Genomic DNA, 41082 nt, shown 5'->3' on the forward strand with positions numbered 1-41082 from the left:
GTTCGGATCCGTACCGTCCTTTTCCTCCTGCTCATCAGAGACACCATCACCATCAGAATCAACCAAGATGGAGGTAACAACAGTGAGCTTGAACTTGTCCGAAGCATCCTTGCCATCCTTGGATGCCTTAACCTCAATGTCGTAGGACTTCAGCTCAGCATCCTCAGGGACCGTGCCCTCGATGACGTTACCGTTGAGCTTTAGGAACTCAGGCAAACCAGTAACGGAAACCTCTGCACCGTCGGTAGCCTCGATTGGGATAGATACTTCCTCACCACGAGCCACCCGAGTATCCGGGATAGCATCGACCTTCACGTCAGCTGCCGGAGCATCCGGCTGCTCAACCGTGACGGTGACCTTGGCATCATCAGTCGAACCATCCGGGTAAGTCACCTTAACCGGAACCTCGATCTTGTCACCAGGCTTCGCATTCTCCGGAATCTTAACGTCGATAGAACCGTCCTCGTTAACGGTCACACCATCCAGAGTGCCCTCGCCCTTTTCAAACTCGGTGCCCTCCGGCGGAGTCGTATCGTTGCCGTCGCCGTCCTTAAACGTCGGCTTCTTAATCTTGACGTCGTCGCCCGGCTTACCAGAACCATCCTCATAACCAGGCTCGAAACTCTCGTTCTGCTTGGTATCAGGCGTCCCCGGAGCATCCGGCTCGCCGACCTTGACGGTGGCATCGACCTTATCCGTGGAGTCATCCGGGTAGGTCACAACTACCGGAACGGTGATGTCAGTACCTGGCTTAGCATCCTCCGGAACCGTAACAGTGATCTCACCGGTGTTCTTGTCAACCGTTACCTTGTTGTTGTCTGTCGGGAGGTCCTTCTGGTTGCCCTCCTTATCGGTGTACGTCGGAGTCTTGCTGTCATCCAGCTTGAACCCGGTGCCTTCCGGCTTCTCAGCACCCTTGTCGGACGGCTCACCGTTCTCGTCGGCTTCCTTGAACTCCGGGGCCGGAACCATGGCTTTCTCGCCAGGCTGACCATTAGCAGGCTTGTACTCCGGCTCAAGCTTGTCAGTATCGCGGTCCGTGGTTCCAAGTACGAAAGGCGCGTTGGCGGTAGCAGTGGTCTTATCCTTGTAGGTGACCGTCACCGGCACGTCAAGGCTTGCACCAGATGGAGCGTTTTTCGGGAAGGTGACAGTGACCTCACCAGTTGCGGGATCAACCTCAGCCTTGTAGCCCTCCGGGAGCTCGAAGCCTTCCGAAAGCTTGTAACCGGTGACTTCCTTCTCAGCGACCTGCGCCTTCAACTCATCTGCGGTGAGATTCTCGACTTCGTCAGTATCGGTGTTATCGAAGGTCGGGGCCTTGGAGTTCACCGGAGTCTCGACCTGTTCAACCTTCGTCTCCTCGTAGTGCGGCTGCCAACCAACCAGCACCGTAAACGCGTCTGCTGCAATCGCCTGACCGCGCTCCCCAGTCTCCTTGTTGACAGGGTAAAGATACGCCGTGAAGGTCGTCGTGGACTTAACACCCGTGGTGTCGAGCTGGCACGACGAAATCTTCCCTGCCTTCGGATCCTCAGGGGCACACTTGTGGACAACCTCACCGGTCTCCTGGTTGACCCACTCAATCTGGTACTGCAGGCCATCAACCCACTGGTTCGGCAACCCACCAGTCTTGGTCTCAACCTTCGCACCCGGCTTCGCTGGGTTCTGGCGGGTATCGTACTCGAGCACATCGAAGACCACGTAGTCCGAGTAGATAACGTTGCGGTTCTCCAGCAGGTAATGCTCGCCAGCACCATAGACTATGCCACCAGCCCACTTGCCCTCACCATTGAACACATACTGGCTACGCGGCAGGAAGGAGTTGTTGTAGAACGGCGTGAACTGACCGAGTCCCTCGGTTTCTTCCGTAGAGAAGAACAGCCAGTCCCAGTTCACGTGCTTCGGAATGTTCTTGATGCCACGGCCAGTAACGGACCTCTCCCAGCTACCGACGTCTGCAGCAGGCGCAACCTGGCCAAACAGGTTATAAGCATTGTGCTTCGAACCGTCAGGGAAGGTCACCTCAGCACCGTTATCGCGCGCCAAGTCGGTGTAGATAAGCGCCTTGTCGTCGTAGCCACGGTCGACGTTGTTGGTGACTCCGGTGTTGCGACCAAAAGATCCCTTGAACTGAAGCGTGTAGTTACCATCGCTGCCGACAGTGGCTTCAGAGGTCTCGGCAATCCACTTGTCCTTGCCCTCTTCGGCCATCTTACGCTTGATCCAGTTCTGCAGCGCAGTCTCATTACGGTTGGTCCATCCACGACCACGGATCTCATCAAACCCAAGGTCCTCGGCAGCCTTCGTCTTGATCTCATTGACCGCGTAGTCAGACAGGTAGGAGCCATAGACCTTGACACCAGTTGCCGGCACGTCCGCACCGTTCATCTTGTTCATCAGGCTTGGCGTGAACGCGCCTTGCGTATTGTACAGGTGCCAGAATAGATTGCCTTTGATCTGACCAGGGCCATTACCAACCACCGGGTTCTGATCAGCCTTATCACGGTGCATGATGTCGTGGCGGGTCTTCTCACCAAACGCGAAACGCGCGTTGACCACGCGGTCAGAACCGACATACCAGCTCATGCCACCCGGGGTGTCAATCGTTGCGGCGTTCGGGCCCATGTGGCCGAAGTTGTAACCATAAAGCTGGGTGAAGTTATCCGTATCCGGGTTATCCACCCACACACGAATCTTCTCGTACTGCGGGCCATTCGGGTCTGCGTCAAACTTGACGACCTCGCCCTTCGCATTGTTGAACGGCTTCATGTTGATGGTGTAGTAACCATCTTCACGCGTGGTGGTGGTATATACCGGTGAAGTAACGCCACCCTTCTCAGTCCACTGAGCATAGACACGCACGCCAGCCATCGGAATCGGCTTCCACGGGTCGCGCGTACCCGGGTAAACCGAAAGGTCACCATCGCGCTGGTGAATGACGTAGCCCTCGATAGATTCGTTGGTGCCCTGCTCAGCACCAGACTCGATGGCGCCCTCAACCTTAATCGGCTGGTCACTAAACTCGTACCGCTGCTCATCTACCACAGACTGGTAAACGCCATCGGCATTCTTGCCCGGGTACTTGACGCCATTGCCAGCGGCGTTCGGCTGGCCGGCCTCGGCCGGGGTGCCAGCAACCGCAGCTACCGGGAAGTTCGGAGATACCGAGTGGACAAAGGGGCCCACCATAGCAATAGAGAGTGCAGCGGCAGCAATGGTAGTGCCGCGACGGCGTACAGCAGTACGCTTGATTTCCTTCTTGCTCATACCAAGAAGTCCTTTCCTTAAGACTTGAAAGAATCGATCACGCTAGGGATACGTGACCGCGTAAGGGACTAACCGGCTTACGCAACCGAGAGCAGCTCACACTTATCACTTTGGAAGAAGGTCAGAGGATCCAAAGGTCTATGAACAAACTCGGATCTAATGTTAGCCCCGTTTACGAATTAAAGAAACCGTACGGCAGCCTGAAAATTTCATGAACAGAGCTTTCTGTCACCGACCAGAAAAAGCACATGTTTGACCTGCCCTTTTCGATGCGACTGCGACACGCGGCTGTAATTGTTAAATAGATCACGTCGCCACTTTCGCAACATTCACCCCAGGAATGTACTCCTAACGGGGTTGTTTTATACAGGGCGGTGGAAGGCGGGGATGCGCGAGGCGTCGCCAAGCAGGGCGTACTTGGCGCGCAAATACCGCCAAAGAAACACAAACCGCCCCGCTCCTTCCAGCATCATGCATGCCGATGATCGTGTGCACAATGCTGCGGGAGAAGCAGGGCGGTGGTTGTTGCGCTGTTACTACGCGGCGCCGTCGCCGTTAGGCGGTTCCTAAGGTTCGTTTACCTTTGACTGGATGGCGCCTTACTGGTCTTGCATGACGTCGTGACGCACAATGGTCTGGTCACGGCCGGGGCCGACACCAATGTAGGAGATGCGGCAGCCGGAGAGTTCCTCCAGGCGCAAGACGTAATCCTGGGCCTTCTGCGGGAGGTCCTCAAAAGTCTTGCAGTCAGTGATGTCCTCATCCCAAGCCGGCATAGTCTCAAAGATGGGCTCGGCGTGGTGGAACTCGGACTGGGTAAGCGGCATCTCATCGTAGCGCTTGCCGTCGACGTCATAGGCCACGCAGATGGGGATCTCACCGATACCGGTGAGCACATCCAGCTTCGTCAGGAAGTAATCCGTGAAGCCGTTAACGCGGGTGGCGTAGCGGGCAATGACGGAGTCATACCAACCGCAGCGGCGCTTGCGGCCGGTGTTGACGCCGATTTCGCCGCCGGTGGTCTGCAGGTACTCGCCCCACTTGTCGAAGAGCTCCGTGGGGAAAGGACCAGCGCCGACGCGGGTGGTGTAGGCCTTGATGATGCCCAGGGAGGTAGTAATACGCGTCGGGCCAATACCGGAGCCCACAGCAGCGCCGCCGGCAGTCGGGTTCGAGGAGGTCACGAACGGGTAGGTGCCGTGGTCAACGTCCAGCATGGTGGCCTGGCCGCCCTCCATGAGGACGTGCTTGCCTTCATCCAGAGCCTGGTTCAGCTCCAATTCGGCCTCAATAACCATCGGGCGCAGGCGCTCACGGTAGCTCAGGAAGTAATCCACAACCTGCTCCGGCTCGATGGCCTTGCGGTTGTACATCTTCACCAGCATCTGGTTCTTAATGTCCAGGGCGGACTCGACCTTCTGGCGCAGGATGGACTCATCGAAGATGTCCTGCACGCGGATGCCGATGCGTGCAACCTTGTCGGCATAAGCCGGGCCGATGCCACGGCCGGTGGTGCCAATGGCGCGCTTGCCCAGGAAGCGCTCCTGTACACGGTCCAGGGTCTGGTGGTAGGGCGCCACGAGGTGGGCGTTGGCGGAAATCCGCAGGCGCGAAGCGTTGGCGCCGCGGGCTTCGAGGCCATCGATCTCGTCGAAGAGGGCCTCCAGGTTAATCACCACGCCGTTGCCCAGGACCGGGGTGGCGTTTTCAGAAAGAATGCCGGCGGGAAGGAGCTTCAGCTCGTACTTCTCGCCGCCGACCACGACGGTGTGGCCGGCATTGTTACCGCCGTTGGGTTTAACCACGTAATCGACTTTGCCACCGAGGATGTCGGTGGCCTTACCCTTGCCTTCATCGCCCCACTGGGCGCCGACGATGACGATCGCTGCCATGTTTGGTGTCACTTCCTATTTATTGAAGTCAAATACGCACCTACTTTACCCGCCATGACGGTGCAGCGGTGAGTTTGTGACATGGTCATCAAGATTTGCTGTTCTGGCGGGGCTTGGCAGAGTCCGCAGTGGGTGCAGAACGTGATTGGTTAGGCGGTTTCGGTGGCCGAATCGTTGCCGCCAGAGTCCTCGTTATCGAAGTAGATGGTGTCATTAGTGAACATCAGGCGCGACTTGTCTGGGGTGCTGACGATGATGCTGTCATCAACAACAGCGATTTGGCCTTCAATGTCACCAACGCCGATTCGGTAGAGCCCGTTACCCTCAATCTTCGTGCCGTTAGTAGGGATTTCGTCGTCATACTGAGTGAACTCAGTGCTGCCCTCTAGCGGCAGGAAGGTCACCAAGTTGAATTCCATGCCCTCCGGCATTGGGGTCTTGGCACCCTTGATAGCCCAAGTCCCGCCGTCGCCATGTGCACAGTCAATGGCGTTGTTATCCTCAATAATGCCGCAGACCATGTTCCAGCCATCGGCGGAGATGGTGAAGAGCTCTTCGCCGCGGAGGTCTTCTTCATCCTTAGCCAAATCCGCGGACTCGGCCGGTTCCGAATCCACGTCAATGAAGAAAATATCGGAGTTCACGCCATCAAAGGAGTTTTCCATGGACGTGGCTTCGGTACCCGGGCGCTTGTTTACTTTGCCCTCGACACCGACGATGTCGCCATCGGTCTTGGACTCATAGGTATAACCTTCACCATCCTCTTCTACCTCTAAAGAAGAGGACGTGATGTAAAGGGCATCCTCGTCCTTAAGTTCGCCCTTGGAGAAGAAGACGGGGACTTTGACATCCTCCCCATCAAACTCGCCTTCCAGCACCACGTAGCTGAGGAATTTGCAGGGATCGTATTCATCCTCACCAACGCTGACGTCCTCAAATTTCTCGGTGGAACCTTTCACGTAGGCTTCTTCATTCTCCAGGATCTTGCTAAGTTCGGTGTCCTCGAGGTCTTTATCCTCATCGCAGTTAGCGTTAGCGCTTGAGGAGGATGCGCTGCTGGAGGTCGACGTGGCCGTCGAAGAAGTAGTCGTAGCAGAACTCGTCACGGACTCGGCGGCGGCCTCGGTGAATCCAGGCTCCTCAGCTTCTGTCAGGGAACTGCCGATGAAGCTGCACGAACTCATCACAAGACCAGCGGCGGATACAAGCGCAAGGGTTGTCATACGGGCGGACATGGTGATTACCTCCAGCTGTTAGACAAAGAAGAATTGAGTGGAAGAGTTGAGTATTAAGAAAGTTTGGCGTTGTCTTGGAGCCTACTGGCAGAATGTGATGTGCACTACTTTTCTGGGGAAAGCTCCGCTGCTCGTGCGTTGCTGAAGGTGCTTTTTAGCCAAGCTCTCCCAACGCTTCTATGCTTCTTGTATGATCTGTGCGCTTTTAGACTGCGGCGGCCACCTCACCAACGCCCACACCACCGCTCTGGTTGGGGCCACCCAGCATGGAATACGTATCGAGCACTTCCGCTTCGCAGAGGTTCCCAGCCGGCAGGAGTTGAAGGCTATTGACACCCTGGCCAGCGAGATTCTTCCGGAGGACCCCACCCCATCGCTGGATGAGATTGCCGCGCAGCCAGACGTGAGCCACCTCGGCGCACCGGGGCCAGCACCCCAGGCCCCGTTCCTGAGCGAAACGCTGCGCGTTGTGGTCATTGGCAACGACGCTGCGCTTAGCGCCGTGCTGACCCGCATGATGCGGGCTGACTACCTGTGGGCCGAGGTGGGCTACGTTCCCACCGGGGAGCACTCCACCGCGGCGATGAATTGGGGCTTAAAAGCTAGCGAAACGGGCCAGGGCCGCCAGGGGCTCGGCGACCATGGAGCAGTGATGGAGGAGGCGCTCTCCTTTGCCATGACCGCGCCCGTCAAGCCGGCGCCGCTTATCCGCAATGACGCGGGCCTCGCCGTGGCGGGCTCGGCAACGATTGCGGAGTGGTCGAACGAGGAGATCACTGGTGAGATCATCGTTGACGATGCCGTGCTGCTGCGCGCGGACCGCGAGAAGGATGTCTTCGGCGCAAAGCTCGTGCCGATGACGGATGCGCCGGGCATCGTGGCGGCAAAGGCGGTGACCAGTTTTGAAGCGGACGAAGCGCCGCGTCGTGGGCTCCTCGCCCGCCTGCGCAAGCCTGCCCAACCTGGGCAGCTCGACCCCGCCAGCGTCATGCAAGGCCGGGCGGTACAGGCTGGCGGGCCTTCGCTCAGCGTCAGCGTTGATGGAGTCCGCGCAAAACGGCCGGTCAAGCGCGTGACGTTCTACCGCCACCTGCGGGACCTACAGATAGTGCGGCCCTAGGCAAGTACAGCCCTAGTTCTCTTCCCAGACCTCCGGCGGGTAGGCCGGGTGCTTGGAGGTGGGCACGAGTTGTGCCACGGCTGACTCGCGCGACATGCCGCACACCATGAGCAGGTCCACGATGATGGAGCGCGTCTGTGCCAGCACAGCATAGGCGGAGAGTACGGCTTCCTCGCCGGCGATGTCCATCGAGCAGCGCGCCCCCAGCTGGCGTAGGCGGTTGACTATCTCAGGAATGGCGTGCGCCTCATCCACGCGGCGCTCACGCGCGGTTTGGTGGGTATAGAGATCGGAGAGCTTCATCGTGATGTCAGCGAGTTCATCGATGATCTCAACTTGCTCGGCCGTGGGCTGGTCGCCGTCCTCGGCGAGCACGAGTGCACGGCGGGAGAGCACGCGGGTGCCGCGGACCATGTTGTCAACAGGAGTGAGAATGCGTTCCAGGGAGCGCACGGTGCGCTGCGTGCTCCACAGGAAGGGTGATAACCGTGCGGTTTCCGCGCCGCCCTTGGTGGCGTTGAGCATGTTGTTGATGTCATCCTGCGTGCCGCGCACGGCATCGCGGGCCTCCGTGATGGTCTCGGGATCGTTTTCTTCCAGTCCCTTAGCCACGTCGGAGAGGACCAGGGAGGTAATACCCAAGACCTTCGAGACTTCCGAGCGCCCCGCACGCAAAGGCGAGGAGGGAATCAACACGATCATTGTGATGCCAATGACCGCACCGATGATGGCGTCAACAGCGCGGGAGAGACCACCCATATCTTCCGGGGGAAGGATGGTGGCGATAAGGATGGCAGCGATGACGATTTGGTTGCTCACCATCTGCGAGCCCGTGACAAAGGAGCCGATCACTAGGGCAAGGCCGATGATGATGGTCATGTGAATGGGGCCGGTCCCGAGGGCGTCGACAAGCAGCGTGCCCACCAGCACGCCCACGATGCCGCCGATGGACATGTCGACCGCGCGCTTGAGGCGGTCACTGCCCGATAGACCAAGGATGATGATGACGGCCATCGGGGCAAAGAAGGGCTGCTCGTGGCCGAAGAAATCGTGCGCAACATAGAAGGCCAGACCCGCGCCCAGCGTGCACTGAATCATGAACACGAGCCGGTTGCGGATGCGCGTGAGGCGCGCCTTGAGCGACTTATCCACCAACCGCAACTGCTCGCGGGTGGTCTTGCGAACACGCTTGACGGTACTCGACGAATTCGACGATGACTCTTGCGCTTCCATGACTCCGGTATTTTACGCGTTCTGGCGGCAGCTTTGGATGAACAAAGCCACCCCTTTGAGGTCAAGGGGTGGCTTGTTGGCATGCGCTGACGCAGCTTAGAGCCTGCGGCTGCTAAGCAGCGGCGTCCAGGAGGGGCCGGTGTCAGCTGGGCATTAGATTACTTAGAAACGGTCTTGCCCACGGAGTGCAGGTCGGTGCAGGCCTCAACCACGCGGTCCGCCATGCCCTGCTCAGCCTTCTTCATGTAGGAACGCGGGTCGTAGACCTTCTTGTTGCCAACCTCGCCGTCGATCTTGAAGACGCCGTCGTAGTTAGCGAACATGTGGCGGGCAACCGGGTTGGTGAAGGCGTACTGGGTGTCGGTGTCAACGTTCATCTTGATGACGCCGTAACGCAGGGCCTCCTCGATCTTCTCCTTCTCGGAGCCGGAGCCGCCGTGGAAGACGAAGTCGAAGGGCTGGGAGCCTTCTTCCAGGCCGAGCTTCTTCACAGCAACCTTCTGGCCCTCGTCGAGGACCTCCGGGCGCAGCTTCACGTTGCCCGGCTTGTACACGCCGTGGACGTTGCCGAAGGTAGCGGCCAGCAGGTAGCGGCCCTTCTCGCCGGTGCCGAGGGCATCGACGGTCTTCTCGAAGTCCTCCGGGGAGGTGTAGAGGTTTGCGCCGGCCTTGGCCTGAACGCCGTCCTCTTCGCCGCCGACGACGCCAATCTCAACCTCGAGGATGATGTTGGCGTTGTGGGCCTTCTCGAGGAGCTCCTGAGCGATCACAAGGTTCTCATCGATCGGGATAGCGGAGCCATCCCACATGTGGGACTGGAAGAGCGGAAGCTCGCCGCGGTCAACGCGCTCCTGGGAGAAGGCGATCAGCGGGCGCACGTACTCATCCAGAACTTCCTTCTGGCAGTGGTCAGTGTGCAGCGCAACGTTAATGCCGTAGTTCTTAGCAGCCTCGTGAGCGAAGGCAGCCAGTGCCTTGGCGCCGGCAACCTTGTTCTTCACGGACAGGCCGGAACCGAACTCGGCGCCGCCGGTGGAGAACTGGATGATGCCGTCGGACTCAGCCTCGGCGAAGCCGCGGAGTGCGGCGTTGATGGTTTCGGAGGAGGTGCAGTTAATTGCCGGGAATGCGAAGCCGCCCTTCTTGGCGGTATCCAGCATCTGGTTATAAACCTCAGGGGTTGCAATAGGCATGAAATTCCATCCTTTGGAGTTGCTGTGCAGTAAGCCGTGCCGTCTCACAAACCAGCGAAACAACACGTTCCAACATCCAAGTATGCCTGTTATTGTGGTTTTCCGCCGCGAGATGAGGTGTGACCTCACTTAAACCGCGCCGCGCACGAGCATTTTCAGCCAGCCTAGCTGGGACGATGCCGCTTTTATTTGGATTCTGACTTGTACTTCACAATCCGGGTGCAGGCCTCCAACAACATCCAACCGGACAACTGAACGGACAAATCACGCTCAGCCACGCGGATGATGCCCATCTTCTGGCTCAATGACGTGGGCCCGAAACCGTAGTTATGAGGCAGCTTCGCATCCGCGGTCCAATCGGACCCGAAGATAGGCAGGCCGTCCACTTCTAGGCGGTGTTCCCACACGGATTCTGCCGAGGCCGTCACGAGGCGAGCGGCCAGCTTCTTCGTCGCGCGGTTCGCCGGGGAATCACCCGGCAGGCGCACCGCCACGTCCGCGAGGTAGCGGGCGAGGATGCCCTTGAACAGGCCCCCGTCGCCGTCGCCAGTCTGCCAGTCGATGACTCCCGTGTACGTCGCCATGCCCGTGGCCACTGCTTGGACAAGGCCACGGATACGCGTGGTGTAATCCATCATGTCCGCGGCGAGCTCGGCCTCGTGGACAGAATCGATATCCTCCACGGAGCGCAAGCCGGTCTTCTCCCGCAGCGCCAGCACGATTTCCAAGCAGGCGCCAAGCACCACGCCCTGGCAGTAGGGGTGGATGTTGCGGACGATCTCCTGCCCATCCATACGCATGCGGATGCCGTCCATGACGAAGCCATCGTCATCGATGAGGTGATCGTAGATCCAGTCCACGATGTGACGAGCTTCCTCAACCCGGCCCATGCGAGCCAGCATGATGGCACCCGGCCCGTTGGAGGGGACATTGAGGAAGGTCTCGCCCTCACGCCAGGGCAGCACGCCCACCTGCGAGTCGATACCATCGCGGATGTTGTGCTGCAGGCTGCCCAGCTTCTTGTGGGGGCGCATCTTCTTAAGCTCACCAGCGCGGGCGATGGCCAGGGCCATCCAGGCCTTGTCGTCGTAGTAGCGGTTCTTTGTCAGTGGCTGGAGGTTGCGCACGTGGACGCCGCGGATGGTGTTGGCGATGAGCGTGCGGCGCGCCTTGGTGTTCTTGCGCAGGGCGGCGTCGACAAGACAGTCCAGGTAGTGTGCCTGCCACCAGTAATGCCAGTGGACGAAGAGTGATTCCTTGGTGGTGGGTGGCCAACTCACCACGGCAAGGTTGGTTCGGGGCAAGCCCCACACGGCTTGCGCGTGGCGCTCATTGATGGCTGTTTCCGCAAGGTCGGCGCGGTGGGACCATTTCTCTAACACTTTTGTCTCATCATTCTCACAATGTGAATTCGTTACCTAGATGTAAACACAGTGCGCGGGATCTCACCAAGCTTTTGATAAATCCGCATGCTGCCGAATCCATGCATGCATGGCAATGCCCGCGGCCACACCCGCGTTGATGGAGCGAGTAGACCCAAATTGCGCGATGGAGCAGGTCATTACTGCTGCATCCTGGGCCTCCGGGCTAACCCCCGGACCTTCCTGCCCGAAGAGGAGCAGGCAGCGCTCGGGCAGCTCCGCGGTTTCTAGGGGGACACACCCGGGGGTGTTATCGATGGCCACGACGGTCAGTTCCTGGTCCGCCGCCCAGGCCATCAGTTCGCTCACGTCCGCGTGGTGCATGAGGTGCTGGTACCTGTCGGTGACCATGGCGCCGCGCCGGTTCCAGCGGCGTCGGCCAACGATGTGGACGGTGTCGACGGCAAAGGCGTTGGCGGTGCGCACCACCGTGCCGATGTTGGCATCGTTCTCGAAGTTCTCGATGGCGATGTGCAGTGCGTGCCGGCGCTTATCGATATCCTCCCGGATCGCCTCGCGCGTCCAGTAACGGTAGGCGTCGACGACATTGCGGCGGTCCCCCTCCGCGAGAAGCTCGGGATCGTATTTCTCCGCTTCCGGACCTTCGGGCAGCGGGCCTTCCCAGGGGCCAACGCCGTGGCGGCCCTCGTTCCACTCGGTGGGACCTTTGGCCTCCGCCTCTTCTTCGGGCTTAGGCAAGGTCGAGATCCTCAAGGCCCAGCAGGTAGCGGTATTCCAGGCCCTCGGCGGCGATAGCTGCGCCGGCATCGGTGTTGCGATCCACCACGGTCGCCACGCCGACGACTTCGGCGCCAGCCTTGCGCAGCGCCTTCACAGCGGTCAGCGGCGAGTTGCCGGTCGTGGTGGTGTCCTCCACAACGAGCACCTTCTGACCTTCGACGTTGAAGCCTTCGATCTGGCGCTGCATACCGTGCTTCTTGGCTTCCTTGCGGACAACGAAGGCGTCAATGGCGCGGCCATCGGCGTGCATGATGGCCAACCCGACCGGGTCCGCGCCCATAGTCAGGCCACCGGCAGCGGCGTAGTCCCAGTCGGCGGTGAGCTCGCGGAGCAGCGAGCCGATAAGGCGCGAGGCCTCGTGCTGCAGGGTGGCGCGACGCAGGTCCACGTAGTAGTCGGCCTCCTTGCCGGAGGACAACGTGACCTTGCCGTGGACGACGGCCAGCTCCTTCACCAGTTCTGCTAGGCGTTGCTTCTTCTGCTGATCCAGGCTCATCGCTCGCTCCTTAAAGTCTGTGGCTGTTGCGCCGTGAAAAATCCGCCCTGTAGTTTACCCTCTTCCCGCACGGTTGCCTGCGACTAGTCGAAGATGGAGGAGCCGCCATCAAAGCGACGCGGCAGGCGGGCCTGGTTGTTTTCGTGGGTGGGGCGTTCGTGGCCGTCGGCAATCGCGTCGACTTCATCTGCACCCAGGCTGGAGTGGTCGATGGTGCCGCGAGCCTCGCTGGTGGTGCGGCTCGGCATGACCACCGGCTCGGTGGGGCGCTGAATGGTGGGGGCGTCGAGGGAATCATCGCGGTCCGGAACCGCCGTGGGCCCGGTGGGTTCCGGCTGCGGAGGCTCCGGGATATCGCGGCTAGGATCCAGCTCATCAACGCGCAGCACCTGAGCAGCCTCGGAGCGCGGTGGGAGCACGCGGGCTGAATCGGCGAGCGTGGCCAGCGGTTCGAGCAGCGCTTCCCACTCGGCGCTGCGCGCCTGCCGAGTGGTCTGGGCAAGCGCCCACTCCCCCTCCATCCACACGGCGGTCACCGCAGCGGGTAGATGATTCAACGCCGTGCTCACGCGGGCATCGATGAAGCGCCGTCCCACGCCAGCATCGGAGGCAAAGACCTCGAAGCCTTCCTCCTCACGCACGTACAACAGGTCCTCGGAGAGGTTCTCCATCTCCTCGCCTGCTCTGCGGAAATCCACCACGATGTCGGAGGCCGCGCCGGTGCGCATGGCCATGACGGGGATGGCCCCCATATCGAAGAGCAGCGTCTCGTGCCCCCGGACGGTTCCGGCGACGATGTCACGGGGCTCATGGCCGCGGGCGGCTGCGCCGCGGGTCCACTCATCCGCCAGGTAGGAATCATGCTTGAGGTATTCCCAGCCGCGCTGCTGGCCAAAGGCCTTGCGCTCACGGCGGGCACTGCCGGGCACGAGGTACTTGGCGCGCTCTGCTCGCTCCGCGAAGCTGGGTGCGGCAGCCTGCGATTCGGCGGATGGCTCCTCGATGGGCTCGGCGGCCGGTTCTTCAGCGGCATCCGCAGTTGGCTCGGTTGCCGGCTCAGCCACGGGTTCTGGCTCCGGCTCGGTGATGATATCGGGCTCTGGAGCAGGCTCAGGTTCCTCGTCGAGCGCAGGCTCCTCGGCGAGCGCGGGCTCTGAGGGGGAGTCAGCGGTGAGTTCTGGTGCAGCGGTATCGGCCGCTGCGGTAGGTTCGTCGGCGACATTCTCGTCGGCGGAGAGCGTGGCGCGCTGGCGCTGGTCCAGCCAGAGCACGATGAGACCAGCCGCGAGCGCGAGGGCGGCGAGGGATAAGAGTACGAAAGGCATCACTGCCTGACTCTAATCGCCCGGCGCGCTCGATCTGCGCTGACGCGCTGGTCACGCGCGGATTCTAGACGTGCTCGCGGTCGCCGCGCTCCACCGGATTCTTCGGGTTGGCTGACCACTGCGACCAGCCGCCCACGAAGTGACGCAGGCCGGTAAAGCCCACGTGTTCCAGCACGGCGATGGTGAGCGCGGAGTGATTGCCGGAGCCGGAATAGATGATGGCGCCGTCCACGTTTTCCTTGGTCACGCCGTGTTGGTCGAGGATCTCCAGGATCTCTTCCTGGGACTTCCACACGGTGATGTCCTGCGTGTGGAAGAGGCGCTCCGGAAGGTTAACCGCGCCCGGGATGTGACCGGCCTTCAAGTCGAGGTTCTCGCGGCGGCCGGCGAAGCGGTTGCGCGTGCGAACGTCGAGAAGCAGGCCCTTGTGCTCCTTGACCTCATCGATGGTGGCCGTGGGCATCGATCCCGTGGTCACTTCAAAGTCTGAAGGCATGCCCAAGTTACCCGGGCCGGTAAGAGTGGGCAGGGACTGGGCGCGCCAGTTGGACAGGCCGCCGTCGAGGATGCGGACGTTGTGGATGCCCGCCCAGCGCAGCGTCCACCACGCACGGCCGGCGAAGAGTCCGCGGCCTTCGTCGTAGACAACGACTTCGCTGTCCTTCTCCAGGCCCCAGTGGTCGATCCACTCTTGAATCTTCTCGGTCTGCGGGAGTGGGTTGCGTCCCACCTTGGAGCCGGGCAGGCCCACGAAGGCTGACGCGGCGTCCGCGTACTGGGCGGTTGGAATGTGAAGGGAAGAAAAGAGATTGAAGGCCTCGCCTTCCCCTGGAGCCCAGAGGGAAGCGAGGATGGTCGTCTTGTCACCGCGGTAAATCTTCTCACTCAACTCGTGAGGGGAGATCAAAATGCTCATGCCCCCAGATCATAGGGGCATGAGCGGTTGGTGGCGACCGGTGAGCGCGGTGAGCGCGGTAAGTACTAATCGTGCTCACCGGTTAGTCGGCGGTTTAGGCGGTGCGGGCAGCTAGCTCGAGGTGCGCGCCACCGTCGGCGACGTCAACGTGCACGGTATCGCCGTCCACGATGTCACCGGCCAGCAGCTTCTTGGCCAGCTGGTCACCGATGGCCTGCTGGATCAGGCGGCGCAACGGGCGGGCGCCGTAGACCGGGTCGTAGCCGCGCTCGGCCAGCCACAGCTTGGCGGCGTCGGAGACCTGCAGCGTCAGGCGGCGGCCGGACAGGCGCTCGGCCAAGCCCTTGAGCTGGATATCCACGATGCCCGAGAGCAGATCCGAGGTCAGCGGCTCAAACATCACGACATCATCGAGACGGTTGATGAACTCCGGCTTGAAGCTGCGCTTGACTGCCTCCATGACCTCTTCCTTGGTGCCGCCGGCACCCAGGTTCGAGGTCAGGATGATGACCGTGTTGCGGAAGTCCACGGTACGGCCCTGGCCATCGGTCAGGCGGCCTTCATCGAGCACCTGGAGCAGCACGTCGAAGACGTCCGGGTGGGCCTTCTCGACTTCGTCGAAAAGCACCAGCGTGTAGGGGCGGCGACGCACAGCCTCCGTGAGCTGGCCGCCGGCGTCGTAGCCCACGTATCCCGGAGGGGCACCGACGAGGCGAGCGACGGAGTGCTTCTCACCGAACTCGGACATGTCGATGCGAACCATCGCGGATTCATCATCGAAGAGGAAGTCCGCCAGAGCCTTCGCCAGCTCCGTCTTACCCACGCCCGTGGGGCCGAGGAAGAGGAAGGAACCGGTCGGGCGGTTGGGATCAGCCACACCGGCACGGGCGCGACGAACGGCGTCGGACACCGCGGTGACGGCCTCCTTCTGGCCCACCACGCGCTCACCCAACACGGACTCCATGTTGAGCAGCTTCTCGGTCTCTCCCTGCAGCATCTTGCCGGCCGGGATGCCGGTCCAGGCGGAGACAACCTCCGCGATGGTATCCGGGGTGACCTCCTCGGTGAGCATGGTGTTGTGCTGCTGCTGAGCCTTCTCCTCGGCGGCGGCCAGGTCCTTCTCCAGCGGCGGCATCTTGCCGTAGTTGATCTCGGAGGCCAGTGCTAGGTCACCATCGCGCTCCGCAATCTCTGCCTGACGGCGCAGATCCTCCAGCTGTTCCTTGATGGTCTGCACATCATCGATGGCCTTTTTCTCATTGGCCCAGCGGGCCTTGAGCTCACCGAGCTTCTCACGCTCATCCGCCAGCTCCTGCTGAAGGGCAGTCAGGCGGTCCTTCGAGGCGGCATCCGATTCCTTCTTGAGAGCCAGCTCCTCAATCTCGAGGCGGCGCACGATGCGCTCCAGCTCATCGATCTCCTGCGGGGAGGAGTCAATCTCCATGCGCAGGCGAGAGCCGGCCTCATCGACCAAGTCGATGGCCTTGTCCGGCAGGAAGCGGTTGGTGATGTAGCGGTGCGAGAGCTCCGCGGCAGAGACCAGGGCTGAGTCCTGGATGCGCACGCCATGGTGCACCTCGTAGCGCTCCTTGAGGCCACGGAGGATACCGATGGTGTCCTCCACGGAAGGCTCGGCGGCGTAGACCTGCTGGAAGCGGCGCTCCAGGGCGGCATCCTTCTCGATGTACTTGCGGTACTCATCGAGGGTGGTGGCACCCACAAGGCGGAGCTCGCCGCGGGCCAACATGGGCTTAATCATATTGCCGGCATCCATGGAGCCCTCACCGGTAGCGCCGGCGCCGACGATGGTGTGCAGCTCATCGATGAAGGTGATGATCTGCCCATCGGAAGCCTTAATCTCATCGAGCACGGCCTTCAGGCGCTCCTCGAACTCACCGCGGTACTTCGCGCCGGCGACCATGGAGCCAAGGTCCAGGCTCAGCAGCGTCTTGCCCTTGAGGGATTCCGGTACGTCACCGGCCACGATGCGGCGGGCCAGGCCCTCCACGATGGCGGTCTTACCCACGCCGGGCTCACCGATGAGCACCGGGTTATTCTTCGTGCGGCGGCTAAGAACCTGGACCACGCGGCGGATCTCCTGGTCGCGGCCGATGACCGGGTCAATCTTGCCCTCGCGGGCGCGGGCGGTGAGGTCCGTGGCGTACTTCTCCAGGGCCTGGAACTGTTCCTCGGGGTTCTCCGAGGTCACCTTGGCAGCGCCGCGCACGGAGGGGAAAGCACCCTTGAGCGCGTCGTAGGTAGCACCCCGGGAGGTCAGCAGCTCGGCGGCATCAGACTTGGAGCCCGCAATTGCGGCGAGCAGTACCTCGGTGGAGACGTACTCATCACCGAGCTCACCGGCCAGCTCTTGGGCGCGGGTGAGGACGTTGAGGGCGTCGCGGTTAAAGTTCGGGTTCGCCATGTTGGCGCCCTCGGCCTTCGGGAGGGCGTCGATAAGCTGGCGCGCCTCCTTGAGCACCGTCTCCGGATCCACACCGGTGGCCTTGAGCACCGGGGCGGCAATGCCATCCTTCTGCTCGAGGATGGCTGCTAAGAGGTGCGCCGGGCGGATGTCCGGGTTACCGTTGGCGGAAGCCGTCTGCAGTGCTTGCTGCAGGGCCTCCTGGGTTTTAGTGGTGGGGTTAAAAGAACTCATTATTGTGTTTCTCCGTTTCTACTGTTTATCCAAACCTCCCTGCGGCTACAGCAGGGAAGGAAGCTTCACTGTCTATAACGCTACAGAACTTGAGTCTGTTCCACTCAACTAGAACTTTTTTAAATTTCCGCGTCTACGCCAGGTTGATCGATATACACTCAAGTTTCCCTTTTCCGCTGATTGTGTCACGCCGTGGACACAAGAAAACCGGCCCCTCCGCCTGCTGGATTCAGCAGAACGGAAGAGCCGGTGTTTATCTAGTTTATCTACGATTAAACGGGCTAAACAGTCTGCGGCTGCTTGCCGGGAAGATCGTAGGCAAAGGTTGCTAGGACCACGCCCGTCACGAGGTAATAGATGGACCACTTTTCCTCGAGGTCGATACCACGGAACTCACCCATAGAAGCCAGGTGGCACATGCCGTCAGCACCGGCCCATAGGGTGAAGTTCTTGACATAAACCAGGCGATCCTCCGGTTCGTACCCGGCCTCCCGCAGCGCTTCGCGGGCAAAACGCATCAACAACGCGAAGGACACACCCATCTTGGTCTGTTCCTCGCCATCCGCACTCAGCGGCACCACGGACCCAGAGGCAGCGGCGATGCAGGCACTATAGCGTTCGGGGTACGTCACCGCGTAGTCAAAATAGGCCACCGCTACGCACAGGAGCTTGTCGACGGCCGATGCATCCTCCGGCAGCTGCTCCAAGAGGTAGAGGCTGCGGGCTTCAAGCTCACAGTCGGTTTCCTGCTCCACGGATTCACGCAGCACGAAGTCATTGTCCACCAGCGAGGCAATGAAGACATCGGAGACGTCGAAATACTCGGCCACGTTCTCAATGGTTACGGACTGCAGGCCCTCGCGTGCAGCCAGCTGGATGGCACGTTCCATCACGGCCATGCGTGCGCGCTCTGCGGAAAGCTCCTGCAGGTCCTCAATCGCGGAGATATCCAGGGAGATGTCACGGTCCGGAACAAACCCAGCGAGCAGTTCGCGATACTCCTGCATCGGGCTGCGCAGATCCGGCATCTCCAAAGATTCCGCAGCCTTAAACAGGGTTCCGATGAGCGCCTTGCATACCTCGCGGAGATTGAAGCGCCGCACCACCGAGTGTTGGTGCCGCAGTACGCCGAGAACACTGAGATGCGCCATGCCATGAACAGTGGCCAAGGTAGCAACGCTGAGCTTTGCCACCGATTCAAAACACACATCGCTTCCAACCTGGATTTTTTCCTCCGTCGCGATGAGCGCGATGGTTTCATAGATCAGGTCCAAGGTCCGGTTATAGGACAAATTACCCTGTAAGAGAGCCTGCCATTCGTCCTCGAAGACATAGGCCTTCTTTTCAAAGAGGTAGCGGAACAGCTCCGGCTCACGCTCGGCATACTCGTAATAGGCCTCAGTAAAAGTTGTCAGTTTGGTAAAAAGATCGGCGTAGCCTGGGGCCGCATCGAGCGTTTCCTCAAGAAACTTGACCTTGCGGTCAGTCACATATTCGGGGATCGCCCGCACGATGGCCTCGCGGTCAGGAAACTCCGCAAGCACCTGAGCAGCACTAAGCTCCGCCAGCTTGGCCACGGATTCCATGGTGATGGCCTCATCACCCTCGGCCGCTCCGATATGAAGCGCAGACTCGAGTACAACCTCACGAGGTGAGTCTTCATAAAGAAAATGCATACGGCTTCCTAAGTTTGCGCTCTCCTAGTGGAAGAAAAAGAAAGAATGAGAGAGCACCACGCTAACAACTTCCTGAATTTTATCCCCATTCTCCGCTAAACAGCAATGTAATCAGTGAACACTGTCCCCGTAATGCGCATCACGCCGAGAATGAAGAAAACCCCCAGGCCACACTGCCTGGAGGTTGCGCGAGAGATGGTCAGCGTCTACTTCTCTGAGCCGACGTGCCCAATGCCTTCCTTGAAGATGGTGCCGCGCGGCGGCATCATTCCGGTGAATTTGAACACGAGGTAGATGACCACCGCGATGCCCAGGGAGATCCAGCCAAAGCCAGCGGTGAAGCCGTACATAACGGACAGCGGCGCGATGATGGTCCAGGAAATCTCGAAGGGACCGAAGCCGATGTAGGCCATGCCGTACTCCGACAGCGTGCCGGACTTGAGCTTGGGGTCCACGATCTTGAGGATCGCAATGCCGGTAGCCACGGTGGCCGTGGCCCAGCCCCAACCGAAGATGCCGCGCTCAATCCAGCGCTCACCGAAGAACTCGGCGGGGAACCACATCAGGAAGAAGATGCAGTAGATGGTGCCCAGAACGAAGAGCAGCAGCAGAGCCTGCCAGTAGGCTGCGACGGCTGCCGGCACGATGGCCGCCACGCCAAAGGCAATGAGGTAGTCAGTCGCCGCACCGGAGACCGAGCTGACCGTGTCCTTATCCAGGTAGTCCTTAGCACCCACCATGTTCATCACGGCACGGAAGAGCAGGCCCACGACCATGGACATGGCGAACAGCGGGATGGAGACGTTCTCCCAGATGGAGGCGATGCCCTTGTTAATGCCGTAGGCGGTCATCACGGTCAGGGCGATGAAGCCAACGTGGAGGGTGATGGGCTCGATGGCGGAGGGGTTCGTCGTCGCGCGGCCCAGCGAGGGGCGATCCTCCAGGCGCGAGATGTAGCCGCGGCGCAGCTCCTCTGGGAGCTGCTTCGGAACGTGCGAAACCTTGCCCTTGCGGATGCCCCAGTTACCCGCAATGATGCCGCCGACGATGGCGGCCAAGGTGCCCACGGTAGCGGAGGTAAATCCCAGCGAGGAGGCCGCCTCAGCGCCCACGCCCTCCAAGGCACCGCCGACGGCCGCGGCGGTACCGAAACCACCGGTAAAGCCGACGGGCAGCATCATGCCGAACCAGTCAGGCGTGTCAAAAGTGGGCTTAAACAGCAAGAGTCCAAGGATGATGAACAAGCCCCACTGGCCGGTAAACATCATGGTGGAATAGCCCCACATGTTGCGAGCGCCCTTGCCCATGTTGCCGCCCATCTCCATGGAGAAGGCCATGGAGGCAAAGACCACGGCGATGAGCAGCGAAGTGTAATCGCCGAGGTTGTCGGAAAAACCGATCCACCCCAAGACATTGGGCCCCAAGAGCAAGCCGAGCAGACCGGCGGTGATGGGGGCGGGCAGCAGCAAGTCCTGGAATACGAACTTGATCTGGTGGCGCAAAACGTTGCCGATAACCATGAGCAAGGAAATCCAGCCCACGTCGGTCATGATTGTGTACGCAGAGAAATCTTCCATGCGAGATCTTCCTTCCATGCCGCGCATCGCGGCATCCTTGAGACGAGACTCACCCACTTTCGGGAAATGAACCGTAGATTACACTACAACTCCCTCCCCACTTTGCCACCCCTGGCATATAACCCGAGGGTGATGTGGCACTACCCCCAGGCGCTAGGATGGGCGAGCATGAGGGAACTGGGTGAGCACCTACGCAAGCACGCGGAAGACTATCGCGACGCAGTACACGGGCACTTTTTCGCCACCGTGGCCGAATCCCGCCAAGTCTTTGCTCTGTCGATGAAAGACACGCACCCCTCCATGGCCCCGGCACTCGCGTGGGTGCTGGAAAATGTGGAGGACGGTGAGGTTCGGGGGGACGTCGCCAAGCGCCTAGCCCAGATGGGACGTGATCATCGCCGCCACGGTTTCCCTCCCGAGATCTATCCGAAATTTGAGGCATCGCTGGTGCACGGGTTGGAGGTGCTAGGACTCACCCAGTATCAGTACGATGTCGCCACGCGCACTATTTCCCACGTGTGTTCCATCATGCGCAGCGCCGCCGAGGAGGCGGATATCGCCGGTCTTCCCCCGGCTCACAGCGCCCAGGTGGTGGCGGTGGAGAAGCCCAACCGGAACACCGCTGTGGTCCGGCTGGAATCCGGTACGGCGCTGGACTATCGCGCGGGTCAGCACGTGCCGGTGACTTCGCAGCTCACGCCGGGAACCTGGCGTCCGCTGACGCCGGCTGCGCCTGCTGATGATTCCGGGCAACTCATTTTCCACCTCGCGCTGGCCGGTGAGGCCTCCTCCATGCTGGCCAAGGCGCAGCCGGGTGATTGGTGGACGCTGGGCATGCCCGCCGGTGAGCCGCCACAACTCGATTCCGGCACCACACTGATCTCCTTCGGCACCGGGTGGGCGGGCGCCCGGGCGCTGCTTCTCGACGCCCTGGAGAACACCCTCCTCTCTGGTCTCCAGGTCTATGCCGTAGCCCCTTCGCCGGGCGAGCACTATGACACGGAATTTCAAGCCAACCTGCAGGCTTTGCTTCCGAAGCTGAAGCTGCACCACATCGTGAGGGAGGGCCAGGACCCTTGGCTGCTGGGTGCGCAGCCGGCTGCCCACGGGTTTAAGCCCATGGTGGCCAAGGAGCCGATGGAACCGGTGCTCGCTGAAGGGACGGACCGCCGCTTTGTACTCATCGGTCCGGCCGACCGCGTGGAACTAGCGCGCGCGGCCTTGCTCGCAGGTGGCGTCGCGGAGGAAGCTATCACCACGGATAGCTGGCAGCGTGGCCACGAGTGGGCGGCCTCCGCCGCCGAACTCGACGGCTGGGGCGATGACTGGGAAGCCTGGGCGGCGTGGAAGAAGTCCCAATGGGTCTAAGCGCTATAAGCGCTTAGACGTACAAGCGGAGCTTAGGCGTCCAGAACGGGGAGGGATTCACGGACCTTCGCCACGGTGCCTGGGTCCACCTCGCCGTAGAGGATTTCCGGCTCATAACCAGCTTCGGCCAGGCGCGTGCCATCCGGAGCCACGAGGACGGAGTGCCCGATGCCCGTGGGCCCGGAGGCCTCCCCTGCTTTAGCCTCGCCGCCGGGGCGTGCCTGGCCTGCGGCCAGAATATAGCTCGTGGAATCAAGCGCGCGCGCAGCGCTCAGCAGGCGCCACTGCTCCAGCTTGTCCGGGCCATCGGCCCAGCTGGTGGGCACGACAATGAGGTGAGCGCCCTGGCGGGCAAGCTCCTTGAATTGCTCAGGGAAGCGGATGTCGTAGCAGGTGGCGACACCCACGGTGAGGTCACCGGCATCGAAGGCAACGAGTGACTCACCCGGGCGGACAGTATCGGATTCCTTGTACTTGAAAGCGTCGTAGGTGTGGATTTTTTCGTAGCCGCCGAGAACACCAGGCCCGGCGATGAGCGCAACGTTGGCCACGCGGTTGATGGTCTTCTCTCCACGCTGAACGGTATCTGCTGGGGCGAACATTCCCAGCACCACGTACACGCCGAGTTCTTCTGCCAGCGCGCGCACGGCGGTGGCAGTGGGGCCGTCGAGACCTTCTGCGTGTGTATCGAGGCGCCCGGAATCGAAGCTCTGGGTGGTAGCTTCCGGCAGGACGATGAGCTGCGCGCCGTTGTCTGCGGCTTCCCGGATCTTGTCGAGTGCAACGGCGAGGTTCTCCTCGACGTTTCCGGTACTGGTCAATTGAACTGCTGCTACCTTCATGCGGCCCACGGTAGACGAGCCCGGACTAGTTATCCACAGATTCCGTGGATTCACGGTTGCCGCTCTTTACGGCGATAGGACAGTTGGCGCACTCTCGATGCTATGAACCACCTTGACATTGACAGTGCTGCTCGCGAGCAGATCCGCGACCTCTTCGGCCATGCCTCCCCCACCGCCTCTCCTTCCTTGCTAGAGCCTCCTCGCACGGCCCACGCGCTAGCTCTCCTCGGCGCGCGGTGGGAGGATGCGCGGAGCGCCAGCGAACAGTCTCGGCGGGCGCGTTTAGAAGAGCTTGAGAGCTTCGTGGGTGTGACCCAGGATCTTGATTCCGAGCTTTCCACACGTCTGGCAGGAAGCAAATGAGTGCGGCGGCAGAACTGCGCGCGGAGGCCGAACGGATGAAAGGTTCCGCTTCTGAGCTTGAGCTTTATATCGCTGACTCGCGCCATCATTGGTCAGGCCTAGCGCTTTCCGGTACAGCCTCCGATGCTGCGCGGCGGGCATTGCAGCGCGCCACCGACACGCTGTTAGAACCCGCGCAGCAGATGCGCCTGGCCGCGCGGATCCTGAGCCTCTATGCGCCGCTGCAGGAGAGGATTGAACAGCTGCGCGCACGCGCCCTGCAGCTCGCTGCGACCCCTGCATTTGCTGAGCCCACCAGCGTGGCGCTTGGGCAATTAGATGCGTTGGCCGACGTCCTCGATTGGGCCTGCGCCCGCCAACTAAACGCCTTGTGCACTCCAGAGATGGCACAGCCGCCGAGCCGCTTGGAGGATTTCAGCGACCTGTCTCTCACTGAGCTGCACCAGATCCAACTGACCATGGCTAGCGAGGAAGTTCGCTCCCTCGCCGCGGCCAACCCGGATATCACCGTGCTGGAGGCCAGCCCCGGGCGATTGGTGGCGCTCGTGGACCCCGAAGGTATCGGCACTCAGGCCGCGCAGGTGAGCACGTTTGTGGGCGGAGTAGGTTCTTCTGATGCAGCGAGCTGGCCCACCGCCGTGGAGCGCGCCCGCGCCATCGCGCGCGCCACCAATGGCCCCACGGTGGCGTGGATTGGATATGCCGCCCCGACCTCGCTGCCCCGCGCTGCACACGAGGACCCAGCGCGCCGCGGTGCTACTGAGCTGGGCCGCTTCCAGCGCGCTTTGCGGCAGCGCTTTCCTCACGCGCAGCACATCCTTCTGGGTTACTCCTATGGCTCCGTGGTGGTGGGCAAGGCAGCACAGCAGGACTATGTTGCAGATGACGTTGTGCTCATCGGCAGCCCGGGCGCTTCCGTGGCTAGCGCCTCGCAGCTGCACGGCCGAGTGTGGAGTGCGCGGAATACCGAGGACCCCATCGCGATTGCCACCGGCCCGCACGGCGGAATCCACGGCCCCGATCCCTCCTCCCCGACCTTCGGCGCAACGGCCGTGCCCGGCACGAGCGGCCTGCCGGGGGATCATGGCTCCTATTGGAAAGACCCCGCATTTCTGCGGGGTCTGGGGGTCATAGCCAGCAGGTATTAGAACAGACCAGCCTGCTCCTCAGAGTAGGACACCAGCATGTTCTTCGTCTCCTGGTAGTGAGCGAGCATCATGAGGTGGTTCTCGCGGCCAATGCCGGACTCCTTGTAACCACCGAAGGCGCTGTGAGCGGGATACACGTGGTAGTGGTTGACCCACACGCGGCCGGCCTGGATTTCGCGCCCGGCGCGGTAGCAGGTGTTCTGGTGGCGCGACCACACGCCGGCGCCCAGGCCGAAGTTGGTGTCATTAGCAATCTGGATGGCTTCCTCGAAGTCCTTGAACGTAGCCACGGAGAGTACTGGGCCGAAGATTTCCTCGCGGAAGATACGCATATCATTGGTGCCGCGGAAGACGGTCGGTTCAATGTAGTAGCCGTTCTCCAGCCCCTCCACCTTGTTCACGTGGCCACCGATGAGGGTCTCCGCACCTTCCTTCGGGCCGATCTCAAGGTATTCGGCGATCTTGTCCATCTGCTCCTGGGAAGCCTGCGCGCCCATCATCGTTTCGGTATCGAGCGGGTGGCCGATCTTGATCTTCTTCACGCGCTCCACGGCCAGCTCCAGGAACTTGTCCGCGATGTCCTCATGGATGAGCGCGCGCGACGGGCAGGTGCAGACCTCACCCTGGTTGAGCGCGAACATAACGAAGCCTTCAACGCACTTCTCCAGGTAGGCATCGTCCTTGTCCATGATGTCCGCGAAGAAGATGGACGGGGACTTGCCGCCAAGCTCCAGGGTGACGGGGATGACCTTGTCCGCGGCGGCCTTGTTAATAATCTTGCCCACCGGGGTGGAACCGGTAAACGCAATTTTGGCAATGCGATCCGAGGCGGACAGAGCAACACCCGCCTCTTCGCCGATACCGTTGACGATGTTGAGCACGCCCTTGGGAAGGAGGTCCTCGATGATCTCAATGAGCAGCAGGATCGATGCCGGGGTCTGCTCGGCCGGCTTCATCACGATGGTGTTGCCGGCGGCCAGCGCCGGCGCAATCTTCCACGACGCCATCAATAGCGGGAAGTTCCACGGAATGATCTGGCCCACCACTCCCAGCGGCTCATGGAAGTGATAAGCCACGGTGTCCTGGTCAATCTGGGAAAGGCGGCCCTCCTGGGCGCGGATGGCGCCGGCGAAATAGCGGAAGTGATCTACGGCCAGCGGGATATCAGCGGCGAGGGTCTCGCGTACGGCCTTGCCGTTCTCCCAGGTTTCCGCGACGGCGATCTTTTCCAGGTTCTCCTCAATGCGGTCCGCGATGCGATGCAGCAGGAGCGCACGCTCGGCCGGGGTGGTCTTGCCGAAGGTCTCGAAGGCTTTCTCAGCAGCGTCGATGGCCAGATTGATGCCGGCTTCCTTGCCGCGGGCCACCTGGCAGAAGACCTCACCGGTCACCGGGGTGATGTTGTCCATGTATTCGCCATCAACCGGCGGAACCCACTCGCCGCCGATGTAGTTGTCGTAGCGCTCACGGAAGTTGACGATGGCATCAGGGGTTCCGGGGTTTGCATACAGAGTCATGTGCCTACTGCCTTTCTAGTGGGTTCAGTTTCCTCACGGCGGCCGCCCACACAAATCTTCAGGAAAGTGATGGGCAACACAACATTGAATGCGAGTGTAGCGATCAGTTTTGCCAAACTCACGTTTTCAAAGAAGAAAGCTTTTGGGGTTGTTACCCAAAGGCTCCCGAACCTACTGCCCTAACTGCCCTCGTTGCCAAAGTTTCACGGTCCAGAGCAATTTTGAGCACGAACTTTGGCAACAATGACACTTGTTAAGCAAAGAGCACGAAGACTTCAGCCAAGCAGGCTGTAGATGGCCAAAACAGCAGAACCCCCCTCCATAGAGGAGGGGGGGAAAGCGCCTAGCTGTCGCGGCGCCGGTTGCGGCGAGGTGTCCACATCACCACGGAGGTCGAGCGCGGTACGTGGACCAGCTCGCCGCGGGAAGGGCGGGCCTGGCTGCGCAGGCGCTCAACTTCTGACTGCAATTCATCGCGCTCGGCGGCGAGGCGGTCGCGCTCCGCAGTCAGCTCGATGATGGACTTAATGCCAGCCAGGTTCACGCCATCATCCTGCGAGAGCGTCTGAATCTTGCGCAAGAGCTCAATATCGCTCTCCGAATAACGGCGCCCACCCCCGGAGGTGCGGGCTGGGGAAACCAGCCCCATCCGGTCATACGTGCGCAGAGTTTGAGCATGCATGCCGGACAGTTCCGCGGCCACGGAGATGACATACATCGCCTTGGGCTGCGCCGCATCACTTCGGTTTGTTCTGTCCTTGCTCATCTCACACCTCCTTTAGCGCGCTACCGTGTTACCGGCCCAGCCGGCACGCGGATCAAAGCCGGAGTCCTTCTCCGCCTGGGCGTAACTGCGCAGCGCCGAGGAGGCCGCCGCATCCAGCGTAGAGGGCACCGTAACTTGCACGGTCACCATGAGGTCACCGGCCTTGCCGCCGCGCTTGGCCACACCGCGGCCCTTCACGCGCAACGTGCGGCCATCGGGGGTGCCCGCCGGTACCTTCACGCGCACGGGCGAATCGAGGGTCGGCACCGTAATGGTGTCCCCTAAGGCCAGCTCCGCGAAGGAGACCGGGACGGTCACGTGCAGATCATCGCCTTCCCGGGTGAATACCTTGTCGGGCTTTACCGTGACCGCCACGAAGAGGTCACCGGACGGCGTGCCGTTCGGGCCGGCTTCGCCTTGCCCGGCAAGGCGCACCTTCTGACCATCGATCACTCCAGCGGGGATACGCACCGTGATGGAGCGGGTGCGGTGCACCGTTCCGGACCCAGAGCAATCCGGGCACGGATCCTCGGCGCGCTGGCCGGTGCCATCGCAGTCAGCACACGGCGCCGAGAAGCCGAAGGTACCGCGCTGCTCAGAGGTAAAACCGGTGCCGTCGCACGTCGAGCACGTCGTCAGCTTCCCGCTCTTCGAGCCGGAGCCGTGGCACGTAGTGCAGGGAGCTTCGCCACTGAGCTGCAAAGGAATGGTCGTTCCCTTCGCTGCCTCGCGGAAGTCGAGGGTTATTTGCGTTTCGACGTCGGCCCCCCGCGACGGCCGAGCTGTGTGGCCAGCACCACCGCCGCGGTTGAAAACGCCACCGAAGATATCCCCAAGACCGCCGCCTTGAGACGCTCCTCGAGCGGATCCTCCGAAGATGTCGGAGAGGTCGAATTCTTGCGCACCCGGTCCACCCATGTGCGTGGATCGAAACCCGCCGGGAAACCCGGCGCCTCCTCTCCGTCCAAAGCCGCCACCGCGCATCATGGCCTTGAACTGGTCATAGTCCTTGCGGGTAGCTTTATCAGAGAGCACATCATAGGCCTCCGCCACCTGCTTGAATTTTTCCGCCGCCGCGGGGTTATCCGGGTTGGCGTCGGGGTGGTTCTTGCGGGCCAGCTTGCGATAAGCCTGCTTAATCTCTTCGGCGGTTGCGGACGAGGAGACCCCCAGATCCGCGTAATAATCCTTGTCTGCCCATTCTGGCTTAGCGTTCACTGGGCATCTCCTCCTTTCAGGAGAGTCGATAAATGGTTAGGGTTTAAGATTTTTTGCTAAGTAAAAATGCTAATTAAGTAATGAAAAGAAGAGTGGCGCCAAGGAACACTGAGCCCTGACGCCACCTGCGATACCTATTCTGCGCTATCCGAGCTATCCGGACTGTCAGCGGTATCGGCTGACTCGGCGGGGTCGGCGATAATCACCATGGCGGTGCGCACGACGCGCTCGCCCACCGTGTAGCCACGGCGCAGGACCGTGCCGACGACCTGCTCGTCACCAGTCGAGAGGTCCTGGACTGCTTCGTGCACCTCGGGGTCGAAGGCGTCGCCCTCGGCGCCGAACGGGGTCAGCTGGTTATTAGTCAGCACGCCCGTGAGCTTGTCTGCGATGGCCTTGAGCGGCCCCTCGTTGAGGTCACCGTGCTGGCGCGCGAGCTCCAGGTCATCAAGGATAGGCAGGAAATCTGCCAGGACCTTGGCCTTGGTGGTCTCGATCACGGCCTGACGGTCACGCTCGGTGCGACGGCGGTAATTGGTGTACTCCGCGTTGAGACGCTGCAGGTCCTCGGTGCGCTCAGCCAGCTGAGCCTCCAGGGAGTTCTCAGCACTGGCGTTCTCATCAGCGATGTCGCGAGCGGCATCCTCAACCGCAGCCTCTGCCTCAGCGGTGCCCGCGGTGGCGTCATCCACGACGCCGTCGGCAGAAGCAGCCTCAGCGGCGGCAGCCTCCGCAGCCTCAGCGGAGGTTGCCTCAGGGTCGGTGTTGGCCGGGTTGCCCGGGTCCTGAGGGGAGGTCATGGTTTACTTCTCCTTGTTCTCGTCGTCCTCGTCGACAACCTCGGCGTCGACGACGTTCGGGTCACCAGCGGTCTCGCCAGCAGCAGCGCCCTCGGCGCCTGCCTCAGCAGCCTGCGCCTCGTACAGAGCCTTGCCCAGCTCCTGGGACTCGGTGCTGAGCTTCTCGACGGCCGACTTAATCGCCTCGATGTCATCGCCCTTGAGGGCCTCATCGACAGCATCAGCAGCCTCGGTCACGCGGGTCTTGAGGTCCTCCGGCAGCTTGTCGGCGTTCTCATCCATGAACTTACGGGTCTGGTAGGAGGTGGATTCCGCCTGGTTGCGGGTCTCCTGCTCCTCACGGCGCTTCTTGTCCTCTTCGGCGTGTGCCTCGGCGTCCTTGACCATGCGGTCGATCTCTTCCTGGGACAGGCCGGAACCATCCTGGATCTTGATGGTGTTTTCCTTGCCGGTGGCCTTGTCCTTAGCGGTCACGTGAACGATGCCGTTGGCGTCGATGTCGAAGGTGACCTCAATCTGCGGGACACCGCGCGGTGCCGGAGCAATGCCGCCGAGCTCGAAGGAACCGAGCAGCTTGTTGGCGGAAGCCATCTCACGCTCGCCCTGGTAGACCTGAATCTGCACGGAAGGCTGGTTGTCATCAGCCGTGGTGAAGGTCTCCGACTTCTTGGTCGGGATGGTGGTGTTGCGCTCGATGAGCTTGGTCATCACGCCACCCTTGGTTTCGATGCCGAGGGAGAGCGGGGTGACGTCGAGAAGCAGCACGTCCTTGACCTCGCCGCGCAGCACGCCTGCCTGCAGAGCAGCGCCGACTGCCACGACCTCGTCCGGGTTAACGCCCTTGTTCGGGTCCTTGCCGGTCATTTCCTTGACCAGGTCGGACACGGCCGGCATACGGGTGGAGCCGCCGACGAGGACCACGTGGTCAACCTCGGACAGGGACAGGCCAGCATCCTTGATGACCTGGTTGAACGGGGTCTTGGTGCGGTCCAGCAGGTCCTGGGTAATCTTCTGGAACTCGGTGCGGGACAGGGTCTCGTCCAGGAAGAGCGGGTTCTTCTCGGAGTCCACCGTGATGTACGGCAGGTTGATGTTGGCGGACTGGGAGGAGGACAGCTCAATCTTGGCCTTCTCAGCAGCCTCACGCAGGCGCTGGACAGCGCGCTTATCCTTGGTCAGGTCGACGCCCTGGGAAGCCTTGAACTTATCCACGAGCCAGTCGACAATGCGCTGATCCCAGTCATCGCCACCCAGTGCGTTATCACCAGCGGTGGCCATAACCTCAACCACGCCATCACCAATCTCCAGCAGGGAGACGTCGAAGGTACCGCCACCGAGGTCGAAGACCAGGATGGTCTGCTCCTGCTCGCCCTTCTCCAAGCCGTAGGCCAGTGCAGCGGCAGTCGGCTCGTTCACGATACGCAGGACGTTGAGGCCTGCAATCTGGCCGGCCTCCTTGGTGGCCTGACGCTGGGAGTCCTCGAAGTAAGCAGGGACGGTAATAACGGCGTCGGTAACGTCCTCACCCAGGTAAGCCTCGGCGTCGCGCTTCAGCTTCATCAGCGTGCGGGCCGAAATCTCCTGCGGGGTGTACTTCTTGTCATCAATGTCGATGGTCCAGTCGGTGCCGATGTGGCGCTTGACGGAGCGGATGGTGCGGTCAACGTTGGTGACCGCCTGGTTCTTAGCGGACTGGCCGACGAGGATTTCGCCGTTCTTAGCGAAAGCCACGACGGACGGGGTGGTGCGGGAACCCTCCGAGTTAGCGATAACGGTGGCCTCGCCACCTTCCAGAACGGATACGACCGAGTTGGTGGTACCGAGGTCAATTCCTACTGCGCGTCCCATAATCTTTTCTCCTTGCTTGTTGGGGTTTGTTCTTAAGTTGATAGTGCGCGACTCAACTTCCGCCGCGTTCAGGGTTGAACTCTAACAGAAGCGGCACCCATTGTCATCCAAACCTGAGCGCCGGTCACTCAACCTACACAACGCGGGCAAACCCAAAGTTGTTCCCGATCCACTCAACTTTTTTTAGTTACCGCCCACACGCTGGGAAAACAAAACCGGTTTGGCGGAAACTCACCCCACAGGGACGATTGCTGGCTCACCGTCCACATCTACAACGCGGACTGTCAGCCCATAGAGTTCCTCAATAAGGGCAGGGGTAATGACGTCGCGCGGCACGCCCGCGTCCCACACCTTTCCATCTTTCATCGCCACGACGCGATCCGCATAGCGCAATACATGCGCCAAGTCATGAATGACCGCAATGAGGGTTTTGTTTCCTGCCAGCTGTCGCATCAGCCGCATGAAGGAATGCTGGTATCCGATGTCAAGAGCGCTCGTTGGCTCATCCAAGAAGAGCACAGGCGTTTCCTGGGCGAGGGCCATAGCCAGCCAAGCACGCTGACGCTGACCACCAGACAACGCCGCTACCTCGGCCGTCTCCAGTTCTTCAAGGCCTACCTTTGCTAGCGCGCGACTAACAGCACGCTCGTCCTCCTGACTCCTCCACCCCATAAATCCTTGGTGGGCGAAGCGCCCGCGCGCGACCAGTTCCCTGACATTGATCCCTTCGGGAGCTATGGATTGCTGCGACATCACGGCGACGCGCCGAGCGTAGCTTCGCCGAGAGAATGCGGCTGCATCTTGTTCGCCAATGCGCACCGCGCCCGCGTTCGGTGTTTCCAACCGCGCCAACACCTTGACCAAAGTGGATTTTCCACAACCATTGGGACCGATAATGGCAGTGAATTTCCCGGCCGGAAAAGACACATCCACCGAGTCGAGAATTAGCGGGGCAGTCCTCCCGTAGGACATGCTCACCCCCTCAGCCCGCACGCTCGGCGCACCGTCACATACTTTTTGCTGGTTCACTTTACTGACCTTTCATTCCGGCAGCTCGGGATTGCCACAGCAGCAGACCCGCCAGATAGATGCCACCGGCGCACACCGTAATAAGACCGGCAGGCAGAGTAATTGGGAAAAACAGTCGCTGCCCTGCTAAGTCGGCAGCGAGCAAGAAAAGAGCACCGAGGACTCCAGAGAGCAACACCGGTGTCCTGTCTGGACGCGAGAGCAACCGAGCCATATGCGGGGCCGCGAGGGCGATAAATGAGATTGGACCCGCTATCGCCGTCGATACAGCGACAAGAACTGTGCCAACCAGAACCATCACCACACGTGCACGACTCACGTTCAACCCCAACGCACTCGCCGCGCTATCCCCCAGGGCAAGCGCGTCGCACCAGCCACGCAGCAGCAACCCAGCGACGCACGCCGCGCCTCCCAGCACCCCCAATGGAATAACTCGTGCCCAGGACACAGCATTCAATGTTCCAGCAGCCCAAGTCGCCGCGCCTAAGGATTGCTCCAACTCACCGCTAAGAATCAACCACTTGTTTATTGCTGAAAGAAAGAACGTCACTCCAATCCCCACCACAATCAGTCTTGCTCCCGTAAGCCTTCCTGCAAATGAAAGCCCCATGATGAGTAACGCAGTGAGAGCCCCACCCACCAATGCGCCTAGCGCAATGTTGAACGCGGAGCTAAAGCCCGCCAAGGAAACCGCGATGACACCGGTATAGGCACCGGTATTAAACCCGATGATGTCGGGCGACCCCAGAGGATTGTGAGTAAGGATCTGAAAGATGGCGCCCGCTATGCCCAAACACATTCCTACGACAATCGCAGCAACCACCCGCGGAGCACGCCATTGCCACACGACGGTGGCCGCAAAGTCAGTGCTATTGGGATTCGTAGCCACGGACCACAACGCTGCGCTTTCTTGCCCGGCACCAGGCGAGAAGAGCGAATAGGCAGCAATAGCCAGCGCGACGATCACAATGCCCGTAAAGGACAAAACACTTCTCACGCTCACAATCACAGCCTCCTTCCAGCGCGATGGGACAGCGCAATCAATACTGGGGCACCAATGAGCGACACCGTGACGCCAGCCGGCAACTCAGCAGCAGTGAGGTAGCGCCCCACAATATCGGCTCCCAACAAAAACAAAGGCCCCACCACGGCAGCGGCGACAAGCTGTGCCCGTTCTTCATATATCCCGCACAGCCTGACAACATGCGGGATGACTAATCCGACAAATACAATCACCCCCGCCGCTGCGGTAGCGGTAGCAGCCAACACTGTTACCGCCGCGACAAGTCCCAAACGAGTCAGTTTGAGGTTGATACCGAGACCCGCCGCAACGTCATCCCCCAGAGCAAGGGGCGGCAAATGGCGCGCAAAGGCAATCAGCAGCACCACACCAACTGCTAACCCGCCGGCTGTAATCGCCACCGGTGTCCACGAGGCCACGTCAACAGAGCCCGTCACCCACGCGCGGATACGTGCAAAAGAGTGCGGATCTACCAGGATGAGAGCGGAGGAAAGCCCTTCACATACCGCCCCGATGGCTACACCTGCAAGAATCAGTCTCAGCGGATCAACATCGCCAGCTCTGCCACGCCCTACCGCGGTGACCAGCAGCATGGTCACTGCCGCACCGATGATGGCTGCGAGCGAAAAAGCAAAAGGTGATTGCCACCCCCACCAGCCCAGAGCAATGGCCGCGGCCAAGCTGGCGCCTACGTTAATCCCGAAAACTCCGGTATCTGCCAAAGGGTTGCGCGTCATAATCTGCAGAACTGCACCAGCGAGAGCCAAAGCACAGCCCGCACAAACGGCCACGAGAGTACGGGGAAGCCGCCTCTCCCACACGATCGAGGAAGCTATACCAGGCTGACCTCGAAGGGCGGCCAACACGTCACTGAAAGGAATGCTGCGCGCCCCCAACGCCAGCGACAGCCCCACGCCGATACAGAGAATGGCAAGGCCAGCAACTACTACCCGACCAAGACGCCGAGTATTTCCCTTTCCGGTGTGCACCCCCTGCTCAATCACCAACACCACCCAAACACCTTCATACGCTCACGTTTCCTTAGCTTGACCTAATTTAGGTTAGGCTACCTTTTATGACTACTCGAAAGAAAATCGCGTCTCACATCCCACTCCTCCGCCTTACCGCTGTTGGCCTTACCGCAGCGCTAGCTCTCACCGGTTGCGCCAGCCTCGAAAACGCCGATTCAAACACCGGCGGGTCCAGCTCATCCTCTCCAGCAGAGAAGGAAACAGGAAAATCCAACTCCGCCGCAGGAAATGACTCCGTGGCAACTGGTGGCGAGGGCTTTGCTGGAGCCAGAGAGAAGACCCAATCCTTTGGCAGCGATGCAGCTCCCGGCCAGTTCCCCCGCACCGTCACACATGCCCGTGGTACGACCGAGCTCAAAGAGAAGCCTCAACGAGTAGTCGTTCTCGAAAGCGGCGAGCTCGACTCCGTCCTTGCCCTTGGCATGAAGCCAGTCGGCATGACCACGTCTAAGGGTCAGAACCCCGTCCCCGATTACATGGCCGACAAAGCAAGTGACATCGAAACGGTAGGCACGATCAACGAAGTCAATATGGAAAAGATCGCCTCACTACAACCGGACCTCATCATCGGCTCGCAGCTGCGCATGGATAAGTATTATGACCAATTCAGCTCCATCGCGCCTACCGTTTTCTCGATTCGCCCTGGGTACACTTGGAAAGAAAACTTCCACCTGATCGGTGAAGCCCTCGGCGAGGAAGAGCGCACCGAACAAGTCATGGCCGACTACGACAAGAAGATCGAAGAAGTAAAGAAGGTCATTAAGGACGGGCCAGCTAGCGAAGACACCACCGTCACCATTCTGCGCTTCATGCCGGGCAAAGTACGCCTCTACGGGCGCCTTTCACTCATTGGAACGGTGCTTGATGACGCCGGCCTCGCCCGCCCCGCCAACCAGGACATCGAAGAGCTCGCTGCAGAAATCTCACCGGAGAACATTGACCAAGCGGACGCCGACTACATCTTCTACTGCAGCTACGGAGATCCCTCCGCCACCGGCCAAGACACCGCCATTTCCACTGCGGCGTTCCAGCAGCTTCCAGCGGTTAAAGACGGCCATGCTATCGAGGTCAGCGACGATACGTGGGCACTCGGCCTAGGTCCAATGGGCGCACAGAAGATCGCGACAGATCTCACGGAGTATCTCAGTCACTAACACGGGGGTAGCAACCTCCCCTCAAAACAACACCTGTGGGATTGACTCACCCCAACATAAGGGGCTAGCTTTCATATAAGCGAGATGGGTTACATGTCTGCACCCACTGTGTGGCGGACCATGTTAAAGGCGCCTATTTTTCGCTGGCCCGGCCAAGCCACCGCTTGGCCGTTTCCCCACGCAAGAAGGGTGGTCACATATGAATGCTTACTTCATTAGACAGCGTCGTTCTTCCGACCGGCCTCCAGTTGTGCACGCCAACGTTAAGTAAGCCCTCTTATCACACAAACTGGACAGGCTAATCAGCGCCGCACAGAGCTTGAGCAACTGCTGGACTCGATAGTTTGTGTTCTTTCCGCATTCCATAAGGCTGTACCAGTGTGCCTTGAGACCCATAAAGGTTGTAATCCATGACTAACGATGCTCATACCCCCGTGCCCGAATCCACCGACATCGACGCCGCGCTGATCGACGCCGCCGCGGCCCAAGCCCACTCCTGGCTCGCCTCCACCGCCGACGAGCAGGACCCGGCCACAGAACAGCTCGCTGACTTATTGCGCAACCCGGATGGAGTGGCTTTCACCATGGACTTCGTGGACCGCGTCATGCGCCCCGAAGATGACAAGGTAGCCGCCCACGCGCTGAAGTCCGTCACCACCACCTATGACGCTTCCTTCCTCGGCCTCATCAACGGATCGCTGGTGGGCCTGGGCGGTTTCTTCGGGCCTATCCTGCCGAACCTGGTCATGCCGCTGGCCCGCATGCGCATGCGCCAGATGGTCGGCCACCTGGTGCTCGACGCCGAGAGCGATGCCCTAAACAAGACCTTGGACAAGGCCGCCGAGTCCGGCGAGCAGCTCAACCTCAACCTCCTCGGCGAGGCCGTGCTGGGTGACGACGAAGCGCGCTCCCGCGCCGAGCGCACCCTCACGCTCATCAATAACCCGCGCGTGACCTACGTGTCCGTCAAGGCCTCCTCCATGGTGGCCCAGCTCAACCCGTGGGATATCGAGGGTTCCCTGGTCCGCCTCAAGGAGCGCCTGCGCCCGCTCTACGAGGCCGCCGCGCGCCGCCCGGATAAGGTCTTCATCAACCTGGACATGGAGGAATACCACGACCTCCACCTCACGGTGCGCCTGTTCACCGAGCTGCTCAGCGAGCCGGAGTTCACCAACCTCGAGGCAGGCATCGTCCTGCAGGCCTACCTGCCGGATACCTTCGACGCCCTGGCCCACCTCGCGGAGTTCGCTCAGCAGCGCGTGGCCGAGGGCGGCTCCCACATCAAGATTCGCATCGTCAAAGGCGCGAACCTTTCCATGGAGCACGTCCAGGGTGAAATCCACGGCTGGCCGGCAGCACCTTATGCCACCAAGGATGAGGTGGACGCCAACTACTACCGCCTGCTCGATTACATCCTGCGCCCCGAGTTCGCCGACTGCGTGCGCATCGGCGTGGCCACCCACAACCTCTACACCGCGGCCTTTGCCTACAAGCTGGGTACCAAGCGCGGTGTCATGCGCATGATGGATTCCGAGATGCTCCAGGGCATGTCCCCGGCCCAGCAGGCTGCGGTCCGCGAGGCTTTCGAGGGCCGCCAGATCCTCTACACCCCAGTGGTGCACATGGAGGACTTCGATGTCGCGGTCTCCTACCTGGTGCGCCGTTTGGAGGAGAACTCTGCACCGCAGAACTTCCTCTACGCCCTCTTCGCCCCAGAGGAGAAGGCACTGAAGGACCAGGAGGAGGTCTTCCGGGAGGCCGTCGAGAAGCGCTGGGATACCTTCGCCGGCCCGCGCCGCACCCAGAACCGCCTGGAGGAGGCCGAGCAGGCAGCCGGCCGTCAGGCACCGCGCACCGGGCGTTTCGCCAACGAGCCGGACACCGACCCAGCCCTGGAGGCTAACCGCGAGTGGGCGCTTAAGGCCCTGGCCACCGACCCGGGTGAGCACGGGGTGGATGAGGTGACGGATGCGGGGGTCGTCGACAAGCACGTGGCCCGCGCCGCTGAGCTCGGCGCCGAGTGGGGTGCCCGCTCGGCGGAGGACCGCGCCCGCGCGCTCGAGGCCGTGGCCGATGAGCTGGCCAACCGCCGCGGCGAGTTCATCTCCGTCGCCGCCTACGAGGCCAACAAGACCGTCACGCAGACCGACCCCGAGATTTCCGAGGCCATCGACTTCTGCACCTACTACGCGCAGTCCGCGCGCCTGCTGGAGAACTACGCCGCCGAGTTCACGCCCTACCGCGTGACCGTGGTGACGCCGCCGTGGAACTTCCCAGTGGCCATCCCCACCGGCGGCATCGCGGCGGCTCTCGCCGCGGGTTCGGCCGTCATCATCAAGCCAGCGCCGCAGGTCGTGCACTGCGCGAAGCTCGTCGTGGAGGCCTTCCGCGCCGGCCTCGAGGCTCAGGGCCTCGACCCGGATCTGGTCCAGCTCGTCTTCACCGACGAGGGTGACGCCGGCCGCGCGCTCATCTCCCACGACGATGTCGATGCCGTCATCCTCACGGGTGCTTCCGATACCGGCAAGCTCTTCCGTTCCTGGAAGCCGGAGCTCAACATCATGGCGGAGACCTCCGGCAAGAACGCGCTCATCATCACCCCGTCCGCGGACCCGGATCTGGCCATCCAGGACCTCTACCTCTCCGCCTTCGGCCACTCCGGCCAGAAGTGCTCCGCATCCTCCCTGGTCATCTTCGTCGGCGCGGCTGGCGAATCGCAGCGCCTGCGCTCGCAGCTTGTCGACGCCGTCAAGACCCTCATCACCGGCCCCGGCTACGACATCACCACGACGATGAATGGCCTAGCCGAGGCCCCGGGCGAGAAGCTGCTGCGTGGCCTCACCCAGCTGGAGCCGGGTGAAAAGTGGCTGGTGAAGCCGGAGAAGCTCAACGAGGAAGGCACCCTGTGGTCCCCGGGTATCCGCGATAACGTGCGCCCGGGCTCCTGGTTCCACGTCAACGAGTGCTTCGGCCCGGTGCTGGGCATCATGCACGCGGAGACCCTGGAGGAGGCCATCGAGTGGCAGAACTCCACCGGTTATGGCCTGACCGGCGGCATCCACACGCTGGATAACGATGAGATCGATTACTGGCTCGAGCGCGTCGAGGTGGGCAATGCCTATGTCAACCGCGGTATTACCGGCGCGATTGTGCAACGCCAATCCTTCGGCGGTTGGAAGCAATCCGTCATGGGCCCGGGTGCAAAGGCCGGCGGCCCGAACTACGTCGCACAGTTCGGTACCTGGTCCGAGGGCCCGCTTCGCCCCTTCGACGTGGACATCTCCCAGCCGGTGGCGGCCCAGCTGCGCGCCTTCGGAGAGCTGGGATTCTCGGAGGAGAATACCGCGTGGCTGTGGCGCGCAGCGGAGCTCGACGAGCTGGCTTGGCAGCAGGAGTTCGGCCGCAAGCACGACCGCGCCGGCCTGGTCTGCGAGGCCAACGTCTTCCGCTACCGCCCGGTGCTGACCCCGCTGCAGGTGCGCATTGGCACTGATGCCGCGCTTCGCGACGTCTCCCGCCTGGCCCTCGCCGCCACCCGCACCGGCTCCCCAGTGCGCTTCAGCGCCGCCCCGGAGAAGGCCGCGGAACTGCGTGAGCTGGGTTTTAAGGTCGACAGCGTGTCGGCGGATAGCTTCGCCCGCGAGGTCGCAGGGCTGGAATCTGGCCGCGTGCGCGCTGTGGGTTCTGTCGAGCCGGGTGTCTTTGAAGCGGCCGTGGAATCCAACTCCGTGGTCTTGAATCAGCCGGTGCTGGCTGATGGCCGCCGTGAGCTGCTGCCCTTCCTCCTCGAACAGGCAGTCTCGGTGACGATGCACCGCTTCGGCATCATCCGCCAGGTAAGCAGCATCCGCGCATAGTTCGTTTCTGCGGCTCATGTGCAAAGATATAGCGCATGAGTACTACGCACGACGAAGATAAGCTGCAGGCGGCGGACTCCTCCGATGAGGAAGCCGCCCTCCCGGTGTCGAAGACCGATGACAAGTCCCGCGTCCTCGGGCGCGACGCCATTTCCTTAGCCAAGGTGTGCTTGGTCTTCATCATCGTGGTGGCGGGCGTCGGCTTGGCCGGCTACCTGCTGAAGTTCATCTGGGTAGGCCTGCTGCCCGTCATCCTGGCCATCCTGGTCTGCACGGTGCTCTTCCCCGTGACCAACTGGTTGCGCGCGCACAAATTCCCCCGTGCACTGGCCTCCATCACCACGCTGCTGGGCTTCTTGGCCATCATCGGCGGCGTGTTCGCGGCGATGGCCCCGGTGGTGTCCTCTCAGGGTGCGTCCTTGGTCAGCCAAGCTGAGGGCGGCTTGAACAAGCTCGTCGATATGGCCAAGGACCTACCCTTCGAAATTGATGCGGCAAAGGTCCAGGAAGTCCTCGATGATGCCATGACGTTCATCAAGGGCCAAGCTTCCAACATCGCCACCGGGGTGATTTCCGGCGTATCGATGGCCAGCTCCATCGCCATGGCGCTCGCCATCATGCTCTTCGTAGCCTTCTTCATCCTCAAGGACGGCGATAAGTTCCTGCCGTGGCTGCGCACCTATACCGGCTACTCCGCAGGTTGGCACGCCACCGAGCTGCTGACTCGCGTATGGAATACCTTGTCCGGCTTCATTCAGGCACAAGCAGCCGTCGCGGCTGTCGACGGCCTCCTCATTGGCCTCGGCCTCTGGGCCCTCCAAGTTCCGCTGGCGCTGGTCATCGGCGTGGTGACCTTCTTCGCCAGCTTCATCCCGGTCATTGGCGCGGTCACTGCGGGTGCTTTGGCCGTCATCATCGCGCTGGTCTCCGATGGTCTGACGAAGGCCTTGCTCGCCTTGGCGCTCATCATCATCGTGCAGCAGGTGGAGGGCAACGTGCTCCAGCCGATGCTGCAGTCCAAGGCCATGGGCCTGCACGCCGCCATGGTGCTGCTCTCCGTCACGGTCGGCTCCGCCTTGGCAGGCATCATCGGCGCCTTCCTGGCCGTACCCGTTGCTGCCACGATCGCCGTGGTCTTCCGCTACCACCAGGAGATGGCCAGCCTGCGCGCCGGTGAAATCGATACCGAGGACATCAAGATAGCCACATCAGAGGGCCACGAGGACGTCAAGGAACTCTACGAGAAGCTGGAGGCCAGCGGCGCCCGCTAACCCGCAGCCGCGGCCCAGCTTTGATGCCTCTAGCCCTTCCGGCCGCGCAACTGCCCGATCTGACAAAACCATTGGCCCTCGCCTACGGCGGCGGGGGAGAAGTTTGTCAGATCGGGCAGTTTCCGTATGCAGGCCCTAGTCCGCGGACACCGTGCCGAATGCGGCGGCCAGTTCCTCCGCCGCGCGGTCGAGCACCTTCGCCCACGAACCGTAGGATTCTTCGTTCGCGGTATCCGAAACTTGCTTGAGCAGCGTGCACGGCACACCGAACTTTCGGCATACCGCCGCGATGGCGTAGCCCTCCATATCGCACAGCGCAGAATCCTGGGCAAGGCGCGTGCGGGTCGGGGTATCCGAAATAAAGGCGTCACCCGTGGCAAGCGTGGCGGTCGGCAGCTTTCCTGAGGTCTCGAGCTCTATGACCTCGGGGAGGAGATAACGGGAAACATCGCTGAGCACCTCGAGGTGGAAGTCGTGCTTGCGCACGTGGGAGACCTCGAAGACGCCTGAGAGATCGTCGCGAAGCGCGCCCGCAGTACCGATGTTGATGACCCGATCCGGCAGCACCTCTGCCGACGCCAGCACATTAGTGAGTTCAATGGCGGCGGGAACCGTACCAATACCGGTGATGAGCAGCGGCGAGCCTTCAGGAACATGCGTGGCTTCAGCATCCACGGCGGCGACGAACAGTGTACGACCAGACAGATTCTCCATGTCTGCGAGACTACCCGCTAGCCCGAGGAATGCTCTCCACAACTCTATTCTGAGCGCCGCGGCCGCTTGTAGGGTCTGGAACCACACCGAGACCTCAGAAAGGAGAACACAATGTTCACACCACGAGTTTTCGCCGGAGCAGCACTTCTCTGCATGCCGCTCATCGCCTGCAGCACCCCTGAAGAAGCCCAGGCCAGCCCCGTAGTCTGCGAGGCAGGCAACGCCCAGGCAGCCTTTGATGACAACATTGCCCATGTTCCCCAATGGCATGGCCACGAATGGGCACTGGTTGATTCCTCCCACTTCGATCCCTGCGCGGGGTTGAGCTGGCAGACCATTTCCGTCAAGAGTGCCACGGCCTCCTCGCCGCACCACATCATGCTC

The 41082-nt window shown here is 61.3% G+C and carries 30 protein-coding genes; 8 read left to right on the plus strand and 22 right to left on the minus strand.

The genetic code is table 11. From position 1 onward, the window contains the following. Positions 1-3270: YPDG domain-containing protein (locus HMPREF2537_RS04175; protein WP_070525770.1), on the minus strand; the 3270-nt coding region annotated here is incomplete at its 3' end. A gap of 599 nt (positions 3271-3869) precedes the next feature. Next, the gene (locus HMPREF2537_RS04180) at positions 3870-5162 is read right to left on the minus strand and encodes an adenylosuccinate synthase (protein ID WP_070525772.1); all 1293 of its coding nucleotides are present in this window, start codon (positions 5160-5162) and stop codon (positions 3870-3872) included. A gap of 1425 nt (positions 5163-6587) precedes the next feature. Here HMPREF2537_RS04180 and HMPREF2537_RS04190 point away from each other — a divergent pair. Next, entirely contained in the window at positions 6588-7517 is a 930-nt protein-coding gene (locus tag HMPREF2537_RS04190) for a hypothetical protein (protein ID WP_070525776.1), read from the plus strand. 12 nt (positions 7518-7529) lie between these two features. On the opposite strand, the gene HMPREF2537_RS04195 is transcribed toward HMPREF2537_RS04190, so the two are convergent. The 10 genes from HMPREF2537_RS04195 to HMPREF2537_RS04240 form a co-directional block, all read right to left on the minus strand. Then, positions 7530-8750 carry an FUSC family protein gene (locus tag HMPREF2537_RS04195; protein WP_070525778.1) on the minus strand — a complete coding sequence of 407 codons (1221 nt, stop codon included), beginning with the start codon at positions 8748-8750 and terminating at the stop codon, positions 7530-7532. Positions 8751-8908: 158 nt separating this feature from the next. Beyond that, on the minus strand, positions 8909-9943 hold the full coding sequence (gene fbaA, locus HMPREF2537_RS04200; protein ID WP_070525780.1) for a class II fructose-bisphosphate aldolase: 1035 nt from the start codon (positions 9941-9943) through the stop codon (positions 8909-8911). A 185-nt stretch (positions 9944-10128) separates the two neighbouring features. Further along, entirely contained in the window at positions 10129-11325 is a 1197-nt protein-coding gene (locus tag HMPREF2537_RS04205; RefSeq protein ID WP_070525781.1) for a glycoside hydrolase family 76 protein, read from the minus strand. Positions 11326-11388: 63 nt separating this feature from the next. After that, positions 11389-12063, minus strand: a complete 675-nt coding sequence (locus tag HMPREF2537_RS04210; protein WP_046647153.1) for a TrmH family RNA methyltransferase — start codon at positions 12061-12063, stop codon at positions 11389-11391. Further along, entirely contained in the window at positions 12056-12601 is a 546-nt protein-coding gene (gene pyrE, locus HMPREF2537_RS04215) for an orotate phosphoribosyltransferase (RefSeq protein WP_070525783.1), read from the minus strand. The genes HMPREF2537_RS04210 and pyrE overlap by 8 nt, the downstream gene beginning before the upstream one ends. 83 nt (positions 12602-12684) lie before the next feature. After that, positions 12685-13926 carry a type III secretion system chaperone family protein gene (locus HMPREF2537_RS04220; protein WP_070525785.1) on the minus strand — a complete coding sequence of 414 codons (1242 nt, stop codon included), beginning with the start codon at positions 13924-13926 and terminating at the stop codon, positions 12685-12687. Between the two features lie 64 nt (positions 13927-13990). Next, on the minus strand, positions 13991-14842 hold the full coding sequence (locus HMPREF2537_RS04225) for a sulfurtransferase (RefSeq protein ID WP_070525786.1): 852 nt from the start codon (positions 14840-14842) through the stop codon (positions 13991-13993). A 94-nt stretch (positions 14843-14936) separates the two neighbouring features. Continuing rightward, positions 14937-17498 carry an ATP-dependent chaperone ClpB gene (gene clpB, locus HMPREF2537_RS04230; protein ID WP_070525788.1) on the minus strand — a complete coding sequence of 854 codons (2562 nt, stop codon included), beginning with the start codon at positions 17496-17498 and terminating at the stop codon, positions 14937-14939. A gap of 281 nt (positions 17499-17779) precedes the next feature. After that, a complete protein-coding gene (locus tag HMPREF2537_RS04235) occupies positions 17780-19174 on the minus strand; it encodes a TetR/AcrR family transcriptional regulator (protein ID WP_070525790.1) in 1395 nt (464 codons plus the stop codon). Positions 19175-19380: 206 nt separating this feature from the next. Continuing rightward, positions 19381-20751 (minus strand): sodium/glutamate symporter, encoded by a 1371-nt coding sequence (locus HMPREF2537_RS04240; RefSeq protein WP_070525792.1) that lies wholly within the window; start codon positions 20749-20751, stop codon positions 19381-19383. 168 nt (positions 20752-20919) lie between these two features. On the opposite strand from HMPREF2537_RS04240, the gene HMPREF2537_RS04245 reads away from it, so the two are divergent. Next, entirely contained in the window at positions 20920-22119 is a 1200-nt protein-coding gene (locus tag HMPREF2537_RS04245; RefSeq protein ID WP_070525794.1) for an FAD-binding oxidoreductase, read from the plus strand. 32 nt (positions 22120-22151) lie between these two features. Here HMPREF2537_RS04245 and HMPREF2537_RS04250 read toward each other — a convergent pair whose 3' ends face one another. Next, a complete protein-coding gene (locus HMPREF2537_RS04250; protein WP_070525985.1) occupies positions 22152-22961 on the minus strand; it encodes a carbon-nitrogen hydrolase family protein in 810 nt (269 codons plus the stop codon). Positions 22962-23063: 102 nt separating this feature from the next. Between HMPREF2537_RS04250 and HMPREF2537_RS04255 the strand changes: the two genes are divergently transcribed. Together HMPREF2537_RS04255 and HMPREF2537_RS04260 are read left to right on the plus strand one after the other, a co-directional pair. After that, the gene (locus tag HMPREF2537_RS04255; protein ID WP_070525796.1) at positions 23064-23324 is read left to right on the plus strand and encodes a hypothetical protein; all 261 of its coding nucleotides are present in this window, start codon (positions 23064-23066) and stop codon (positions 23322-23324) included. Beyond that, the gene (locus HMPREF2537_RS04260) at positions 23321-24472 is read left to right on the plus strand and encodes an alpha/beta hydrolase (protein ID WP_070525798.1); all 1152 of its coding nucleotides are present in this window, start codon (positions 23321-23323) and stop codon (positions 24470-24472) included. The genes HMPREF2537_RS04255 and HMPREF2537_RS04260 overlap by 4 nt, the downstream gene beginning before the upstream one ends. Here the strand turns inward: HMPREF2537_RS04260 and HMPREF2537_RS04265 are convergent. From HMPREF2537_RS04265 to HMPREF2537_RS04300, 8 genes are all read right to left on the minus strand, one after another. Next, a complete protein-coding gene (locus tag HMPREF2537_RS04265) occupies positions 24469-25989 on the minus strand; it encodes an acetaldehyde dehydrogenase ExaC (protein WP_070525800.1) in 1521 nt (506 codons plus the stop codon). The two genes, HMPREF2537_RS04260 and HMPREF2537_RS04265, sit on opposite strands and share 4 nt — an antisense overlap. Positions 25990-26332: 343 nt before the next feature. Next, on the minus strand, positions 26333-26755 hold the full coding sequence (locus HMPREF2537_RS04270; protein WP_070525803.1) for a heat shock protein transcriptional repressor HspR: 423 nt from the start codon (positions 26753-26755) through the stop codon (positions 26333-26335). Positions 26756-26767: 12 nt separating this feature from the next. Beyond that, positions 26768-27973, minus strand: coding sequence for a molecular chaperone DnaJ (gene dnaJ, locus HMPREF2537_RS04275; protein WP_070525805.1), 1206 nt, complete (start codon positions 27971-27973; stop codon positions 26768-26770). A 134-nt stretch (positions 27974-28107) separates the two neighbouring features. Further along, complete coding sequence (gene grpE / locus HMPREF2537_RS04280) at positions 28108-28773, minus strand: nucleotide exchange factor GrpE (protein ID WP_070525808.1); 666 nt, start codon at positions 28771-28773, stop codon at positions 28108-28110. Between the two features lie 3 nt (positions 28774-28776). After that, positions 28777-30621: a molecular chaperone DnaK gene (gene dnaK, locus HMPREF2537_RS04285; RefSeq protein ID WP_070525810.1), complete on the minus strand. Its 1845-nt coding sequence runs from the start codon at positions 30619-30621 to the stop codon at positions 28777-28779. A gap of 231 nt (positions 30622-30852) precedes the next feature. Next, on the minus strand, positions 30853-31593 hold the full coding sequence (locus tag HMPREF2537_RS04290; protein ID WP_232770689.1) for an ABC transporter ATP-binding protein: 741 nt from the start codon (positions 31591-31593) through the stop codon (positions 30853-30855). Between the two features lie 58 nt (positions 31594-31651). After that, complete coding sequence (locus HMPREF2537_RS04295) at positions 31652-32659, minus strand: FecCD family ABC transporter permease (protein WP_232745432.1); 1008 nt, start codon at positions 32657-32659, stop codon at positions 31652-31654. Continuing rightward, positions 32656-33684, minus strand: coding sequence for a FecCD family ABC transporter permease (locus HMPREF2537_RS04300; protein ID WP_369799722.1), 1029 nt, complete (start codon positions 33682-33684; stop codon positions 32656-32658). Before HMPREF2537_RS04300 ends, HMPREF2537_RS04295 begins: the two co-directional genes overlap by 4 nt. 62 nt (positions 33685-33746) lie before the next feature. On the opposite strand from HMPREF2537_RS04300, the gene HMPREF2537_RS04305 reads away from it, so the two are divergent. The 3 genes from HMPREF2537_RS04305 to HMPREF2537_RS04315 all read left to right on the plus strand — a co-directional run bounded on the left by HMPREF2537_RS04305 (position 33747) and on the right by HMPREF2537_RS04315 (position 39984). Beyond that, a complete protein-coding gene (locus HMPREF2537_RS04305; RefSeq protein WP_046647137.1) occupies positions 33747-34856 on the plus strand; it encodes an ABC transporter substrate-binding protein in 1110 nt (369 codons plus the stop codon). A 410-nt stretch (positions 34857-35266) separates the two neighbouring features. Next, positions 35267-38713: a bifunctional proline dehydrogenase/L-glutamate gamma-semialdehyde dehydrogenase gene (locus tag HMPREF2537_RS04310; RefSeq protein ID WP_070525812.1), complete on the plus strand. Its 3447-nt coding sequence runs from the start codon at positions 35267-35269 to the stop codon at positions 38711-38713. Between the two features lie 35 nt (positions 38714-38748). Further along, entirely contained in the window at positions 38749-39984 is a 1236-nt protein-coding gene (locus HMPREF2537_RS04315; protein ID WP_070525814.1) for an AI-2E family transporter, read from the plus strand. Between the two features lie 135 nt (positions 39985-40119). Here HMPREF2537_RS04315 and HMPREF2537_RS04320 read toward each other — a convergent pair whose 3' ends face one another. Continuing rightward, positions 40120-40698, minus strand: a complete 579-nt coding sequence (locus HMPREF2537_RS04320) for a nucleosidase (RefSeq protein WP_070525816.1) — start codon at positions 40696-40698, stop codon at positions 40120-40122. Between the two features lie 111 nt (positions 40699-40809). Between HMPREF2537_RS04320 and HMPREF2537_RS04325 the strand changes: the two genes are divergently transcribed. Then, positions 40810-41082, plus strand: a 273-nt coding sequence (locus HMPREF2537_RS04325) for an LppP/LprE family lipoprotein (RefSeq protein WP_246820237.1), incomplete at its 3' end; no start/stop codon positions are given.

Source organism: Corynebacterium sp. HMSC074E01, assembly GCF_001808885.1.
GTDB lineage: Bacteria > Actinomycetota > Actinomycetes > Mycobacteriales > Mycobacteriaceae > Corynebacterium.

Bases quoted from the DNA above. Each gene is read 5' to 3' on its own strand.
- grpE (WP_070525808.1), bottom strand. From the start codon at position 28,773: ATGACCTCCCCTCAGGACCCGGGCAACCCGGCCAACACCGACCCTGAG.
- HMPREF2537_RS04260 (WP_070525798.1), top strand. From the start codon at position 23,321: ATGAGTGCGGCGGCAGAACTGCGCGCGGAGGCCGAACGGATGAAAGGT.
- HMPREF2537_RS04225 (WP_070525786.1), bottom strand. From the start codon at position 14,842: ATGAGCATTTTGATCTCCCCTCACGAGTTGAGTGAGAAGATTTACCGC.
- HMPREF2537_RS04320 (WP_070525816.1), bottom strand. From the start codon at position 40,698: ATGGAGAATCTGTCTGGTCGTACACTGTTCGTCGCCGCCGTGGATGCT.
- HMPREF2537_RS04270 (WP_070525803.1), bottom strand. From the start codon at position 26,755: ATGAGCAAGGACAGAACAAACCGAAGTGATGCGGCGCAGCCCAAGGCG.
- HMPREF2537_RS04250 (WP_070525985.1), bottom strand. From the start codon at position 22,961: ATGAAGGTAGCAGCAGTTCAATTGACCAGTACCGGAAACGTCGAGGAG.
- HMPREF2537_RS04190 (WP_070525776.1), top strand. From the start codon at position 6,588: ATGATCTGTGCGCTTTTAGACTGCGGCGGCCACCTCACCAACGCCCAC.
- HMPREF2537_RS04195 (WP_070525778.1), bottom strand. From the start codon at position 8,750: ATGGAAGCGCAAGAGTCATCGTCGAATTCGTCGAGTACCGTCAAGCGT.
- HMPREF2537_RS04235 (WP_070525790.1), bottom strand. From the start codon at position 19,174: ATGCATTTTCTTTATGAAGACTCACCTCGTGAGGTTGTACTCGAGTCT.
- HMPREF2537_RS04255 (WP_070525796.1), top strand. From the start codon at position 23,064: ATGAACCACCTTGACATTGACAGTGCTGCTCGCGAGCAGATCCGCGAC.
- HMPREF2537_RS04245 (WP_070525794.1), top strand. From the start codon at position 20,920: ATGAGGGAACTGGGTGAGCACCTACGCAAGCACGCGGAAGACTATCGC.
- dnaK (WP_070525810.1), bottom strand. From the start codon at position 30,621: ATGGGACGCGCAGTAGGAATTGACCTCGGTACCACCAACTCGGTCGTA.
- HMPREF2537_RS04180 (WP_070525772.1), bottom strand. From the start codon at position 5,162: ATGGCAGCGATCGTCATCGTCGGCGCCCAGTGGGGCGATGAAGGCAAG.
- fbaA (WP_070525780.1), bottom strand. From the start codon at position 9,943: ATGCCTATTGCAACCCCTGAGGTTTATAACCAGATGCTGGATACCGCC.
- clpB (WP_070525788.1), bottom strand. From the start codon at position 17,498: ATGAGTTCTTTTAACCCCACCACTAAAACCCAGGAGGCCCTGCAGCAA.
- HMPREF2537_RS04220 (WP_070525785.1), bottom strand. From the start codon at position 13,926: ATGCCTTTCGTACTCTTATCCCTCGCCGCCCTCGCGCTCGCGGCTGGT.
- HMPREF2537_RS04315 (WP_070525814.1), top strand. From the start codon at position 38,749: ATGAGTACTACGCACGACGAAGATAAGCTGCAGGCGGCGGACTCCTCC.
- HMPREF2537_RS04310 (WP_070525812.1), top strand. From the start codon at position 35,267: ATGACTAACGATGCTCATACCCCCGTGCCCGAATCCACCGACATCGAC.
- HMPREF2537_RS04265 (WP_070525800.1), bottom strand. From the start codon at position 25,989: ATGACTCTGTATGCAAACCCCGGAACCCCTGATGCCATCGTCAACTTC.
- HMPREF2537_RS04290 (WP_232770689.1), bottom strand. From the start codon at position 31,593: ATGTCCTACGGGAGGACTGCCCCGCTAATTCTCGACTCGGTGGATGTG.
- pyrE (WP_070525783.1), bottom strand. From the start codon at position 12,601: ATGAGCCTGGATCAGCAGAAGAAGCAACGCCTAGCAGAACTGGTGAAG.
- HMPREF2537_RS04240 (WP_070525792.1), bottom strand. From the start codon at position 20,751: ATGGAAGATTTCTCTGCGTACACAATCATGACCGACGTGGGCTGGATT.
- HMPREF2537_RS04305 (WP_046647137.1), top strand. From the start codon at position 33,747: ATGACTACTCGAAAGAAAATCGCGTCTCACATCCCACTCCTCCGCCTT.